Annotated in this window: 52 protein-coding genes, 1 tRNA gene and 1 pseudogene (2 of these 54 running past the window's edge); 33 read left to right on the top strand and 21 right to left on the bottom strand. The window is 63.9% G+C overall.

Annotated elements, in window-relative coordinates:
* From dnaQ to B7Y43_RS07355, 7 genes are all read left to right on the top strand, one after another.
* Positions 1 to 681 carry the 3' portion of a DNA polymerase III subunit epsilon gene (gene dnaQ / locus B7Y43_RS07385; protein ID WP_374130984.1) on the top strand. 9 nt of this gene lie to the left of the window's left edge, so only the last 681 of its 690 coding nucleotides appear in the window; the start codon falls outside the window, past its left edge; its stop codon occupies positions 679 to 681.
* A gap of 52 nt (positions 682 to 733) precedes the next feature.
* Positions 734 to 1,351 (top strand): HPF/RaiA family ribosome-associated protein, encoded by a 618-nt coding sequence (gene hpf / locus B7Y43_RS07380; protein WP_374130983.1) that lies wholly within the window; start codon positions 734 to 736, stop codon positions 1,349 to 1,351.
* An 89-nt stretch (positions 1,352 to 1,440) separates the two neighbouring features.
* Positions 1,441 to 1,908, top strand: a complete 468-nt coding sequence (locus B7Y43_RS07375; protein ID WP_374131093.1) for a PTS sugar transporter subunit IIA — start codon at positions 1,441 to 1,443, stop codon at positions 1,906 to 1,908.
* The gene (locus B7Y43_RS07370; protein ID WP_374130982.1) at positions 1,898 to 2,368 is read left to right on the top strand and encodes a PaaI family thioesterase; all 471 of its coding nucleotides are present in this window, start codon (positions 1,898 to 1,900) and stop codon (positions 2,366 to 2,368) included. The genes B7Y43_RS07375 and B7Y43_RS07370 overlap by 11 nt, the downstream gene beginning before the upstream one ends.
* Positions 2,365 to 2,718, top strand: coding sequence for a DUF1491 family protein (locus B7Y43_RS07365; protein ID WP_374130981.1), 354 nt, complete (start codon positions 2,365 to 2,367; stop codon positions 2,716 to 2,718). Before B7Y43_RS07370 ends, B7Y43_RS07365 begins: the two co-directional genes overlap by 4 nt.
* Before the next feature lie 158 nt (positions 2,719 to 2,876).
* The gene (locus B7Y43_RS07360) at positions 2,877 to 3,560 is read left to right on the top strand and encodes a cell wall hydrolase (RefSeq protein WP_374130980.1); all 684 of its coding nucleotides are present in this window, start codon (positions 2,877 to 2,879) and stop codon (positions 3,558 to 3,560) included.
* Between the two features lie 61 nt (positions 3,561 to 3,621).
* Complete coding sequence (locus B7Y43_RS07355) at positions 3,622 to 4,119, top strand: MmcB family DNA repair protein (RefSeq protein ID WP_374130979.1); 498 nt, start codon at positions 3,622 to 3,624, stop codon at positions 4,117 to 4,119.
* Between the two features lie 15 nt (positions 4,120 to 4,134).
* Here the strand turns inward: B7Y43_RS07355 and metW are convergent, their stop codons facing one another.
* Positions 4,135 to 4,728, bottom strand: a complete 594-nt coding sequence (gene metW / locus B7Y43_RS07350) for a methionine biosynthesis protein MetW (RefSeq protein ID WP_374130978.1) — start codon at positions 4,726 to 4,728, stop codon at positions 4,135 to 4,137.
* Positions 4,725 to 5,843, bottom strand: a complete 1,119-nt coding sequence (locus tag B7Y43_RS07345) for a homoserine O-acetyltransferase (protein ID WP_374130977.1) — start codon at positions 5,841 to 5,843, stop codon at positions 4,725 to 4,727. The genes metW and B7Y43_RS07345 overlap by 4 nt, the downstream gene beginning before the upstream one ends.
* Positions 5,844 to 5,909: 66 nt before the next feature.
* Between B7Y43_RS07345 and hisC the strand changes: the two genes are divergently transcribed.
* The 3 genes from hisC to B7Y43_RS07330 all read left to right on the top strand — a co-directional run bounded on the left by hisC (position 5,910) and on the right by B7Y43_RS07330 (position 8,362).
* Complete coding sequence (hisC, locus tag B7Y43_RS07340; protein ID WP_374130976.1) at positions 5,910 to 7,010, top strand: histidinol-phosphate transaminase; 1,101 nt, start codon at positions 5,910 to 5,912, stop codon at positions 7,008 to 7,010.
* A complete protein-coding gene (locus B7Y43_RS07335; RefSeq protein ID WP_374130975.1) occupies positions 7,010 to 7,918 on the top strand; it encodes a prephenate/arogenate dehydrogenase family protein in 909 nt (302 codons plus the stop codon). Before hisC ends, B7Y43_RS07335 begins: the two co-directional genes overlap by 1 nt.
* 165 nt (positions 7,919 to 8,083) lie before the next feature.
* Complete coding sequence (locus tag B7Y43_RS07330; RefSeq protein WP_374131092.1) at positions 8,084 to 8,362, top strand: DUF6440 family protein; 279 nt, start codon at positions 8,084 to 8,086, stop codon at positions 8,360 to 8,362.
* Positions 8,363 to 8,403: 41 nt separating this feature from the next.
* Here B7Y43_RS07330 and B7Y43_RS07325 read toward each other — a convergent pair whose 3' ends face one another.
* Genes B7Y43_RS07325 through ftsE form a run of 4 tightly spaced genes read right to left on the bottom strand, consistent with a single transcriptional unit; the run spans position 8,404 to position 11,211 of the window.
* On the bottom strand, positions 8,404 to 9,084 hold the full coding sequence (locus B7Y43_RS07325) for a 1-acyl-sn-glycerol-3-phosphate acyltransferase (protein WP_374131091.1): 681 nt from the start codon (positions 9,082 to 9,084) through the stop codon (positions 8,404 to 8,406).
* Complete coding sequence (locus B7Y43_RS07320; protein ID WP_374130974.1) at positions 9,084 to 9,620, bottom strand: YdcF family protein; 537 nt, start codon at positions 9,618 to 9,620, stop codon at positions 9,084 to 9,086. The genes B7Y43_RS07325 and B7Y43_RS07320 overlap by 1 nt, the downstream gene beginning before the upstream one ends.
* The gene (locus B7Y43_RS07315; RefSeq protein WP_374130973.1) at positions 9,617 to 10,510 is read right to left on the bottom strand and encodes an ABC transporter permease; all 894 of its coding nucleotides are present in this window, start codon (positions 10,508 to 10,510) and stop codon (positions 9,617 to 9,619) included. Before B7Y43_RS07315 ends, B7Y43_RS07320 begins: the two co-directional genes overlap by 4 nt.
* Positions 10,507 to 11,211, bottom strand: a complete 705-nt coding sequence (gene ftsE, locus B7Y43_RS07310; RefSeq protein WP_374130972.1) for a cell division ATP-binding protein FtsE — start codon at positions 11,209 to 11,211, stop codon at positions 10,507 to 10,509. Before ftsE ends, B7Y43_RS07315 begins: the two co-directional genes overlap by 4 nt.
* Positions 11,212 to 11,435: 224 nt before the next feature.
* Between ftsE and B7Y43_RS07305 the strand changes: the two genes are divergently transcribed.
* Positions 11,436 to 12,158, top strand: coding sequence for an MJ0042-type zinc finger domain-containing protein (locus B7Y43_RS07305; protein WP_374130971.1), 723 nt, complete (start codon positions 11,436 to 11,438; stop codon positions 12,156 to 12,158).
* On the opposite strand, the gene B7Y43_RS07300 is transcribed toward B7Y43_RS07305, so the two are convergent.
* Complete coding sequence (locus B7Y43_RS07300) at positions 12,130 to 13,488, bottom strand: MATE family efflux transporter (protein WP_374130970.1); 1,359 nt, start codon at positions 13,486 to 13,488, stop codon at positions 12,130 to 12,132. The two genes, B7Y43_RS07305 and B7Y43_RS07300, sit on opposite strands and share 29 nt — an antisense overlap.
* Before the next feature lie 79 nt (positions 13,489 to 13,567).
* Between B7Y43_RS07300 and B7Y43_RS07295 the strand changes: the two genes are divergently transcribed.
* Positions 13,568 to 13,654: transfer RNA gene (locus tag B7Y43_RS07295), tRNA-Leu, on the top strand.
* A 405-nt stretch (positions 13,655 to 14,059) separates the two neighbouring features.
* On the opposite strand, the pseudogene B7Y43_RS07290 reads toward B7Y43_RS07295, so the two are convergent.
* The 6 genes and pseudogenes from B7Y43_RS07290 to B7Y43_RS07265 form a co-directional block, all read right to left on the bottom strand.
* Positions 14,060 to 14,728: pseudogene (locus B7Y43_RS07290) on the bottom strand (hypothetical protein); the annotation flags it as partial.
* Positions 14,729 to 15,016: 288 nt separating this feature from the next.
* Positions 15,017 to 15,976 carry a hypothetical protein gene (locus tag B7Y43_RS07285; protein WP_374130969.1) on the bottom strand — a complete coding sequence of 320 codons (960 nt, stop codon included), beginning with the start codon at positions 15,974 to 15,976 and terminating at the stop codon, positions 15,017 to 15,019.
* Positions 15,973 to 17,142 carry a DUF819 family protein gene (locus B7Y43_RS07280; protein ID WP_374130968.1) on the bottom strand — a complete coding sequence of 390 codons (1,170 nt, stop codon included), beginning with the start codon at positions 17,140 to 17,142 and terminating at the stop codon, positions 15,973 to 15,975. Before B7Y43_RS07280 ends, B7Y43_RS07285 begins: the two co-directional genes overlap by 4 nt.
* Positions 17,139 to 18,266, bottom strand: a complete 1,128-nt coding sequence (locus tag B7Y43_RS07275) for an FAD-binding oxidoreductase (protein WP_374130967.1) — start codon at positions 18,264 to 18,266, stop codon at positions 17,139 to 17,141. The genes B7Y43_RS07280 and B7Y43_RS07275 overlap by 4 nt, the downstream gene beginning before the upstream one ends.
* Positions 18,266 to 19,261, bottom strand: a complete 996-nt coding sequence (locus tag B7Y43_RS07270; protein ID WP_374130966.1) for a 4-hydroxyproline epimerase — start codon at positions 19,259 to 19,261, stop codon at positions 18,266 to 18,268. Before B7Y43_RS07270 ends, B7Y43_RS07275 begins: the two co-directional genes overlap by 1 nt.
* A 1-nt stretch (position 19,262) precedes the next feature.
* The gene (locus tag B7Y43_RS07265) at positions 19,263 to 20,168 is read right to left on the bottom strand and encodes a dihydrodipicolinate synthase family protein (protein ID WP_374130965.1); all 906 of its coding nucleotides are present in this window, start codon (positions 20,166 to 20,168) and stop codon (positions 19,263 to 19,265) included.
* A gap of 192 nt (positions 20,169 to 20,360) precedes the next feature.
* Between B7Y43_RS07265 and B7Y43_RS07260 the strand changes: the two genes are divergently transcribed.
* The 11 genes from B7Y43_RS07260 (at position 20,361) to B7Y43_RS07210 (ending at position 35,023) form a co-directional block, all read left to right on the top strand.
* On the top strand, positions 20,361 to 21,446 hold the full coding sequence (locus tag B7Y43_RS07260) for a P1 family peptidase (RefSeq protein WP_374130964.1): 1,086 nt from the start codon (positions 20,361 to 20,363) through the stop codon (positions 21,444 to 21,446).
* Positions 21,447 to 21,584: 138 nt separating this feature from the next.
* Positions 21,585 to 22,595, top strand: coding sequence for a zinc-binding dehydrogenase (locus B7Y43_RS07255; protein WP_374130963.1), 1,011 nt, complete (start codon positions 21,585 to 21,587; stop codon positions 22,593 to 22,595).
* Positions 22,592 to 24,061 (top strand): class I adenylate-forming enzyme family protein, encoded by a 1,470-nt coding sequence (locus tag B7Y43_RS07250; protein WP_374130962.1) that lies wholly within the window; start codon positions 22,592 to 22,594, stop codon positions 24,059 to 24,061. Before B7Y43_RS07255 ends, B7Y43_RS07250 begins: the two co-directional genes overlap by 4 nt.
* Before the next feature lie 14 nt (positions 24,062 to 24,075).
* Entirely contained in the window at positions 24,076 to 24,483 is a 408-nt protein-coding gene (locus B7Y43_RS07245; RefSeq protein ID WP_374130961.1) for a PaaI family thioesterase, read from the top strand.
* Entirely contained in the window at positions 24,480 to 25,232 is a 753-nt protein-coding gene (locus B7Y43_RS07240) for a VOC family protein (protein ID WP_374130960.1), read from the top strand. The genes B7Y43_RS07245 and B7Y43_RS07240 overlap by 4 nt, the downstream gene beginning before the upstream one ends.
* Complete coding sequence (locus tag B7Y43_RS07235) at positions 25,229 to 26,218, top strand: dipeptidase (RefSeq protein ID WP_374130959.1); 990 nt, start codon at positions 25,229 to 25,231, stop codon at positions 26,216 to 26,218. Before B7Y43_RS07240 ends, B7Y43_RS07235 begins: the two co-directional genes overlap by 4 nt.
* Positions 26,219 to 26,303: 85 nt before the next feature.
* Positions 26,304 to 27,356, top strand: coding sequence for a helix-turn-helix transcriptional regulator (locus B7Y43_RS07230; RefSeq protein WP_374130958.1), 1,053 nt, complete (start codon positions 26,304 to 26,306; stop codon positions 27,354 to 27,356).
* A 160-nt stretch (positions 27,357 to 27,516) separates the two neighbouring features.
* A complete protein-coding gene (locus B7Y43_RS07225) occupies positions 27,517 to 28,554 on the top strand; it encodes a serine hydrolase domain-containing protein (RefSeq protein ID WP_374131090.1) in 1,038 nt (345 codons plus the stop codon).
* Between the two features lie 3 nt (positions 28,555 to 28,557).
* Entirely contained in the window at positions 28,558 to 30,408 is a 1,851-nt protein-coding gene (locus B7Y43_RS07220; protein WP_374130957.1) for a CocE/NonD family hydrolase, read from the top strand.
* An 11-nt stretch (positions 30,409 to 30,419) separates the two neighbouring features.
* Positions 30,420 to 31,868, top strand: coding sequence for a M81 family metallopeptidase (locus B7Y43_RS07215; protein WP_374130956.1), 1,449 nt, complete (start codon positions 30,420 to 30,422; stop codon positions 31,866 to 31,868).
* Between the two features lie 233 nt (positions 31,869 to 32,101).
* Entirely contained in the window at positions 32,102 to 35,023 is a 2,922-nt protein-coding gene (locus B7Y43_RS07210; protein WP_374130955.1) for a TonB-dependent receptor plug domain-containing protein, read from the top strand.
* A gap of 99 nt (positions 35,024 to 35,122) precedes the next feature.
* Here the strand turns inward: B7Y43_RS07210 and B7Y43_RS07205 are convergent, their stop codons facing one another.
* From B7Y43_RS07205 to B7Y43_RS07195, 3 genes are read right to left on the bottom strand one after another with little or no spacing between them, the layout of a single operon-like run.
* Positions 35,123 to 35,440, bottom strand: a complete 318-nt coding sequence (locus B7Y43_RS07205) for a hypothetical protein (RefSeq protein ID WP_374130954.1) — start codon at positions 35,438 to 35,440, stop codon at positions 35,123 to 35,125.
* Positions 35,441 to 35,489: 49 nt separating this feature from the next.
* A complete protein-coding gene (locus tag B7Y43_RS07200; RefSeq protein WP_374130953.1) occupies positions 35,490 to 37,208 on the bottom strand; it encodes an amidohydrolase family protein in 1,719 nt (572 codons plus the stop codon).
* Positions 37,205 to 38,983 carry a CocE/NonD family hydrolase gene (locus tag B7Y43_RS07195; RefSeq protein WP_374130952.1) on the bottom strand — a complete coding sequence of 593 codons (1,779 nt, stop codon included), beginning with the start codon at positions 38,981 to 38,983 and terminating at the stop codon, positions 37,205 to 37,207. Before B7Y43_RS07195 ends, B7Y43_RS07200 begins: the two co-directional genes overlap by 4 nt.
* A gap of 141 nt (positions 38,984 to 39,124) precedes the next feature.
* Here B7Y43_RS07195 and B7Y43_RS07190 point away from each other — a divergent pair, with 141 nt between their 5' ends.
* Both B7Y43_RS07190 and B7Y43_RS07185 read left to right on the top strand, forming a co-directional pair.
* Positions 39,125 to 40,081, top strand: a complete 957-nt coding sequence (locus tag B7Y43_RS07190) for an ornithine cyclodeaminase family protein (RefSeq protein WP_374130951.1) — start codon at positions 39,125 to 39,127, stop codon at positions 40,079 to 40,081.
* Positions 40,078 to 41,016, top strand: coding sequence for a threonine/serine dehydratase (locus tag B7Y43_RS07185; RefSeq protein ID WP_374130950.1), 939 nt, complete (start codon positions 40,078 to 40,080; stop codon positions 41,014 to 41,016). Before B7Y43_RS07190 ends, B7Y43_RS07185 begins: the two co-directional genes overlap by 4 nt.
* 3 nt (positions 41,017 to 41,019) lie before the next feature.
* Here B7Y43_RS07185 and B7Y43_RS07180 read toward each other — a convergent pair whose 3' ends face one another.
* On the bottom strand, positions 41,020 to 42,513 hold the full coding sequence (locus tag B7Y43_RS07180; protein ID WP_374130949.1) for an AbgT family transporter: 1,494 nt from the start codon (positions 42,511 to 42,513) through the stop codon (positions 41,020 to 41,022).
* Between the two features lie 181 nt (positions 42,514 to 42,694).
* On the opposite strand from B7Y43_RS07180, the gene B7Y43_RS07175 reads away from it, so the two are divergent.
* From B7Y43_RS07175 to B7Y43_RS07150, 6 genes are all read left to right on the top strand, one after another.
* The gene (locus tag B7Y43_RS07175) at positions 42,695 to 44,143 is read left to right on the top strand and encodes an NAD-dependent succinate-semialdehyde dehydrogenase (RefSeq protein ID WP_374130948.1); all 1,449 of its coding nucleotides are present in this window, start codon (positions 42,695 to 42,697) and stop codon (positions 44,141 to 44,143) included.
* An 81-nt stretch (positions 44,144 to 44,224) separates the two neighbouring features.
* On the top strand, positions 44,225 to 45,109 hold the full coding sequence (locus tag B7Y43_RS07170; RefSeq protein ID WP_374130947.1) for a LysR family transcriptional regulator: 885 nt from the start codon (positions 44,225 to 44,227) through the stop codon (positions 45,107 to 45,109).
* 104 nt (positions 45,110 to 45,213) lie between these two features.
* On the top strand, positions 45,214 to 46,236 hold the full coding sequence (gene dgcN / locus B7Y43_RS07165; RefSeq protein ID WP_374130946.1) for a DUF1611 domain-containing protein: 1,023 nt from the start codon (positions 45,214 to 45,216) through the stop codon (positions 46,234 to 46,236).
* Positions 46,233 to 47,687, top strand: coding sequence for a M20/M25/M40 family metallo-hydrolase (locus tag B7Y43_RS07160; RefSeq protein WP_374130945.1), 1,455 nt, complete (start codon positions 46,233 to 46,235; stop codon positions 47,685 to 47,687). The genes dgcN and B7Y43_RS07160 overlap by 4 nt, the downstream gene beginning before the upstream one ends.
* Complete coding sequence (gene dgcA, locus B7Y43_RS07155) at positions 47,684 to 48,667, top strand: N-acetyl-D-Glu racemase DgcA (protein ID WP_374130944.1); 984 nt, start codon at positions 47,684 to 47,686, stop codon at positions 48,665 to 48,667. The genes B7Y43_RS07160 and dgcA overlap by 4 nt, the downstream gene beginning before the upstream one ends.
* 491 nt (positions 48,668 to 49,158) lie before the next feature.
* On the top strand, positions 49,159 to 50,418 hold the full coding sequence (locus B7Y43_RS07150; protein WP_374130943.1) for an MFS transporter: 1,260 nt from the start codon (positions 49,159 to 49,161) through the stop codon (positions 50,416 to 50,418).
* Here the strand turns inward: B7Y43_RS07150 and B7Y43_RS07145 are convergent.
* From B7Y43_RS07145 to B7Y43_RS07130, 4 genes are read right to left on the bottom strand one after another with little or no spacing between them, the layout of a single operon-like run.
* A complete protein-coding gene (locus B7Y43_RS07145) occupies positions 50,406 to 50,906 on the bottom strand; it encodes a hypothetical protein (RefSeq protein WP_374130942.1) in 501 nt (166 codons plus the stop codon). The genes B7Y43_RS07150 and B7Y43_RS07145 overlap by 13 nt on opposite strands.
* Complete coding sequence (locus tag B7Y43_RS07140) at positions 50,899 to 53,640, bottom strand: 2Fe-2S iron-sulfur cluster-binding protein (protein WP_374130941.1); 2,742 nt, start codon at positions 53,638 to 53,640, stop codon at positions 50,899 to 50,901. The genes B7Y43_RS07145 and B7Y43_RS07140 overlap by 8 nt, the downstream gene beginning before the upstream one ends.
* Positions 53,637 to 53,894 (bottom strand): sarcosine oxidase subunit delta, encoded by a 258-nt coding sequence (locus tag B7Y43_RS07135; protein WP_374130940.1) that lies wholly within the window; start codon positions 53,892 to 53,894, stop codon positions 53,637 to 53,639. The genes B7Y43_RS07140 and B7Y43_RS07135 overlap by 4 nt, the downstream gene beginning before the upstream one ends.
* Complete coding sequence (locus B7Y43_RS07130) at positions 53,895 to 55,172, bottom strand: sarcosine oxidase subunit beta family protein (protein ID WP_374131089.1); 1,278 nt, start codon at positions 55,170 to 55,172, stop codon at positions 53,895 to 53,897.
* Positions 55,173 to 55,225: 53 nt separating this feature from the next.
* On the opposite strand from B7Y43_RS07130, the gene B7Y43_RS07125 reads away from it, so the two are divergent.
* Positions 55,226 to 56,932, top strand: coding sequence for a GMC family oxidoreductase (locus tag B7Y43_RS07125; RefSeq protein WP_374130939.1), 1,707 nt, complete (start codon positions 55,226 to 55,228; stop codon positions 56,930 to 56,932).
* Positions 56,929 to 57,066 carry the 5' end (the start) of a hypothetical protein gene (locus tag B7Y43_RS07120; protein ID WP_374130938.1) on the top strand. The gene runs 465 nt beyond the window's last position, so only the first 138 of its 603 coding nucleotides appear in the window; it begins with the start codon at positions 56,929 to 56,931; its stop codon lies off the right edge, out of view. Before B7Y43_RS07125 ends, B7Y43_RS07120 begins: the two co-directional genes overlap by 4 nt.

Below are 57,066 nucleotides of genomic sequence, written 5' to 3'. Positions count from 1 at the left end.
ATTGTCTTTGATACCGAGACGACCGGCCTCAGTTTTTCCAATGGCGATCGGCTGGTTGAAATTGGGTGTGTCGAACTGTTCAACCGCGTGGAGACTGGCCAGACCTACCACGCCTATTTTCACCCCGAACGGCCAATGGCACCAGAGGCTCAGGCGATCCACGGGCTGAGCGACGCCTTTCTCGCCGATAAGCCGCTGTTCGCCGAAAACTGCGATGACTTGCTGGAATTTCTGGGGGACAGCCCCTTGGTGGCCCATAATGCCAGCTTTGATTTCGGCTTTTTGAACGGCGAACTAAAGCGGTGTGGTCGGCAGATGCTGTCGCTCAGCCGGATGATCGATACCGTGGCGATGGCACGCACCCGCCATCCCGGTGCAAAACATTCACTCGATGCGCTGTGCACGCGCTTTGGAATCGATCGCAGCCACCGTGTCTTGCACGGTGCCTTGCTCGACGCCCAGTTGCTCGCCCAAGTCTATGTTGAATTGACCGGTGGCCGCCAGATCGGGCTGACTTTGGTATCGGAGATGGTCGAACACGCCGCGTCGCCCGTTGATGCATCGCGCAGCGTCGTCCGGCCCCAGCGCATCTTTGCGGCCAGCACTGAAGAGGCAGCCCGACACAGCCAATTCCTGGAAGGCGTGAACAATCCCCTATGGGGGCCGTTGGAAACACGGTGACGATTATTGACGGGCTGTCGGTTCCCCGCTGCCCTAATTGAGGAGGAAAGACATGGACATCCGCGTTTCCGGCCATCAGGTCGATACAGGCGACGCGCTGCGGCAACGTGTCGAGGATCGGCTTCAGGGGATAGCGGAGAAATATTTTGCCCGGGCGATTTCCGCCCATGTCACCCTTGGGCGCGGGCCGCATGACAATGGCTTTACCTGCGACATTGTAGCGCATGTGATGCAGGGCTTGGTGCTGAAAGGGCGCGGCGATGCAATGGAGGCGCATCTCGCCTTTGACGGCGCGGCCGACAAGATTGAAAAGCAACTGCGCCGCTATATGCGCCGGTTGAAGGATCGCCATAGTGCCCAGGTCGTCAATGGCCCTGAACCCGTCAATGGCGCTGACATGGGGGGTGGCCGTGACAGGATTGGCGACAATGCGGGCTATACGCTTTTCCGTGAAAGCGACGCCGAAGCTGAGGTGCAGGATTTCCCCGTTATCGTCGCCGAAATGCGGGTTGATGTTCCTGATGCCAGCGTGTCGGACGCGGTGATGATGCTTGATCTGCGCAACACCACCGCCTTGTTGTTTCGCAATAGCGGCACAGGCGCCTATAACATGGTCTATCGGCGAGGTGATGGCACGATCGGCTGGGTTGAACCGCAACGCGGCAGCTGACGCTTTCGCTGATGCCCAAACAGGGCTATGCGGCCCGGTCTTCGCATCGTGCGCCCTTGGCGCCGCCGGTGCTCTGACCTGGAACCATGATGATCAATTTCACTGATTTGCTGCTGCCCGCTACGGTGCTCAACCAGGTTGCCGCCGCCAATAAAAAGGCGTTGCTGCACCATATTGGCCAGGCAGCAGCGCACTCCTATAGCCTTGATGCCAAGGCGATTGTCAGCGCGCTGGCGGATCGGGAGCGGATTGGGTCGACCGGTTTTGGTGGCGGCGTTGCGATTCCGCACGGCAAGCTCGATGGCTTGACGCGGGTGGTTGGTGTCTTTGCCCGCCTGGCGCAGCCGATTGATTTCCAGGCGATTGACGATTTGCCCGTGGATATTGTGTTTGCGCTGCTGTCGCCGCCTGATGCGGGGGCCGATCATCTCAAATCGCTGGCACGGGTGTCGCGGCGGCTGCGTGATCGTGGTTTTGTTGCCAAATTGCGCGGGGCCGGTTCGCCTGACGCGCTTTATGCGCTCTGGACCGGGGACGAAGGCCGTGATGCCGCCTGACCCGCGGCCCCTAGCCGAGGGTGCCCAGGCGCATTTTCGGGCGCTCGAATCGCTCTATGACGCCGCGCCCATCAACCGGCTGTTCGATTCGCACCTGACGATCCCGGAAACCGGCATCGCGCGAATCGAATTCATGCTTGATTCGCGCTATTATCACGCCGGCGGCGCGGCGCATGGCACCAGCTATTTCAAAATGCTCGATGATGCCGCCTTTTACGCGGCAAATAGTTTGGTCACGGATCGTTTCCTGCTGACAACGGCCTTCAACCTGCTGTTCACCCGTCCGCTGACCAAGGGCATGGTTACGGCCGAAGGGCGCTGGATCAGCGGCCAGCGCAGGGTGCTGATTGCCGACGCCCGGCTGATCGATTCTGCCGGTGAGGAGGTCGCGCGGGGCACGGGCACCTTCATGCGCTCGCGCATTCCGCTCGCCAGCTTGCCCGGCTACCGGCCGGCATGAGCGATCGGTTGCCGAGCGCCACCGTGGTTGGGGCGCTTTTACGGCGGGTAAACGATGCGGGCGGGCTGGCAATGGTGCTTGCCAAGGGCGATCAGCAGGCCGGTGCTATCCTGGTGGTCACCTGCAATAAAGGCACACAATTCAATATTTTAGAGCGGACCATGGGTCCAACCGGCACGGTGCGCCTGATGCCCGTGGGGGTCGCCGGGGCGGAAGGATCGACCGATGATTCCCAGGCGATTGGCGCGTATTGGCAACGACGCCGCGCCCGCGACCCTGATCTATGGGTGATCGAACTGGATATCCCGGATGCAGAACGGTTCGCCGCTGAAACGATCGGGCTGGGTTGACTATTTTGCGCTGCACAATGAAAGCGCAGCACTTCGAAATCAGCGTTGTGCTGTGCAGATGTGCGATATCTGTCGGTGACGCAGTCGGGGGGTAAGCCCGGGATGGTGCCATCGTTGGCGATCATCGCCGCGCGCCAACCGCATAATCAGCAGTTTCAATGAAGTTTTCTATTCGTGCCGCGATCGCCATTGCGGTTTTCTGTGCCGCCAGCCTGGCTGGATCGGGCAGCCCGGGTTTCGCAATTGAACCCGGCAAATCGGTTACGCTGACCTCATTGTCGGCGAACGATCAATCTACCCCCCTCAACGTACCGCTTTTGACTCTGGTTCCATCGCCCGCCGCGCAGGACACTGCGCCGGCCGACAATGGCCAGCAGCCGATGCTTGACAGCGACGCTGCCAATGAGGCTGTCACTGAAACGCCATCCTATGCGTCGCTTGCTGCGGCGATCGAGGCGCAGTCGCTCCCGGCCAAGGTCGATGAAGATCTCGCCTGCCTGGCAGGGACGATCTACTTCGAAGCCAAGGGCGAACCGCTGGCCGGGCAGCTTGCGGTCGCTCAAGTGGTGATGAACCGCAGCGTCTCGGGTCGTTTCCCCAGTTCGATCTGCTCGGTGGTCAAGCAGCCGGGCCAATTTTCGTTCATGCGCGGTGGTCGGATGCCCGACATTGCGCGCGACAATGCCCATTATCGTCGCGCGCTTGCTGTCGCCAAGGTCGCGCTCGACAAGGCCTGGGCCAGCCCGGCTGGCAATGCGCTTTACTTCCATGCCCGCCGCGTATCGCCAGGCTGGCGGTTGACTCGGGTCGCTGCCATCGGCGGTCATATCTTTTATCGCTAAGCGGCACGCAGCAGGGGCAAATGCCCTTTTGCTTGTTCGTGTAATGTTCTAGGGGCGGGGGATGGTTGATCAACTATCCCCCGCTTCCCCGCATGAATCGCTGGCGGTCGCGCTCTGCGCTGCTGATGTCGCCCGCGGCGTAACCCGCTTGCTGCTCAGACATGATTTGGTGGCGATTAGCGAAGTCGCGCTGGATGGCGGACGCCGTGCCGATCTGATGGCGATTGATGCCCGTGGCGGGATCGTCATTGTCGAAATCAAGACATCACGCGCTGATTTGCTGGGCGACGGCAAATGGGGTGATTATCTGGCGCATTGTGATCGCTATTTTTGGGCCGTGCCCACCGGTTTTGATGTCACCCCGCTTGCAGGCCCGGCCTTTCTGCCCGAACGCACCGGGGTTATCGTTGCCGATCGTTATGATGCTGTGATTGTGCGCGAGGCGTTTACGACGCCGTTGACGGCCTCAGCCCGCAAGCGCGAAACGCTTGCCTTTGCGCGCCGCGCGGGTCGGCGGCTGATCGCGACGATGGATCCTGACGCTGACAGCCTCAACTGACCAATGGGGTCGGTCTTAACTTGATCGACGGAGCTGGAACACCGCATGTTCGGCAAGAAAATTCGCCGCTGCTGACGTGGTTGCCTTTCCATCCGATAAGAACCACGCGCCTTCCACGGTCACGCCGCGCTCTTTCACAAAGGCGCGAAAATCGTCGATCGTGACATGGTGGATGTTGGGCGTGTCGTACCAGCGCTCGGGCAGCAGCCGCGTCACGGGCATCCGCCCCCCCCAGAGCAAGGACGCCCGCACCCGCCAATGCGCAAAATTCGGAAACGACACGAACGCCTGGCGGCCGATTCGCAGCAGATGATCGAGCACGACATCCGGCGCGCGCGCGGTCTGCAGCGTCTGACTGAGGATGGCATAGTCGAAACTGGCATCCGGATAATCGGCAAGGTCGCGGTCAGCATCGCCCTGCACCACCGATAACCCCCGCGCGACGGCGGCGGCGACATTGCTGGCATCGATTTCAAGCCCGCGCGCATCGACACCCTGGGTATCACGCAGCGCCGCCATTAAATCGCCATCGCCGCACCCGATATCGAGCACACGGGTGCCAGGCGTCACATTGGCCGCGATGATCGCAAGATCGGGGCGCAGCGTCATGCTACTGACCGCAAAAAGCCATCGACCACTCGGTTCAGCTCCGGTGATTCGAGCAGAAAGGCGTCGTGTCCATAGGGGCTCGACAGTTCGACAAAGCTTGCCGCCGCACCGCTGGCGTTAAGCGCATGGACGATGCTGCGCGATTCGGCGGTTGGGTAAAGCCAGTCGGTATCAAAGCTGACGAGGCAGAACCGCGCCGACGCGGCCCGAAACGCACTGGCCAGCATCCCGCCATGTTCCTCGGCCAGATCGAAATAATCCATCGCGCGGGTGATATAGAGATAGCTATTGGCATCGAAGCGATCGACGAAGCTGATTCCCTGGTGTCGCAAATAGCTTTCGACCTGGAAATCAGCGTCAAAGCCGAAGCTCTTGGCCTCCCTCGCCTGTAGGCGCCGCCCGAATTTCTCGGTGAGCCCTGCTTCGGAAAGATAGGTGATGTGCGCCGCCATCCGCGCGACTGCTAGCCCAGCTATGGGCGGTTCGCCGCTGGCATAATAATCGCCCCCTTGCCAGCGCGGATCGGCCATCACCGCCTGCCGACCAACCTCGTGAAAGGCGATATTCTGCGCTGTGTGGCGCGCGGTAGAGGCGATCACCACCGCCGCGCGGACGCGATCAGGGAAGGTCGCGGGCCAGCTGAGCGCCTGCATGCCCCCCATCGACCCGCCCACGACGGCGCGCAAGCACCTGACACCCAGATGATCGAGCAGCATCGCCTGCGCTCGCACCATGTCGCGAATAGTGATAACAGGAAAACTCATCGCCCAGGGCGCGCCGGTTGCCGGATTGATGCTGGCGGGTCCCGACGACCCCAGGCAACTCCCCAGCACATTGGCACAAATCACGAAATATCGGTCGGTATCGATCGGCTTGCCGGGCCCGACCATTTGTAACCACCAGCCCGGCTTGCCGGTGCGCGGATGCACCGAGGCGACATGTTGGTCCATCGTCAGCGCATGACAGATCAGGATCGCATTGCTGCCGTCCGGATCGAGCGTGCCGTATGTTTCATAAGCGATATCCACCGGCGACAGCGCAATGCCACCGTCGAGCTGTAAGGGCCCCGGCAGGGTGATGGAGCGGCTGAGCCCGAAACGTTGGTCGTCCGACATGGTCCGGGCGCTAGGGCCGGGGCGTTCTCCTTGTCAATCCAAGCACCAAGCGGCTATGCGCGGCCCATGTCCGCTCCCGCCCCCAAAGAATGGGTCATGGCCATCGCGCCATATGTCCCCGGCCGCTCCACCGCCGATGATGGGCGTAAGCTCGTCAAGCTCTCCGCGAACGAAAATCCGCTGGGCACTAGCCCGCATGCGCGCGCCGCCTTTGACGCGGCGGACCGCTCGCTTGATCGCTATCCCGATCCGGGCGCGCCGATCCTGCGTGACGCCGTGGCCGCGACCTATGGTCTGGATGCCGATCGAGTCATTTATGGCACCGGATCGGACGATGTCCTGCATCTCGCGGCGGGCGCCTTTGCCGGGCCGGGCGATGAGGTGATCTTCGTCCATTATGGCTTTGCGGTCTACGAAATTGCCGCGCGTCGTGTCGGTGCCACCCCCGTGATCGCGCCGGACAATGATTATGCGACCGATGTCGACGCGATCCTCGCCTGCGTCACCGATCGCACCCGGATCGTCTTCCTTGCCAATCCCAACAACCCAACCGGCACCTTCACCCCGCGCGCGGAAATCGCGCGGCTGCATACGGCCCTCCCCAAAAACGTGCTGCTGGTGATCGATCAGGCCTATGCCGAATATATCGACGCTGAAGAGGATGACGCCGGCCTCGCGCTGGCGATGACCGAGAGCAATGTGCTGATCACCCGCACCTTTTCGAAAATCTATGGCCTTGCCGCTGAGCGGATTGGCTGGGGCTATGGCGCTGCGCCGCTGATCGAAGCGATGCACCGCATCCGCCTGCCCTTTAACGTCACGACGGCGGGCCAGCTGGCGGCGGTCGCGGCGCTCGGTGATACCGATTTCGTTGCGTCGGCGCGGGCGCATAATGCCAAGTGGCGCGCCTGGCTGGCGGATGAAGTCGCCTCAATGGGCAATCTTGGCCTGCGTGCGGTGCCCTCCAAGGCGAATTTCCTGCTGGTGTTGTTCGAAGGCACAGTCACCGCCGAGACTGCCTATAAAGGGCTGATGGAGCGCGGCTATATCGTCCGCTGGCTGCCGGGGCAGGGCCTGCCGCACGGGTTGCGCATGACGATCGGCACCGAGGCGGAGACGCGCGGGCTCGCCGCCGCACTGCGCGATATCCTCGAGCCTGCGGGCTGATGCTCCCCTTTGCGCGCATTACGATCATCGGGCTCGGGCTGATCGGCTCGTCAATCGCCCATGCGGTTCGCGCGAACATGCCGACGGTGCGGCTGACCGGGCATGATGCCGATCCCGATGTGCGGCGCGTGGCCGATCGGCTGCAGCTGTGCGACGATATTGCTGATACAGCGGGCGCGGCGGTGATTGATGCCGATCTCGTCATCCTGTGCGTCCCGATAGGGGCGATGGCCGCCGTGGCAGAGGCGATCCGCGCCGATCTCCCCGCTGACGCGATCGTCAGCGATGTCGGCAGCTGCAAGGAAGAGGTCGCACGGGTGCTGGTCGAGGGGCTGCCCAGCGCGATCATCGTCCCCGCGCATCCGGTGGCGGGTACCGAGCGATCGGGCCCGGAAGCCGGGTTTGCGACGCTGTTCCAGGGGCGCTGGTGTATCGTTACGCCAATCGAGGGCATGGCTGAGGCGGCGACCGAGCGGGTCAGCGAATTCTGGCGGCGCCTAGGCGCGAACATTGAGCTGATGGCGCCCGATCATCACGACCGTGTGCTCGCAGTCACCAGCCATTTGCCGCATCTTATTGCCTATACCATCGTCGGCACCGCTTCGGACCTCGAAGAAGTGACTCAGTCCGAAGTGATCAAATATTCGGCCGGCGGCTTTCGCGATTTCACCCGCATCGCTGCCTCCGATCCGACCATGTGGCGCGATGTCTTCCTGTCGAACCGCGAAGCCGTGCTCGATATGCTCCAACGTTTCTCGGAGGATCTCTCCCAGCTCCAGCGCGCGATCCGCTGGGGCAAGGGCGATGAGCTATTCGATCTGTTCACCCGCACCCGCGCGGTGCGGCGGAGCATCATTGAACAGGGGCAAGACGATGCCGCGCCTGATTTCGGGCGGGCGCACGAATAGGGTGGGGGTCTGAATGGTGGAAGGCCGACAGCCATCAATGGTCGGGCGACCATAGCCGCTGTTGCGAGCCAATTTGATTCCGACCATCAAGCACGATTCCCGCAGGGCGCACTGCCCTTGACTAACCGTGAGGCTTTCCTACCCTTGGTCGCTCCCTTTTGGCAGATGGACCCTTCAAAAATGACGCGAGCGGCATTGGCGTTTTGTCTCTTTGGTTCCGCTCTCCTCGCTGGGTGCGATAAATTGAGCGCGTCGTTGGAGACCGCGCCGATCAAAGCAACCACCGTTGAGGGCAAGGTTCGCAGCCGAAGGGCGGGCGGCGAGGAGATTCGCGTTTGGCGCGATCCGGAAACCGGATGCCAGTATTTGTTATGGGAGCGTCGGCAGAGGGGCAGCATGACGCCACGACTGACGCCCGACGGCCGGCCCATGTGCAAGCCGTAGTCGGCGGCGGAACAGGTAAGGGCGACAGCCGACCCTATCCTTTAATCCAGTACGTTGATCGCCGCGTGCACCCGTGCCTCGATCTCCTCGCGCGGCAGTTTTGCCGGAATCCGCTCACCAAAGCGGAAGGTGACGACGCCGGGGCGCTTGGCGCCTTGCCTTGGCCAGACATCGCCCGAATTGATCGCAATTGGCACCACGGGAAGCCCCAGCACCCGGTAAAGCCCGGCAAAGCCTGATCGCAGCGGTGGTTTCTCGCCCGCCGCTACCCGCGTCCCTTCGGGAAAGATGATGACTGACCGGCCCTGGGCGAGCGCTGCCTTGGCCTCGCGCATCATCTGCCGGAGCGCGGCGGCATTGGCGTCACGATCGACGACGATCGCGCCATAATGCTGCACCGCCCAGCCCCAGACCGGGATTGCCGCGAGCTCCCGCTTGATCACAAATACCGGGTTGCCCAGCGTCCGGCACAGCTCCAGCGTTTCGAACATCGCGTGGTGCTTGGCAGCGTAAAAAGTGGGTTCGGGTGACACGCCGCCCTCGTAGCGGGTGGTGATCCCCAGGGTGACCCGCGCGGCAAAGCGATGAAAACGCGACCACAGATGGACATTGGCCATGAACGCGCGGTGGCCAAGCAGCGCGGTAATCGGCGTCGCCGCAACAATCGGCACCGATCCCAGATAGAAAAGCAGCGTGAATGCCCAGGTTCGTATTTGATTGATCACGTGCCGATCCCCAGGCCCAGGGCAACCCGGCGAACCAAATATTTGTGATATTCCGCCAGCAGCAGCAAAAAGCGCGGCGCGCCGGCGACGCCATCGCCCACAACCTCGACCTTGGTGCCGAGCGCGGAGGTGAGTTCGAGGCGGGCGCGGCGAAGATGCCAGTCCGCCGTGACCAACCGAACTGATCGATACCCGTGGCGGCGAACCCAATCGCGCGTTTCTTCGGCATTGGATCGGGTATCGACGGCCTCACGCCCCAGATCGATGCAGCAGGCAAACAGCTTGGGCGATGTGCGATAGGCGATGGCGAGATCAATCGGGCGCACCCCTTGATCGACGCCGGTCACCAGCATTCGCTTGGCCGCGCCGGCTTTCAGCAGCGCAATCCCGCGATCAATCCGTCCCGGGCCGCCGGTCGGCACCACAATCGCATCGGTGTGACGATTATCGAGCGGGCCGGGCAGGGTCAGCATGAACCAGGCAAAGCCAAGCAACCAGGCAATCGCCGTCAGCCCCACTATCTGCCGGATCACAGGAATCGCCTGAGCGCGCCGAGCACCGCGAATCGTGCGGCTACCGTCGCCAGCAGCGCAAACAGGATCGGCAGGCCGACGAGCAGCACCCAATCGCGTTCGGAAAGGGCAATGCCGCTGAGCAAATCCGATCCAAGCCCCGACAATTGGCTGCCGATGATGCTGATCGTCAGCATCGCCAGCGCCGTCCCTGCCACCCCGCCATAGAGCGTATCGAGCGCAATGCGCCGCTGAAACAACCGCGCGACCTGCATATCGGTGGAGCCAAGCATATGCAGCACCTCGATGGTTTCACGGTGCGTGTCGAGCCCGGCGCGCCCGACCAGAATGACGACAGCGGCGGTGGCGCCTGCCATCAGCAGCACTAGCCCCAGCGCCAGCCAAACCATCAGCCGCATGAAATTGCTGACCGGCGACATCCAGCTTTCATGCCGATCAATCCGGGCGGTGGGGGCAATGGCGTGGATGGCGGCCGTCAGCCGGTCGATCGCCGCAGCGCTGCCTGCGCCTAGCTGAACATCGATCATCGCCGGTACCGGCAAATCAGGATCGGTACCGTCTTCGCCCAGCCATGGCCGCAGCAGGGCGGCGAGTTGCGCGCGATCGACGGGATCGGCGCGGGTCACGCCGCGAATCTGGCGGATTGCTGCAAGCGCAGCGCCCGCCTGGCGTTCGCGCACTGCTTCATTGGCTTCGACGATCTGCACCGTCAGTCGCCCGGCCAATTGTCGATCGAGCACGGATGCCGCTGCCAGCGTGCCCAGCCCGAACGCCGCCGCCAGCACGGTCAGAAACAACATGATCGCCATGATCCACATCATCGATCGGGTCCGCCTGCTTTCATCGAGCAGGCGGCGATCGGCGGCGGGGGTGATGATGCGGATCTTCATGATTGGCCGCCGGGCGGATGCCGCAGTGAACCGGTCGGATCAAGCAATCGCCCGCGATCGAGCCGCATCATATGCGCATTGGGGATGCGACCAAGCAGATGGAAATCATGCGTTGCCACCACCACGGTGGTGCCCAGCCGATTGAGGCTGTCAAACAAATGCAGCAGCCGTTCGGCCATATCGGGATCGACATTGCCCGTTGGCTCGTCAGCGACCAGAATTTCGGGGCGGCCAATCACGGCGCGGGCAATCGCCACCCGCTGTTGTTCGCCACCCGATAATGTCGGCGGTTTGGCCTCGACCCGGTCCGACAGGCCAACCCAGGCCAGCATTTCGCGCACTGGCGCCTCGACATCGGCCTCTGGCACGCCCGAAACCCGCAATGGCAGCGCGATATTGTCATAAGCTGAAAGATGCGGCAGCAGCCGGAAATCCTGAAAAACCACCCCGATGCGGCGGCGAAAGCCGGGCAGGCGGCTGCGCGGCAGCGTGCCAGCGTCTTCGCCGAACAGCTTGATCGACCCGCGGCTGGGGCGCTGTGATAAATAGAGCAGCTTCAACAAAGATGTTTTCCCAGCGCCAGAGGCGCCAGTGAGGAAATAAAAGGCGCCGCTCGATAGCGTGAAGCTGACATCGGTGAGCGTTTCCTGCCCCGATCCATAACGCAGCCCGACATTGTCGAAATGAACGATATTCGCCATGGCGGCGCGGTTTCCGCTTTCGATGATTGACCCGATCTGCCGCAGCCATCGCACGCCCCGGCGGGCGGCTCAAGCGCGGTGGACGGGCAACTCGGCGCAAAGCGGGCCGCGCGGCATGTTTCTGCAAAGCTTCTGCTTGCCAGTTTGGCCAGCAACGTGCTTAGAATTCCCACTGGAAAAAGTTGGTGGCCTTGGGTGGCCCTGAAACAACGAAACGTATCGACATGATCTTGGAATGTACCGAATGCCGGACGCGGTATCTGGTCCCCGATGCGGCCATTGGGGCGGATGGTCGTACGGTGCGCTGCGCCAGTTGCAAACATAGCTGGTTTCAGGCGCCAGCCCCGCTCGATCTTGTCACCCGTGCCGAATCTGCAGCTGATTTGCCCCCGTCCGCCCCGGTGCGGGCGCGGCCAGCCGATGGCGCGGCGCCGATTGCGGCAGCGGCTGGCGCGCCGACGAGCGCTGATTTCGATGCTTTTGCGCACCGCCCACCCTTCCGTCCGCGGCGCAATCCGGCGCGACGCCAGACGGTGGCCGCGGTCGCTGCGGGCGTTGCGATGCTGGTTGGAGTGGGGGCGATCCTCTATTCGGGCGCGCCGGGCTTTGCGACGCAAATGGGCCTGACCCAGCCGACCAAGGATGGTCCCCTGGTGATCGAACAATTTCCGATCGACCGGCGCGATCTGCCAACGGGTACTGAGTTATTCGCGGTGAGCGGCCGGATCATCAACAAATCAAACACCCGCCAGGCCGTTCCCGATATTCGCGCTGAGCTGCGCGATGGCGAATCGAGCAATTCGCGGGTGGTGTTCAGTTGGACGATCACCCCCGAACGCCGGATGCTGGCACCCGGTGGATCGATCGAATTCAACAGTGCGCAAACCGATGTGCCCGCCAATTCCAAGCGGCTCGATTTCACTTTTGAACGCGGACCCGTCGGCTGATCGCATAAAAACGGATCGCGTGGAGCAGGGCGGCGGCAACCATCCCGATGCCCGAGGCGAGCACCAACCCAGTGGGCCCCCAACCGCCTTGCATCAGCACCAGGCCAAGCCCGCCGGTGACCAGGAAATAGGCGATGATGCTGTTGATGCCAGCAATGACCTGGTCGCCAAGCGATCGCAGCGCATAGACCAGCACCACCTGAATACCGTCAAATATGATAAACGGCGCCCAGATCACCAGCATCGCCAGCGCGACGTGATGGACGGCAGCGGTCGCCGGGAACAGCGCGACGATCGGTCCGGCGGCCAGCACCAGCAGCAGCGCGATCAGCCCGATCGCGACCGACGCTATCGTCACCGCGATCAGCGTGCGTGGAATCGCGGCGGCTGGCTGCCCTTCACCAACCGCATTGCCGACCCGGACGCCAGCAGCGGACCCCAGCCCAAGCGCGATCGAGAAGATGACATTGTGGATCGAAAAGACGATTTGAAAGCCATGGGCAACGCTGTCCCCAAGCTGCGTCGATAGCGCGATCAACACCGCGAACCCGACCAGTTCGAGTCCCGACGCAATCGCCGGTACGATGCCAAAGCGCAGCAGCCGCCACGCCCCGGCCCCAACGCCGGCCCAGGCGAGCATGGTGAAATCGCGAACACCGCGCGCCGACGCGCGCGGCAAGGTCCACACCGCCAGCAGCATCCCGGCGGCCCCAATGCCATAGGCGATCGCCGTGGCGAGGACCGCGCCGAGTGCCCCGAGCACCGGCAGGCCAAAATGCCCGCCGGATAAGGCCCAGGCCAACACGGCGTTGAAGGGAAGGATCGCCAGGTTGACGACCATCACCCGGCCGGGGCGGCTAATCCCTTCCAGAAAATAGCTGACCGCAATGATGATCATCAGCAGCGGATAGGATAGCCCCAGCACCCGAATAATCCCCGCCGTTTCGGGCACCAGCCGGGGGGCGACCCCCAACCCCAGCAGCAGGGGGGAGGCGAAGCAATAGAGGATCAGGCCAAGCGCACTACCCAGCCCCAATGCCAGGATCAGCCCTTCGCGCAGGACCCGCCCGCTGGCGGCCAGCTCGCCCGCACCATCGGCGCGCGCGGCGAAAACGAGGATCCCTGATGAAAAACCCAGCCCGGCGACAATGGTAATGAAGCTCAGGCTCCGGCTCGCACTCAGGATCGCCACTTGGTCGGTGCTGACCAAACCGACCACCGCGACATCGGTGACATGCAGCAATGTCCAGTTGAGGCTAGTCATCACCACGGGCCAGGCCAACGCCAGCAAGCGGCGCGTTTCCAATGGTAAGCGATCAGCAGGCGTCATGCTGATCGCTCTAAGCGACGCTGACCGCTACCGATAGCCCGCAACAGCCTGTCCGCAGCGCGAGATATGTGTTTCACGTGCGGCCGTGGCGGAACTGGTAGACGCGCAACGTTGAGGTCGTTGTGGGCGAAAGCCCGTGGAAGTTCGAGTCTTCTCGGCCGCACCACTCCCGATCAAGGAAGGGCACTATGGGTGCCCACTGGGTGCTCCCGCCGTCAGCGGCGAGTTCCAACAGCTTGATCGAGCCTGTAATGGTGATCGTGCCCGGCGCGACCACAATCTTTTCGATGAACCGATGCGCATAGCCCTGGCGCATGCAGCTGTCGTCCGAGCGAAGTTTGGCCAGAATTACTTCGCCCAGCCGTTCAACGGCTTCGGAGGTAATCCGTCGGTCGGCGATCGATAGCTGGCGTTCGACCAGCATGATCTCTTGTTCGAGATCGGCACGGCGCTTGCGCTGAAGACGCCTCGGTCGATGAAACCATACCAGTTCTGGATTGCGCCCTCGACGCGGGTGCGCTCGGTGCGAAGCGCCTTCAACGGCAAGGTAGAGCCACCCCTCTGACGTTCAGATATAGGTGATGTCGCCTGCCCATTTGCAGTTGGGCGCGTCAGCGGCAAAGTCTCCGTCCAGCCAGTTTGCCGCAACACCCAGGCGCCAGAAAACTATTGGGGTGGCTGTCGGTCGTCACCTTGTGCTTGCGGGTGCGCACCGGCTTGATCCCGTTGATCCGCATCAATCGGCCCACCCGGCGCTTGCCGACACCGAGCCCTGCTTCCTTGAGCGACCCACTATCTCTTTGGCGTCATGCGAGGACGACTCCTTCGACTGCCCGCAAGGGCGGGCGCTCAGGATAAACTGCGCTGCCAAGGCTCAAGCTATATTGCTCGCGAATATGGGCAAGGACCTTCAGGTCAGTCCGGTCGCGGCGGCTCGTGGGCCGCGCACGCCACGATCGATAGCCGCGAGGGCTGACCCGCATTATCCGGCAAATCGCCTCTACTGGCCACACATGACGCCAGCTCTCCACGAATGCGAACCTCACGGCCGCTGGCTCGCGAAGAACTGCCCAAAACGCTCTGGGCCTTTTTTTAATATATCCCTCTCCTCCTTCAGAACCCGGTTCTCAAGGCGAAGCCGCTCATTCTCAAGGGCTAAATCTGCCTGCGGCGCCGCCACCAGATCACTGGGCCGATATTGCGATATCCACTTTTGCAGCGTCGACTTGCCAACCCCCAAATCAGACGCAATCCGCTAACGCGGCAAACCACTGGTCAGCGCAATCCGCACCGCCTCCCGCCTGAACTCTTCTGTATGCTTGATCATCTCGCAGGTTTCCTTGAACGAGCATTATGTCCTCAAGCAACCGGCGCAAAACCGGTACAAGTCCACTTCTCTCTTTCCTTGATAAAGGTCTCCGGCGGCGCGTCGGTCATTGAGCTACTGTCTGCGAAAACTTTGATTCTTCCCAGAACGACACCGCAATCGGGCAAGCGCATCTGTCCGATGATCGAGTTCAGCTTCCTTTTACTCGAGAACAAACCCGAGCTCGGTCAACCTTCGTTCGATTGCCGGGCGCATCGCGGCATACGCCGCGGCCTGCGCGTCGACAGGGTTACTCGGTACTTCGTCCATCGGGGAAACCAGAGGGCGGCTGGCATCGGGCAGCATGTGAAAGGGCGGCACCGGCACGGGCTCTGCCGGTGCCTCGGGCAATTGATTGGCGCGGTCGAAACGAGCAATGAACTGCTCGACCGGCTCGTCAAAAACGGCGGCGAATGCCGCACGCCAGTCAATGCGTGCAGTTCGGCAGAAGTCGATCAACGCTTGGTCACCAATGTGCCTTGCCAGCTCCGCCACAGCTTGCGCTGAAAGGTCATAGGCGCGGTCGCCGGGCACGCGAGCGGCATAGGCCCCGAGCGATAGCAAAGGCGGCCCGCCGACCGCATAGCGCGTGCGCCAATCCTGAAAATCGGCGTCGGTCGCCAGTTTCGCGTCGATCAACGCGCGCCAGCTAAGGTAAACCGCCATGCCTTCGGTGAACCACCGATATTCGCGCTTGTCGGACGGCAGGCACCCCAACTGCCCCTGAAAATTATGGACGTGTTCGTGCGCCGCCAGCGCGATCGCATCGATCGGTTTCGTCTTTAGTCGCGCCCATGTCGGGCTGCCGACCCAGACGCACAATTTCGTCGCGGTCGCATTGCCGGTCGCTTTCGAATCGGGCTGGCATTGCTCGGGCGTGCGCAAGCGGATTTCGATCGGCTGGCGGAGCACCACGCCCAATCGCTTGCGGAAATATCGTGCCGTTGCGCGCATGCCGGTTGTCGCCAGATCGACGTCCTGCTGGGTTGCGGCGGGGTCGACCGAGATCGCTCCGCGAATGCCTGGCAATTGGCGCAACGCTGCAACGTCCGGCCGAGGCGACGGTGCGGTCGCGCAGCCGCCAAGCACCAGTGCGAGCAATAACCCAAAAAGTCGCATCATCCGATCACTCGCAGCAGATTGGCGAGCGCCAGCGAGACGAACGTTGCCGTCGCATAACCGAGGATCCCGGTCAGCACCGCAGGCGTCACCAGCGCGGTCGCGCCGACGGTTTCGGCATAGGCAGCGGCGGTGGCCGGCCCGCCGACGGTCGCGTTGGATGCCAGCAGCAGTTCGACCAGCGGCAGGCGCAACAGCCACCCGGCGACCAGCAGAAACGCCAGATGCAGTATGACGATGAGCGCGATGAACCAGGTCAGCGGCCCTGCCTGCGCGATCAGCACCGATGCATCGGCTGTCGATCCCATGAAGGCAAAATAGATCATCAGGATATACATTGCGATCGAGGTTTCTCCGCGAATTCTTGCCAGCGGCGCAGGGGCGATATTGGCCAGAGCCAGCGCCACTGCGGTGATGGTCAGCAAGGCATATTCGGAATGTCCGATCGCGGTGCTGAAACGTGCCCCCACCGCCGCTATCGCCGCCGCCAGCGCCAACGTCACGACGAGCCCAAGCGGCCCCGCCTCCGCGCTGGCGTCGGCTGGTTGCTTGTCCGGTGTTGCATCCGGTGGGGGGGCATCCTGTCCCGGCATGTCCAGGACGCGCGACGGGCCGAACCGGCGAAGGATCCAGGGCTGGCGCGGCAGCCATTGCAGAATGACGAGATAGGGCACGAACAGCACGACAAAGGCCGCACTGCCGATCGCAAAGCCCGTCGCCGACAGATTTTCCGCGCGACTTACGGCGACATAATTGACGCTGCCGCCCAGCAGGCCGGCCGCATTGGTGGCGGCAAAGGCCGGTCCCTCTGGGCCAAGCGGCACCAGCAGAAAGGCGATTAAAGTCGCTGCGACCGTCGCCAGTGTGGCGAGGACAAAGGGCAGCAATAACGAATCGATCCCGCGAACAACCTGCCGAAGATTGGCTTTGAACAGGAGCAGCGGCAGCGCGAGCGGTACGATGAACTTGATGGCCACATCGTGGACCGGGCCGCCTGTGGGCAGCACGCCGATGTTGGACAAGAGCATCGCAAACAGCAGCACCGTCATCGGCGCCGGGAGATAATGGCCGAACCGGCTTCGCTCGAGCAGCTGGCACAGCGCGATCAGCGACATCATCGCGGCGAGCAGCCCCAGTACATCGTTGGGGGCAATCAGTGGCAGACTCATGCGAACCTCGCGGGCGAAAGCGCCGCGCGCAACGCTGCGGTGACCGGGAAGCGGGAATCGGTTTCGCCCGCCACGATGCTGGCGACGATCGCGCCTATCGCCGGCGAGGTCTGCACGCCGAAGCCACCAAGCCCCGCCGCCCAGCAGAAATTTGGCGCTGCGCTATCCCAGCCGATAACCGGCGCGCGATCCGGCGCGAAGGTGCGCAACCCTGCCCAGCTACGGACGATGCGCGTCACATCAATCTCTGCAATGCCCTGCAGCCGATCGATGGCGAGCGCGACGTCCAAATCCTCTGGCCAGGCGTCGTGCGCGTCGCAGGGGCGCTCATCGCCGAGCGATACCATCAGTCGACCGCCCTCTGGCTTGAAATAGCAATCCTCCCGTACGGTGATGACGAAAGGCCAATTGCTGGCATCGACGCCGACGGGCGGATCGACCGTGACCGCCGTGCGGAGGGCCGGTTGCAAGGGTACGGCCGTCGCACCGGCAAGGTTACCGATAGCCCCGGCCCAGCCGCCCGCCGCATTGACGATCGTCCCCGCCCGAAGCGAGCCCTGCTGCGTCGATACCGTCCAGGCCTCGCCGTCCCAGTCAAGCGCCTCCACCCGGCTGCCGCATACAAATTTACCGCTGCGCCGCGCCGAGCGGACATAAGCCTGCAGCAATCCGTCGACATCGATATCGAAGCTGCCCGGCTCCCATAGGGCGCGCGCCACCGCGTCAGGCCGCAGCATCGGGCAAAGCGCCCGAGCGGCAACCCCGTCGATCATCTCGAAGGCATGGGCGACATCGCCGAAGCTGGCGGCCTGCGCGTCGAGTTCGGCGACATGGGCGGCATCGGCGATGACGAGCTGGCCGCGTGGGCTGAGCAACGGATGCGGCGCGAGCCCCGCTTGCTCGGCGACCAGATAGGCCCGCGACAGCCCGGTCAGCGCTTGCGTTGGACCCCCTTCATAGGCCTGCACCAGCACGGCAGCGGATCGCCCGGTGGAATGATAGCCCGGCTGATCCTCCATCTCCAGCACGGTCACATGCCGGTGCGCGCCGAGGAAATGGGCGACCGCAAACCCCACGATGCCGCCGCCGATGATCGCCACGTCGGTATCGAGAGAGTCCGCCATCAAATGACCTGGAATCCGGCCCAGAAGGGATCGCTGCGATCGACCCAGATGTGGTTGTACCCGGTCATGTGCGCCTGCCCCTCGATCGAGGGCATGATCGCTTCGACATCGCCAATCATGGTCGCCGCTTCGACGCGCCCGGTGAAGCGACTGCCGATGTAACTTTCGTGGACAAAGCGCTCGCCGACCGCGAGGTGCCCGCGCGCGGCGAGCTGCGCCATTCGTGCCGAGGTGCCGGTGCCGCACGGGCTGCGGTCGATCGCCTTGTCGCCGTAGAACACCGCATTGCGCGCATCTACGCCGTCGCCCTTGGGCGTGTCGGCCCACAGCAGATGGCTGACCCCGCGAATCGTGGAATCGACCGGGTGAACCGGTTCGACCTGCGCCCGGATCGCGGCGCGCGCGGCGCGGCTGATCGCGACGATGCGGTCCGCGCCGAGTGAATCGAGCCCCGGATAGCCCGGCTGTGGCTCGATGATCGCGTAGAAATTGCCGCCATAGGCGATGTCGTAGCGGAGCGTGCCGAGTTCGGTTTCCACCTGAAGGTCGCGCATCGCGAGATAGCTCGCAATGTTATGGATGCGGACCGATGTGATCCGCCCTTCAGCCTCGACATAATCGACCGCGATCTGCCCGGCGGGCACGTCGAGCACCAGCCGACCTGGCGTCCGCGGCGTGATCAGCCCATTTTCTAGCGCGAAGGTGACGATGCCGATCGTGCCGTGGCCGCACATCGGCAGGCATCCGCTCGTCTCGATGAACAGCACGCCAGCGTCCGCTTCCGCCGAACAGGGGGGATAGAGGAACCCGCCTGACATCATGTCGTGCCCGCGCGGCTCGAACATCAGGCTTCGGCGGATCCAGTCGTGATGCGCCAGGAAATCGGCGCGGCGCGCGCTCATCGTGTCGCCGCGAAGCAATGGCGCGCCGCCGTGGAGCAGGCGAACGGGATTGCCCGCCGTATGGCCGTCGATGCAGGAAAACAGGTGCCGCATCTCAGCTAATCATAGGGCGCGTGGCGACGGCTCGTTCTACCATCGCGGTTACGGTGTCGCGGCGCGCGCCAGCAAGCGGCAGGCGCGGCGGGCGGACCCGCTCCGATCCGCGCCCCATGATCTTCTCGGCCAGCTTGATCGATTGCACCAGATCGTGATCGGCATCGAGATGCAGCAACGGCATGAACCAGCGATAAATCGCTAATGCCGTCGCCAAGTCGCCGCGCGCGACGGCGGCGACCAGCGCGACTGATTCTGCCGGGAAGGCATTGGTCAGCCCCGACACCCAGCCGGTTGCCCCCAGCAGCAGGCCTTCCAGCGCAACATCGTCGAGCCCAGCCAGAAGATGATAGCGATCGCCCAGCGCATTGTGCAGATCGGTGAAGCGGCGGGTGTCGGGTGCCGATTCCTTGATCGCAACGATGTTGGGCACGTCGGCCAGCGCCTCGAGCGTCTCGATGCCGATGTTGACGCGGTACGCTGGCGGATTGTTGTAAAGCATGATCGGCAGTGCAGTTGATCCAGCGACCGTGCGGAAATGCGACAGCAATTCGGCGGGTTGCGGCACATAGACCATCGCGGGCAGCACCATCAGCCCGTCGGCACCAATCGCTTCGGCATCACGCGCGAAGGCGGCGGCGGCGGGCGTCGTCATTTCTGACACGCCGACGATCACCGGAACGCGCCCCGCCACAACTTCCACGGCCGCAGCCAGCACCTGGCGCTTTTCGTCGCCGAGCAGCGAGTTATTCTCGCCGACCGTGCCCATAACGATCAGCCCGTGCACCCCATCGCGGATCAGCGCGTCGAGCACGCCCTGTGTCGCAGACAGATCGATGGCGTAATCGGCGGCGAACTGCGTCGTCGCTGCGGGAAAGACGCCGGTCCAGTCAGGTGTTTTTCCCACTGCATCCCCTTTGGCCGTCGCAACTGACGGCGTTCGAACAATATCCTGTTTGCCCCTGCGAGTGTTGCACCAACTGACCGAGCTGCGAAGCCGTCCCAGCATTGATTGGGGACGAAAGCGTGTTGGGGCGAGAAAGCTATGCTTGCGGGAAGTCGCTGCCTGGCGGACGACAGGATCTAAGGAGAAGTCGCGATGAACGATGGGCCATTCAGAATACGCGATATCGGGATCAATCCCGGCGTGATTGCGCCAGGGCCACTCAATGCGATCACTGATGTTATCGGCGTATGCGTTGGACACGCCACCCGGATCGAAGGTGAATCGACGCGGACCGGCGTTACCGCGATCCTGCCGCATTCGGGCAATCTTTTCGCCGAGCGCGTTCCTGCCGGGCTGGCCGTGGGCAATGGCCATGGCAAGCTGGCGGGCGGGACGCAGCTGGTGGAACTCGGCGAGATCGAAACGCCGATCGTGCTGGTAAATACGCTCGCGGTTGGACGGGCAGTCGAAGCGGTAATCGACTGGACGCTGGCACAACCGGGTAACGAGTACATCCGCTCGGTCAACGCCGTTGTCGCCGAAACCAATGACGGCATGCTGAACGACATTCGCCAACGTGGCCTTGTTGCCGCGGACGTGACGGCAGCGATCGAGGGCGCAACCGGTGGCCCTGTGCCCGAAGGATCGGTTGGCGCGGGTACCGGCACCGTGGCATTCGACTGGAAAGGGGGCATCGGCACCAGTTCGCGTGCGCTGCCTCCGTCGCTCGGCGGGTGGACAGTGGGTGCGCTCGTGCAGGCCAATCACGGCGGTGTTTTGCAGATCGACGGTCGGCCAATCGGCAAGGCGCTCGGCCGCTATCACCTGAAAGACGCCATCGACACCGGCAGCGCGGACGGATCGATCGTCGTTATCGTTGCTACTGACGCGCCGCTATCGGATCGCAACCTGACGCGGCTGGCGCGCCGTGCGATGTTCGGCGTTGCGCGCACCGGATCGACCTTCGCCAACGGATCGGGGGACTATGCGATTGCCTTTTCGACTCATTCGGGGGTGCGGCGCACGGATGCGACGAGATCCGGTGTCTCCAATTTCGAAGAGCTTGGGAACGACGCCATTTCGCCGCTGTTCGCCGCTGCGATAGAGGCGACCGAGGAAGCCGTTTACAACGCGCTGATCGCGGCCACACCCATCGAAAGTCTGGACGTGCTGCGTGCGGCGATGGTGCGCGTTGATCCACTAACGGTTGCCGAGATCGATCGAGCAGGAGGCAGCTGACCGGCCGACGCCTTGGTCCTGTGCCAATACTATGCCGCCGTGCGGGATAACGAATGCGGCGACATGCCAGTTATTGTCGGCATCGAGCATTCGGCGATGCTTGTTGCCTTGCCGCCGGGAAGCACCGAAGGAGAGCATGTGAGAGCGGTTCTGACGATTGGGCATGGCGGGCGAGATATGCTGCGCCTGATCGATGATTATCGTGATCCTGTCGCAGCGCCGGGCGAGGTGATCGTCGCCGTCGGCGCCACCGCGCTCAATTTTCATGACATTTTCACGCGGCGCGGCATGCCGGGCATCAGCATTCCTCTGCCGGTGATTGTTGGATCGGATATTGCCGGGACGATCGTGTCCGTCGGGGGCGATGCCGCCGATTGGAAAGTGGGCGACCGGGTGTTGATCGATCCCGTCTATGTCGAAAATGGCCGAGGCGGCATGCTGGGTGAAACCAAGGATGGTGGCCGGGCCGATTACATCGCAGTGCCGCACAGCCAGCTTGTTTCGATTCCCGATGCCGTCAGCATCGAGGCCGCCGCCGCGCTGCCGCTCGCTTATGGCACCGCCTATCGGATGCTGGTCACGCGCGGTCGCGTGGCCGCGGGCGAGAAATTGCTGGTGCTGGGCGCGAGCGGCGGCGTGGGTGCTGCCTGCGTGCAGATTGGCAAGGCACTCGGCGCCGAGGTGATCGCGTGCGCTAGTACCGACGCCAAACTCGCGCGGCTGTCGGGAGCAGGGGCCGACCACCTGATCAACTACGCGAGCGAAAATTTCGCGGCGGGCGTGAAGGAACGCTTCGGTAAGCCGCGGTCGACCGGCGGGGGCGGGGTCGATGTCGCGGTGAACTTTACCGGCGGCGATACGATGCTCGATACCCAGCGATCGGTGACCAAGGGGGGGCGCATTCTTACCTGCGGGGCGACGGCGGGCTATGACCTTGCGGTCGACGCGCGGTACTGGTGGACTTATGAGCATGACATGATCGGATCGAACGGCTGGGGCCGCGATGATCTGGTGGTGCTGATGGACTGGATTGCCGCTGGTCGGTTCGATCCGCTGATCGACAAGGTGCTGCCGCTCGAGGACGCGGCAGAGGCCGAACGCATGCTTGAGGACCGCGAGGTCGTCGGCAAGATCTTGCTGCGCCCATGATCGATAATCTGGCGGAACTCGTCCGGCCATGCGGCCTGCCTGGCAAGACGGCTTATGTTGATCTGGCGGAGCCTTCCGCCCGCCAGTGGTCCGCTGCTGGTTTTGACGGCGCGATTGATTCGATCGCGACCGGTCTGGCCGCGCTCGATCTGCCGCCAGCGTCGCGGATCGGGCTGCTCGGGGGGAATGGCGCGGGCACCCTGCAGACCTATTTCGCGATCATGCGCGCGGGGCATGTGGTGGTGCCGCTCAACTATCGGCTGCCCGCAGCGACGATCGATTTCATTGCAAAGGACGCCGATCTGGCGCTGATTTTTGCCGATGAGGAGAGGCATCCGCTGGTGCCTGCGAGCATTGTCGGGCGGATGATCGTACCGGGTGCAGAGGAGGGTGTATTCGACAGTGCCGCGCCCGCGCCGGGCCAGCCAGCGAAGATCATTTATACGTCGGGATCGACGGGGCGCCCCAAGGGCGTGGTGCTGTCGCATGCGGGCCAGGTCTGGGCGATCCGACACGGGCTTTCCCCGGCCGCTGCGGACGACTGCATGATCGTCGCCGCGCCGCTCTATCACAAGAACGGCCTGTATAATTCGACGATGGCACTGGCGCAGGGCGTGCGGATGGTCTCGCTGCCGCGCTTCGAGGCACGCGCATATCTGCAGGCGATTGCCGCGTGGCGCGCAACGACGCTAACGGGCGTCCCGACGATGTTCGCGCTGATGGAACGCGAAAGCGATCTGCTTGCCACGCTCGACCTGACGTCGGTGCGCCGCGTCAGCATCGGGTCCGCGCCGCTCAGCGATCTGCTGGCACGGCGGATCACGGCGATGTTCCCGCAGGCCGAATTGAGCAACGGATACGGCACGACCGAAGCCGGGCCGATCGTGTTCGGGCCGCATCCCCAGGGCCTTTCGCGCCCGCTGACGTCGCTTGGGGTGCCCGCGACGGGCGTCGAATGGCGGATCGCGGGTGGCGATATGGAGGGCGTGCTGAAGCTGCGCACGCCCGCAGTCATGTCAGAGTATCTTAACCAGCCAGCGCTCACCGCCGACAAGCTTAACGATGACTGGTACGATACCGGCGACATCGTCAGGCGCGACGCGGACGGCTTCTTCCACTTCGTCGGGCGGGCAGACGACATGTTCGTGTGCGGCGGGGAGAATGTGTTCCCCGCAGAAGTTGAAACCCTGCTAGAAAGTCATCCGGACGTAGCGCAGGCGGCCGTCGTGCCCGCGCCCGATTTCATCAAGGGGCAAATCCCGGTCGCGTTCGTCGTCCCGCGCGCCGGCACGCATCCCGATGGCGCGACGCTCAAGCGCTTCGCCCTGGAAAATGGCCCGGCCTATAGCCACCCGCGCGCCTTCGTGCTGCGGGACGCACTGCCACTGGCAAGCACGCACAAGATCGATCGCCAGATGCTGATGGCCGAAGCCGTGGTTGTCGCCGCCGCGCTCGATCGCGATTGATCAGGAGATCTGCCATGCCGATGTCGATTGATGATCTTGCCCGCGAACTGGCGACCACGGTGTTGCACCGCGAGCTTGGGCTCGAAGTGATTGCGGTCGATGAGGCGTCGCTGACGATGCGCATGCCGATCGGTCGCTTGAGCGAGCGGTTGCCCGATACCGGCCAATATCATGGCGGCGCGATTGCCACGCTGATCGATGTGGCGGGCGACATGTTGTTGATGGCAGCGCTGGGCCACGGCGTGCCGACGATCAATTTTCGCGTTGATTTCCTGCGTCCGGCGACTGGCGCGGCACTGACCGCAGTCGCCGAAAGCCGCCGCACGGGCAAGACGGTCGCGGTGGTCGATATCGATGTGTTCGATTCCGAGCACCGGCTGGTGGCGACCGGGCGTGGCTGTTATTCGAGCAAGGCAGGATGAGCGTAGCGCCCTCCGCCGGTCGGATCATCGACCACGTCGTGATTCTGGTCGCCGATCTTGATGCGGCGCGCGACGCGATGGCAGCGCTCGGCTTCACCGTGCTGCCGCGCGGCGGGCATCCGATCTTTGGCACCGCCAACCACACGATCATGTTCGACGACAGCTATATCGAACTGCTTTCGATTGCGGCGCCAGGCACCGTCAACCAATATCAGCAGGACTACATTGCGGCAGGCGGTGGCCTGTTGGGACTGTCCTTGGCTACGCCAGATGCCGATGAGACGGCGGCCCGACTCGCGCGTCAGGGCATCGATGCGATCGCGCCGATGGATTTCGAGCGGCCCGTGGAGACGCCTGCGGGCAGACTAAGCGCGCAATTCCGGACGCTGCATCTCAGCGCTCCACTCGGGTTTGCGGGCTATGGCTTCTTCTGTGCGCACCTTACGCCAGAGGTCGTCTGGCTGCCCGATCGACCGGCGCATCCGAATGGCGCAACCACAATATCAGGTGTGACGATGAGGGCATTGCCGATCCTGCCGCGACACGCGCTTGCCGAGGTCGCCGAGCCGGGCGCGACCGGGCCGATGCCGCTGATCGGCGACCGTCCGATCCTGGCGATCAATGTTGCGCGCGTGCCAGATCATCATGACGCTCGGGCGGCTGGCTTCTCGTTCAGCCAGGGTGCGCGCGGTATCGCGCTGCACCACCCGGCGCTGGGGGAGGTCGAACTGGTGCTTGTGCTGTCGTGACGACCGTGATCGGCGAGATCGTCTGGGACGCGCATGCCTGCCTGCCGGTGGAGGCAGGGATCACGTTTGACAATATTGGTCAGCATCGCCGGGCCGGGTTCGATTTCGTCTCTGTAAATGTCGGTATGGACCCGACAGGCTTGCCCGCGATCATGCGCGCGATTGCTTGGTTCCGGGCTTGCATTGCACGTGCGCCGGATCGCTATGGGCTGGTCGGCACGATGGCCGAGATCGCGCAGGCCAAAGCGCGGGGCGCACTAGCAATCGCCTTCGACCTGGAAGGTGCGGACTGCCTCTTCGAACGCCCCGAAATGGTGCAATTGTTCGCCGATCTTGGCGTTCGGCAAATGCATTTGGCGTATAATCTCAACAACCGAGTCGCCGGGGGGTGCCATGATGTGCCGATGCGCCTCACTTCGGCCGGGCACGATATCGTTCGTGCGATGAACCGAGCCGGGATTGTCGTCGATTGCAGCCATACCGGGCGGCTGTGCAGTTTCGACGTGATGGCGGCCTCCGAACGCCCCGTCGTGTTCAGCCACGCCAACGCCGCCGCGCTGCACGAAACCGCGCGCAACGTAACCGATGATCAGATCAAGGCCTGCGCCGCGACCGGCGGCGTTATCGGCATTTGCGGCTATGCCCCGTTTCTGGGGCGTGCGCGGGCGAGCATCGTCGATATGGTCTCCCATATCGATCATGTTGCGCAACTCGTCGGGGTCGATCATGTCGGCCTCGGCTGGGATCATTGCTATCCTCCCGAAGGCGTTCCGGTAGCGAGCGATCCTGGGTTGGCGGCCCGCTATTTCCCCGATGCCACGCTCGGCGACCACGGGCATACCGTTATCCAGGACACCAGCGTGCCGATCGAGGCGCAGTCCGCGATCGATCTGTTGCTATCGGCCAAGGGATATGGCCGCAGTGATATCATCAAGGTGAAGGGCGGAAATTTTGCCCGTGTTGCGGCCGCATGCTGGCCTGTTTAGGGAGCCAGCTTGAACAGCGACCCGTTTTCATGACAGATTGCCTCAACATCGATCGGGCGTGCTGCCCCGTCGCCAACGAGGAATGATGACCCAGCCGGCACCCAGTCATAACTTCGACAGCGCGGGTACCGAATTGCCTGCCGCCGACCGTGCGCTTGTCGGCGAATCCTACGACGTATTGCGCGCCCAGCTGCGCGATCGTGAAGCGGCCATGGCAGCGAGCGGCAGCGATGGGTTGATCGGCGTGCGTAGCCCGGTCCGCGAGGGAAAAGGCCATTGGGACTATGTTAAGGTATCAGAGCATCTGATCTTGTCGCTGGTCGATGCGGTCTATGATCGCGACACCTGGATCGTCGTGCCGGGGGACCGATTGTTCAAGGTGCGCATTCTGATTTCTGGGACGCTGCTGAAACGCGACGGATCAACACTGATCGACGGTGCCGGCGCGTACCTTGCCGCGTATCCCGGCGCGGCGGGCGATGGGTATACGGCGGTCGGGGGGCAGCGGCTGCGGCTGGTCGTTTTGCACTGCGATCATGCCTTGCTGACCGAAGAGCTCGGGCTGGGCGTCGCTTCGATCCCCGATCCGCTGTCCCGGTTGTTCGGTGATGGGCCCGACAATCCGGTCGGCGCCAATGTGCGGCTCGGTGCGGAGGTGCTGCGCGCTGCTAACGATATCATCCGCACGCCTGCGCATTATCCGCGCGCGTTGCGGCGTGCCTATATCGCCGCGCGCAGCCATGAGATTGTGCTTGCGGTGCTGAAGCAGTTGAGCGTGCCGGATTTTGTCATCCCCGATGGCATCAAGCTGACGATGCGTGACATTAGCCGGATCTATGAAGCGCGCGATATCCTGTCCGATGCCTTTGTCGCGCCGCCCTCCATCGAGCGACTGGCGCGGCTGGTGGGACTCAACCAGACCAAACTCAAATCGGCGTTCAAGCTGGTGTTCGGCTTGACCGCCTATGAATTCGTCCGCCAATGCCGGATGGAAACTGCCGCCGAACTGCTGCTGACCAGCGACCGCAGCATCGCCGAGATCGCGTACGGCGTTGGATTCGAATATCCGGCGAACTTTACCCACGCCTATCAGCGTTTCTATGGTCAGCTGCCCAGCGACGCGCGCTTGCGTCGCTGAGCCCCTGGTCGCGGTTGTGCGGCGCGGCGGCAGGACAATTCCGTCCGCCCGATGCATCGGGCAGCGGTTGCCCCCCGCCCCACAGCGCATAAGCTGGCAAGCCTGATGGGAGGCCGACTTGTTCAGAGCATTGCTCGCGCTGCTTCTTGTAACCATTGCGGTGCCGTCGATAGCGGCCAAACCGGCGCACTCTTGTGGCGACCTTCCCATAGCCCGGAACGCTGCCACGCTCGGTTGGAACGCCGCAGGTCTGCAACGCGCCCGCGACGAAGCTCGAAAAGGCGGCGCGGCGGCATTCATGGTGGTGACCGGCGGCAAGGTGGTGATCGCCGATGGCGCGCTTGCAAAGCCGATGCTGATCGCCTCAGTCCGCAAAAGCATCATGAGCGCGCTGATCGGCCAGGCCATTGCCGAGGGCAAGTTGGCGCGGACCGATCCGATCGCCAAATTCGGCATCAACGAGGATAGTCCGCTCTCCGATGCGGAACGATCCGCCACGGTGCGCGATCTGCTGATGGCACGGTCAGGCGTGTATCTGCCGACTGCGGCCGAGACGGCAGCGATGCGTGCCAACCGGCCCGCGCGTGGCAGCCATGCGCCGGGCAGCTTCTGGTTTTACAACAACTGGGATTTCAACGTCCTTGGCAATCTTTATGAGCGGGCAACCGCAAAGGGCGATTTCATCGCGTTTCAACGTCGGATCGCCGAACCAATCTGCATGCAGGACTTCGACGCTTACGAAAACACCTGGTATTCGTACAATCAAGGCGCGCCACGCTTTCCGGCCTATCACATGGCACTGTCACCGCGTGATCTGATGCGCTTCGGCATGCTTTACCTGCAAAAGGGTCGGTGGGCAGGCCAGCAGGTCGTGCCTGAAGCATGGGTCGCCGAAACCACCCAGCCGCTGTCGATGACCGAAGCTGGCGTGCCGGTGCACGGCGCTTATGGTTACCTCTGGTGGATTACCACACCCGATCCGTCGGGAATCGCGCCCGCCATTCCGCCGGGCAGTTTCACCGCATCGGGCAGCGGTGGGCAGGAGATGACGGTGATCCCGGCGCTCGACACCGTCATCCTGGTGCGCGCCGACACAACGCCCGACCAGAAGGGCGCGTCGATTTTCAAAAGCGCGGCGGAGTGGCAAAAATTCTTGCAACTGACGCTCGCCGCGCGTCTGCCTGCCAAAGGAAATTGAACGATGAGAATTGGATCGCCCGCCGCGATGGCGCTCGTATTGTTCATGGGTCTGGCAACGTCTGCGGTTGCGCAGCGACCGTCGGAACGATCGCCGCGCCTGCCCGTGGTCGATGACAGCGCGTGGTGGACCGGAAAATACAAGCCGCGCGATGCCGAATGGCAGACGGTGGAGCGGCGATCCTATTATGTATCCATGCGCGACGGTGTGCGGATCGCGGTGGACGTTTATCTTCCCAAGGGACTCGATCCAACACGGCGATTGCCAGCGATCCTCGAGCAAACCCGCTACTACCGCTCTACTGAAAAGGACGGCGTGTGTTCGCGCAGCAACCGCGCCGAATGGTTTGCCCAACGCGGTTATGCCTATGTGATTGTCGATGTCCGCGGGACGGGGGCGTCATTCGGCTCGCGCAATACCGAGTTCGGTGCCGTCGAAGTCAAGGACGGCGGCGACATTGCCAACTGGATCGTTGCGCAATCATGGTCTGACGGTAAAATTGGCGCGACCGGCGTTTCCTATGTCGGCACCACGGCAGAACTGCTGCTCGTCAATCATCATCCGGCGGTAAAGGCAATAGCGCCCCAATTTGCCGGAACCGATTTCTACGAGGAGATCAACCTGCCAGGCGGCGTTCGCAACGAGCGGTTCATTCAGGCATGGGGGCTCGGCAACCGAACTTTGGACGCCGGACGCATCCCCGATCTTGCCGGTGGCGGCGTACCCTGCACAGTCGCTGGGATCGAAGGTGCCGCCCTGCGGACGCAGGCGATTGCCGATCATTCGGCCAACATCAACTCTGCCGATGCGCAGACAACATTGATGTTTCGTGACGATTCCGGACCGGGCGGAATAGTGATCGGTGATCGCAGCACCTATACCCAGCGCGCCGCGATCGATCGTGGCAACGTGCCTACCTATGTGATCGAATCATGGTACGATATCGGCTATGGCCAGGGGGGCATCAATCGCATCCTGAATAGCTCGAATCCGAACCAGCGGTTGCTGATTGGTTCCTGGAATCACGGTGGGAATTATTATTACGCACCCGGCATCGTCGAGCGGACGCGACCGGCTTTTTGGATCGACGAGGAATTGCTGCGCTTTTTCGATGCCAAGCTGAAGGATATTGATACAGGCTTCGATCGCGACGCGCGCATCCGTTACTTTACCTCTGGCGTCAATCAATGGCGCGCGACGCAAAGCTGGCCGCCTGCCGGGTTGGCGATGGCACGCTGGTGTTTTGCGGCGAATGGCCTGCTCGATCGAAACTGCGAACGTACAGCGGGGACTGACAGCTATGCCGTGCGTGCCGACCCGCAAACAGGCAGCACCTCGCGCTGGGACACGGCCTTGAGGGGGCCGGTCAACTATCCCGATCGCCGCGATCAGGCTGCCAAACTGCTGACATACACAACGCCCTCCCTTGACCACGCGATGGAAGTTACCGGGCAGCCGATCGTCCACCTGACGATGACATCGAGCGCGCCCGACGGGAACGTGATCGCCTATCTGGAAGAAGTGCGGCCCGACGGCGCTGTTTACTATGTCAGCGAAGGTTTGCTTCGGCTGTCGCATTCGAAGCCGGGCAAGAAACCCTACCGCACGTTGACGCCGGGCCATTCGCATCTGCGCGCTGATTCGCTTGGCGATGTCAGCGGGAAGCGGCTCGCTATCGATTTTGGTATGCTACCGCTCAGCCACGTCTTCGCCAAGGGGTCGTCGATCCGCCTATCGCTGGCGGGTGCCGACGGCACGCGTTTTGCGGGCACGGCTGGCGGTGCGACATGGCAGGTGTTTCGCGGCGGGGCGAAGCTTTCGCGTGTCGATCTGCCCGCCAAGCCTTCGAACTGAGCGGCAAAGGAGTGCGCATCTTCATTGCCACGATGGGCACGGAGACCAACAGCTTCTCGCCGATCCCGACGGGGATGAACGCCTTTGCCGAATACGAATATTGGGACGGTGACGGCAGCTGCCGCCCGCCGGTGTGGGGCAATATTCCGCTGATTGAATGGCGGCGTTTGGCCGAGGCGGATGGGCACGAGATCGCCGAAAGCCTGTGCGCCTTCGCCATGCCCGCCGGGCCGGTGACGCGGGTGGCGCATGAGACGGTGCGCGATCGTATTCTGGCGGACTTGGCCGATGCGCGCGCCGATCTCGTTCTATTCAATCTGCACGGCGCGATGGTTGCAGAAGGCGAGGACGATTGCGAAGGTGATCTGCTCGCCCGGGCTCGCGCGATCGTTGGCTCGGAGGTGCCCATCCTCGCCGAACTCGACCTCCACGCGCATCTCTCACATCGCATGGTGTCGAGCGCTGACATGCTCGTTGCGTACAAGGAATATCCGCATACCGACATCGCTGATCGAGCGATCGATCTGTATCATCTGGCGATGCGCATGCAGCGGCGCGAGATCAGGCCGGCCGCGGCGGTGGCCGATGCGCGCATGCTGGTGAAGATGCGTCCGACGCAGCAGCCGATGCGCGGGTATGTCGACCGGCTATACGCGATAGAGCGCCAAGGCGCGGTGCTGTCAGCGTCGCTGATCCACGGCTTCCCGTTCGGCGATGTCGCCGATATCGGTGCGAAGGCGCTGGTCTATAGCGACGGCAACGAGGCGGCGGCGCAGGCTCGGGCAAACGCGCTGGCGCAGGCATTGTGGGACATGCGCGAGAGCGTCAGCACCCGCTATCTGGATATCGATGCCGCGCTCGATGCCGCCCTAGGCCAGCCGGGGCCGGTGGTCATTGCCGACGGCGCGGACAATTCCGGTTCCGGCGCGCCGTCGGACAGTACCTTCATCCTTGAGCGCATGCTTGCGCGAGGGTTGCCGAGCGCTGCGCTGGCCGGATTGTGGGATCCGATCGCGGTAGGATTTGCGCGCGATGCCGGGGTGGGCGCGACCATACCGATCCGGTTGGGCGGGAAATGCGGGCCGATGTCCGGCGCGCCACTCGACGTGATCGCGACAGTGATGGGTGAATCCAGCAACCACCGCCAGACGGGGCTTAGCGGCGGCGTGCAGGATCTCGGGCCCTGCGCTTGGCTGCGGATCGGATTGATCGACGTGATCGTCATCACCCAGCGGCAGCAAGTCCTCGCGCCGGACATCTTCACGGGGCTCGGCTGTTCGGTCGAGGACAAGCAGGTCATCGTCGTCAAGTCCGCGCAGCATTTCAACGCTGGGTTCGGGTCGATGGTACGCGCGACCGTCTATGCGGCAGCACCGGGATGCGCGCCACCCGATGTGCGTCTGGTGCCGCTGACGAAATGTGGGCCGCTTTGGCCGCGAGTCGACAATCCTTTCGCCTGATTGTTACCGGCACCCTGTATCAGTAGTTATTTTTTGGCGGTGCGCTCAGGCAACAACGCAATATAATTGCAACTTCCGCGTCGTGCCGCACAAGTCGCAAATCGTCGCAAATAATGCGCTTCTCCCAACTTACGTCATCCTTGATGGCGATATCGCGACCAAAATGTGTCGCATCTGCTTAGGGGGAAATGATGATGAACGATGCAGGCTTCATTCGATCCACAAGGCGCGGCATGATGGCGACGGTAGGTATGGTCGCGCTGATGTGCACGGCGGCGCCGGCTTGGGCGCAATCGAAACCCGTCGACACGCCAGCGCCGGCTGATGCGGATGCGCGGGCGGAAGATGGCGAAATCGTTGTTACGGGATCGCGTATCGCTCGCCGCGATTATGATTCTGCCAGCCCAATCGTTACCGTTACGCAGGAGCAGTTCAACCGCCAGTCTGGTCTGACGCCTGACACGTATTTGCAGTCCCTGCCGCAGGTCGGCTCGGCGTTTGGTCAGGGATCAAATAACGCCGGCAACAACGGTATCGCCGCGATCAACCTCCACTATCTGGGCGCGAACCGCACGCTCGTGCTGCTAGACGGGCGTCGCGCGGTTCCAGGCGAGGGTGGCAATTCTGTCGATATCAGCCTTATTCCGCAGACCCTGATCAAATCGGTCGAAATCATTACCGGCGGCGCATCCGCCGTTTATGGCTCCGACGCCATCGCCGGCGTCGTCAACTTCAAACTGGACGATCGTTTCGAAGGGCTAAAGCTCTCAGGTACCGCTGGCGTCTCGACGCGCGGCGATGCCGGTCAATATGGGATAGACGCCGTTTACGGATGGCGCAGTAAGACCGGCAACGGCGGCTTCGTTGCCTATGGCGGCTACAGCGATCGGCAATTCGCGCTCGCGACAAGCCGACCCAATACGGCCCAAGAATCGGTGGTGACGTTCAACGCCGCCGGTGCGCCCGTCATCTCGCCATTCATCAACAACAACCTGCCAGATGGCGCAATTTCGCCAGCTGCAGCGAACCTGCCTAGCCAGGCTGCAGTCAACACATATTTCGCCCGTTTCGGCGTCGCGCCGGGCACGGTGCCGCGCACCTCGGCGCTCGGCTTCAACACCGATGGCACCCTGTTCGCCAATAATCCAACGACCAACAATCGGTCGGTCGGCGCCAACCGCAATCCTTATGTCCTCAACAATTTCGAGCAGAATTATCTTCAATTGCCCGCACAGCGATACATTGCGGGCTTCCTCGGCGACTGGGAGATCGTGCCCGATGTGACGGTGTATTCGCGGTTCAGCTTCATGCGGTCCGAAGTGCGCCGTCAGATTAACCCGGTCAACCTTCCAGCCACGGCGCTGCCGGCCGCGTTGGTCAGTTCGCTCTTCCCCGGCCTATCCGGTATTCTTGCTTCGCGCCCTTCGCCCAACGCCACTGTTTCGGTGGTTCGCAATCTTGCGGAGCTCGGCCCGCGCAGCGCAGACTATAAGGGCGACCAGTATGAAGGCTTGATCGGCCTGCGCGGCAGCTTTGCGCCGAGCTGGAACTACGACATCTATTACAGCCGCGGGCGGCTCGATCGTACCGAGGTGGCCGGTGGTGCCTTGCTGGTGTCGCGCCTAAACGCCCTCTTGACCGCCGCTGACGGTGGTCGGGCGCTGTGCGGTGGGTTCAGCATTTTCGGGATCGGCTCTATTTCGCAGCAATGCGTCAATTTCCTCAATTACAATCCTACCACGCGAACCATTTCCGATCAGGAAGTGGTGGAAGGCAACGTCACTGGATCGCTCTTCACCCTGCCGGGCGGGGCGGCAAAGGTGTCTGTTGGTGCGCTGTATCGGCGCAACAGTTTCTCCATCATCGGCGATCCGCAGGTGAATGCGGGCAATGTCCTTGGCGGGCTGCGCACCAACTCCAGCATCGCGTCTAACTTCAATGTAAAGGAAATCTTCGGCGAGCTTTATCTGCCGTTGCTGGGCGATAGGCCGTTTGCTGAAATACTCGATGTCACTTTGGGCTATCGTTATTCGGATTATTCAGCGTCGGCCAATACCAATACTTACAAAGCAGAACTGGTCTATGCGCCGATCAAGCAGGTGCGTTTTCGGGGGTCCTTTCAGCGGGCGGTTCGTGCACCCAGCCCAACCGAGCTGTTCCTGCCTTTAACACCGTCGAACGAGAGCATCGTGCAGGATCCCTGCTCTTTCAATTCGGCCTTCCGGGCCGGCAACGTCGCGGGCGTGACGCCCGCCAACGTGCGCACCCTATGCTTGGCCCAGGGCATTCCGGCGGCGATCATCGATACCTTCGTCGGGCCGACTGCCGCGACGGGAACGCGGACCGGGAGCCTCAACCTGCAGCCTGAAAAGGCCGATTCTTACACTGTAGGTGCTGTTATCCGGCCCGAATTCGGCGGCTCCCTGTTCCGCAATCTGTCGCTGTCGGCCGACTATTGGAGAATAGAAGTTAGCGGTGCGATCGCGCAACTCGGCCTGAACGATTCGGTCACGCGCTGCTTTAATCTGCTTGGGCTGAACCCAAACTACAGCCCGACAAACCAGTTCTGCGGCAATTTCTCCCGCAACACGAATGGCGGAATCACCAATGCGTTGGTCACCTTTACCAATATCGGTGCCCTCCGCATCGCGGGTGTTGACGCGCAGATTGATTGGGCCATCCCACTCGACTCAGTTATCGGTGGGCAGAATACTCGCCTTGATTTGAACTTCGGCGTATCGCGCCTAGTGACCGTGGATCAGCAATCGCTGGCGGGCGCTCCCTTCTCCAACCTGCGCGGTTCGATCGGGGCGGTGGGTTCATCGGCCTTCCCAACATGGAAGAGCACGCTCGGCGCGCAGCTGACATTTGGGCAATTCGACATCGGCACGCGCTGGCGCCACATCAGCGCCATGATCACCCAGGCGAAGGCGCTGTCGCCAACGATCAACAGCCTCGGTACGCCGGCAATCGATTACGTCGATTTGAACCTCGGCTTCCGCGTGGACAAAAGCTTCACGCTGCGTTTCGGAGTCGAAAATCTGGCCGATGTGCAGCCGCCGATCTATTCGACGCCGAGCGGCAACAATACCGACCCTACCACCTTTGATGTAATCGGTCGCAGGGTGTTCATGCGAGTGGAAACACGGTTCTGATGTCGTGAAGCTGCCGCCAGCCGTCGCGCTTGTCTTGACGGTTGGCGGGCTTTGCGCTGCTGCGCCGCCGTCGCTGGCGCGCTGCGTGGATCTCCCCACTCACCGCGTGACCGACGGCGCACGGCGATCGACCACTTCGCCGATCAAGCCGGGGCCGAAGGCGCCGATGCGGTGTTGGTGATGATCGAGGGGCGTGTCGCCATTGCCCGCAGTGCCATCGCCGAACCGATGCTGACGGCGTCGATCCGCAAGCCGATATTGGGGGCGCTGATTGGCATCGCCGTCGAAGAGCGAGCGCTGTCGACCGGCGATCCGCTTGGGCGGTTCGGCCTTGGCGATGAACTGACCGACACCGAGCGCCGTGCTGGTGGTGCGAACGCGCACGCCGCCGGGCGCAAAACAGGGCAAGGCGTTCATCAGTAATGAAGCGTGGAGCCGATTGCTGGTCGAATTTGCAACGGCGATGTCACCACGACCAGGCGCGCGCTGAGGCGCGGCAGCCGCCGTCCTTCCACCCGCGCCATCCCCGCCCGCGGATGACCTGCCCCGCCCGCACCGCGGTGGCGGTGCCGTGATCGAACGCCACCCGGCCATTGACGATCACGTAGTTCATGCCAGTTGCGAGTTGCTGCGGTTGCTCAAAGGTCGCGCGGTCGCCGATCTGGGTGGGATCGAAGATCGCGACATCCGCGAAGTGGCCGATCTTCAGCTGCCCGCGATCGTGCAGCCCGAGCCGTTGAGCCGGGAGCATCGTCAGCCGGTGCACCGCCTGTTCCAGCGGGATAAGCCGTTCGTCACGAACATAGCGCCCCAGCAGCCGCGCGAAATTACCATAGGTGCGGGGATGCGTGCTCGATTTCAGGAACGCGCCCTCAGGCGCCTGCGCCGACCCGTCCGACGCGAACGTGACCCAGGGCGTGGCGACCGTCTTGCGGACATTGGCTTCCGACATGGCGAAATAGACGACGCTGACCCGGCTGTGATCGGCGATCACCAGGTCCATCGCCAGTTCCTCAGGACTCGTCCCCCGTTCGCGCGCGACATCGGCCAGTCGCCGACCGATCAGCGGCTTGAGCGCATCGGTCTTGAAGCCCGTGAGCAGCACGCCCTCGGCCCCAGCCTGGCGCAACCGGCTTTCGAATACGGGCGGATCGCGTCGCATATCGGCAAGCGCGCGGGCGCGGGTGTCTGGTGCTTTTAACCGCGCGATCCAATCATCAATGCTGCCTTCCTGCACCCAGGCAGGCATGCTCGGGTCGAGCCCGGTCGAACTGGCATCATAGACATAGGCATTGGCGCTGATTTTCACGCCCCTTGCGCGCGCCGCATCGATCCGGGCGATCACGCTGTCGAACTTCGGCCAGTTGGCCCTGCCGACGACTTTCAGGTGAAAAATTTCGGCGGAGGCGCCAGTCGCCCCGGCCAGTGTGATCATGTCGTCGACCGCCTCGACGATACGGTCTCCCTCTGAGCGGATATGGCTCCAATAACCGCCCCCGCACCTTCCCGCTTCGGTAGCGAGCGTGGTCAGCTCAGCGCTGTCAGCGAAGGTGTCGGGGGTATAGATCAAGGCGGAGGAAAGCCCGATCGCGCCGTCCGCCATCGCCTGCGCGACGAGCCGGCGCATGTGCTTGAGTTGACTGGGCGTTGCACGGACATTGTCGCGACCAAGCACGTTCTCGCGGATTGCGCCTGCGCCGACCGATGACGCGATGTTGACGGACACGCCGCGCCGCTCCAGCGTTCGCAGGAAGCCATCGAGCGTCGTCCAGCTGACCTTGAACGGCAAATCGCCCTGATCGGTGGCTATCCGCGCCCGCATCGCCGGGCTGAGTGGCCCCATCGATGTGCCTTCGCCCATTACCTCGAGCGTGACGCCCTGCGCCAGATCGGACAGCGCACGGCCATCGACCAGCAATGCTTCGTCGGCCTGGCTCAGCATATTGATGAACCCCGGCGTCACGGCCTGTCCGCTTGCGTCGATCACGCGCGCGCCAGTTCCGGCCGCGTGCGGCCCGACATAGGCGATCCGCTGCCCGACAATGCCGACATCTCCGTGAAAGGGCGCGCCACCACTGCCGTCGATGATCGTGCCACCTTGGATCAGGATGTCATACCGGGCGGCGGGGGCGCTGGCGGTGGTGAACGCGGCGGCGAGCAGGAGCGCGACGAGGCGGCGCTTCACGGCAGGTCGCGCACGGGCAGCGCGAGGTAGCTGCCGTTTGGGCCTAGCTGCACCGCGATGGTTGCGACGCGGCTGTCAGCGACCGTTTCGGCCGCGACATCGCCGCCCGAGTTGCGGTTGCGCTGCCAAAGAAAGCTGACCCCCGGCGAGGTAACGACCAGCCGCAGCCGATGACCGGGCGCCACGCGCCAGCTGACCCAGCCGAGCTGCAGTTTAGCGGTTTCGATCTTACCCGGCGTGAGCAGCTTGGCGCGTTCCAGCCCTTCCCGATAGCGCAGCCGCAGCGCATCCCAGCTCAGCAGCGAAGTCGTGCCGTCACTCGCGACGTCGTACAACACGGCGGTCAGGTCGGTATCGCGTACGTCGTAGCGTGCTTTGAGAACGAGCGCCGGCATACCGATGATCTCGGCTCCGCGCCCGAATGCGCTCGTTTCGTAGATCAAGCCGTTGCCGTCGATCCGCGCGATGAAATCATCCTTAACCAGATGGTCGGAACCCAGCTCATCACCGAAATACGGGTGCCATGCGACGGCGGTGGCACGCGGATCATAGCGAAATGTATCGATCCCTTGGCCCGGCTTGGCGGCGAGCTGACCGGCACGGGTGATCGCGCCGCCATCGCTGTCGGGCGAGGCCAGCCAATAGTTTCGCGGAGTCACTGGCGCGAGCGAGGGAGACCCTGCCCAGCGATGATCGCCGATCAAATAGTGTGTCAGCGGGCCGAGCAGCTGCGGCGGCATTGGCGAACCATTCAGCACATGATTGTACCAGGCCAGGTGTAACGCAAGCATGTCGAGGGCGGCCTCATCCCCGAATTCCAAACCGCCCAGCGAGCGCTGCGGAGTGGTGACGCCGCCATGGCTCCATGGACCGATCAGCAACCGACTCTGCGCCGCCATCGTCGGGTTGGCGGTGGTGAAGGCGCCCCAATGCTCGAGCGTTCCGGCCTGCGCGCCGTCATAGGCGCCGGTGATGCTCAGCACAGGGATCCTCAAGGCGGCGAGCTGTTGCGGGGTCGGGTTGATGGCCTTCCAATAAGCGTCGAGCACCGGATGATCAGCTGCCTCGGGCCATAATTCCCTGGCAAAGCCCGCCGCCCTCCAGAGGTCGCGAAAGGCGATCTCGCCGCGCCCGAGCTCGGCGAACAAGCCGCGCCAATAGGGTATGTCCTCATTGAAATTGGTGTTGCGCTGCGTCCCCGCGACGAGTGCCGACCAGCGCGTGCGATAGGGGTTGCCGATGCCATGATAACTGGGCGAATCGACTCCGTAATAGGAGGGCGCGGCGGGAACGATCGTCTTGAGGGCAGGCGGCGCGCGGGCGGCGACCTGCCACTGGACGAGGCCGGTATAAGAGGCACCGCGCATGACCACACGGCCATCGGCGAAGGGCTGACGCGCGAGCCATTCGACCGCGTCGTACCCGTCATCGCCATCGTTGACATAGGGTTTGAAGGTTCCTTGCGAATCACCCCGGCCACGAACCTCGACGATCGCACCGACATAGCCGTGCTGCGCGAAATAGGCGGCGACGGGGTGGTAACGATCCGCACCGTAAGGCGTCATGATCAGCACGACCGGCAGTTTGCCCTCTTGCCGCGCAGGCCGGATGATCGTCGCGTTCAGCGTGGCCCCGTCGCGCATCGGCACCGCCACGTTGAAGGCGATCTGATAGGGGCGGGATAGAGTCGCGGTGGTCGATTGGCCGCACGCCGTGCTGCTGGTCAGTGCAGCGGCGATCGTCATGGTCATCGCCAAGAACCAGTCAAATTTCATGCGACCATCCTCTTTGTTCCTCGCGATGCTAGCCGCGTGCGTCGCCGAAGCGATATTCCGGGCGGACATAAGGCTATTGATCGGCTGCATCGGGCGGGGCGGCAATGGACAGCGTTGTGGCACAATCCTAGCTGATTGTGGATGGAACACAGCGCCCCTCCCTCGCTCGTCGTCGTGAACGAGGAAGAAGCGAGCCGGCTGCTGACACCGCAGCTTGCTTACCGAGCGGTCGAGCGCGCGCTGGCGGCGCTGGCCGATGGCTCCGGCTCGCTCAATCCGGTGGTCATCGGCGCGGGTCTGATGCAGGGGCAGAGCTTCTCGATTAAGTCCGGGGCGGCCGGGGATGAGCGCCTCGTCGGCCTTAAGGTTGGTTCCTATTGGCCGGGGGCCGAGACGCATGGGTTGGCGCGGCATGGCTCCTCGATCTTCTTGCTCGACGCAGAAACCGGTCGCCTGCGCGCGATCGTCGAGGCGAGTCGCCTCAACGGTCCGCGCACCGCCGCAGCTGATGCCGTCGTCGCGTCCTTTCTGGCCCGCGCTGACTGCCACACGCTTGCCGTGATCGGTGCCGGCCATCAGGCCGAACATGAGGTGCGCGCGCTGTGCGCCGTCCGCCCGATCGCGCGGGTGTTGATCGCCAGTCGATCGGCCGAACGCGCTGCGGCGTTGGCGACCGCGCTGCTGGGTTGCGCCGAAACGGTGATGGCGACGGATGCGCAAACCGCCTGCCGCGCTGCCGACATCATCGTCACGGTGACCACTGCAACGGCACCGGTGATCGAGGCCGAGTGGGTTGGTCCGGGCACGCACATCGCCAGCATGGGGTCGGACCAGCGTGGCAAGCACGAACTGCCTGTGGCGCTGATCGAGCGTGCGGTATTGTTCTGTGATTTGCCCGCACAATCGCTTGCAATTGGCGAGTTTCAGCATGTCGCCATGCAGGTTGCGGCAGGAAACCTCAGCTTAACCGCGATCGGCGATGTCGTCCGGGGCGTGTCACCGGGAAGGACAAGCGCCGAGGCAATTACGATCTTCGACAGTTCCGGCACGGCGCTGCAGGATCTTTACGTCGCCCAAGCCATTCTCGACGCGCGATGATCGATCTCGCCGCGATCTGCGCCGCCGCCGACCGTATCAGACCGCATGTCGTGCGCACCCCGGTCGTACGGCTGACACCCGGCGGGCTGCGGCTGAAGGCGGAAAACTTGCAACATACCGGCGCGTTCAAATTGCGCGGGGCTTTCAACGCAATCCTGTCGCTGAGCGCGGAGCAGCGCGCACGCGGCGTCGTCGCACACAGCAGCGGCAATCATGCCCAGGCGGTCGCCTATGCCGCGCATGTCCTCGGCGTGCGGGCGACGATTGTCATGCCCGACAACGCACCCGCACTGAAGCTGGCCAATACGCGCCAATGGGGGCCGGACCTCGTCATCGTTGGATCAGCCTTCACCGAACGCGCGAACGTGGCTGCGCAGATCGCACAGGATCGCGGCCTCGCGCCGATCGAGCCGTATGACGATCCGGCGATCGTCGTGGGGGCGGGGACAGTGGGGCTCGAGATTGCCGAGGATTGCACGGCCATCGATGCGGTGTTCGTCCAGGCATCGGGCGGCGGATTGGCGGCGGGGCTCGCGACCGCGATCAAGTCGCTACGACCCGATGTGCAGGTCGTCGCGGTCGAACCGGCGCTGTGCGGCCATGTCACCGCCAGCTTTGCGAGCGGCGAGCGCGTGCCGATTCCCGACGCGCAATCGGGGCGCACGATTGCCGACGGCATGCGCGCCAATCAACTGGGTGCGGCGAACTGGCCCGCGATCCGCGCCCATGTCGATCGCGTGATGACGGTGGAGGATGATGCGATGCGTGTCGGCATCGCCCGGCTGGCGCGCGATGCGCGGCTGGTTGCCGAACCCTCGGGGGCGACCGCGATGATGGCCGCGCTGGCAAGCGGTGTCGATCCGGCGCGCGCGGTGGCAATCGTCAGCGGCGGCAATCTCGACCCCGCGACGCTCGCCGCGATCCTTGCCGCCTGAGCTTCAGCGCGCAGCAACCGCCAGCGAGGCATGCGCGCCACTCGGCCCTAATGGTAAGTCGAGGCTGGCCCAGGCGAACAGCAGCGCCAAGCCACCCACGAAAATGGCGGCAGCATAAGGCACCATCAGCCCGAGGAAACGGCCAAAGCCCAAATCCCGCGCATAACGCTGCGCAAAGACGAAGACGATCGGCGTCATCGCGGTCGGCGTCAGTAATTCTGACGCGCTGGCCCCGATGCGATAGGCAGCCGCCGTCATTTCAGGTGAGATACCCAGTCCCATCATCATCGGCACGGCGGTCGGCGCCATGATCGCCCATTTGGCGCTGGTCGAGGGCAGGATGAGGTTGAGCAGGGCAGTCAGCGCCGAAAAGGCGAGGATCAGCGGCACACCCGTCAGCTGGACGTCGCGCAGCCCCGCCGCCGCCTTGGCCGCGCCGACTTCGGCCAGATGTGTCCACCCGAGGAACGCGCCGAAATGCGCAGCGAAGAATATCAGCAGCAGAAAGGGCGCGGTTTCGGCCAGTGCCTGTTGCATCAGCGCATAGACATCGCTGTCGCGCCGCAACCGACCGTTGAGAAAGCCGAAGGCCAGCCCGCCGCCGAGCATCGCCAAAAAGACGATGGCGATGAACGATTTGTAGAAGGGCCGCAAATCGCCGTCAGGCATCCGCAGTGGCGCACCCGGTGCCAGCCCGAGTGCCGCGCCGATCGCGATGATCAGCAAGGTGACGCCCAGGCTGATGCCAAGCCCGCGATGCGCTTCGATTGCTTCGGCATCTATCGTCGCGGGCCGCGGAAAGCGCCGCTCGATGCGCTTTTCGAGGTACAGATCAGTGACCAGCGTGACGATGATCGTCACCAGCACCGCAAAGCTCGCGAGCAGGAAATAATTTGCCAGGATGTCGATCGTGCTGCCTGGATCGATCACCCGCGCGGCCGCCTCCGTAATGCCGTACACGGCTGCATCGGTCGGCGTGACGAGCAGGTTCGCGCCATACCCCCCGCCGACCCCGGCAAACGCGGCGCAAATTCCCGTCAGCGGATGCCGCCCCGCCGCTGCGAAGGCATAACCGGCGAACGGGATAACCACGAAATAGGCAGCGTCGGTGCCGATATGGGCGAGGATGCCAATGACCACGATCGCAGGCGTCAATGCGACCACCGGCACATTTTTCAATGCCGCCCGCAACGCGGCCCCGATCAGCCCGACTTTCTCTGCAAACCCCGCGCCCAGCATAATCAGGACCACCATGCCGAGCGGCTCGAACCCGAAAAACGTGCTGGGCATCTCAGCGAGCAGATGGCGGATATTCTCGGCCGCGAACATACTGGTGACGGTAACGCGCTCGCCGGTGCCCAGATTAATCGCCGACCAGCCCGCCGCAGCGCCGATCATGCTCAGCAGGATCACAGCAAGGCACAGCAGGGCCAAGATCGATATCGGATCGATACCGCGCGGGGCGGCGGAGCTTCCTTCGGGGTTGGTCTCGTCCATGTCATCCTCCGCCCGACCCGTGAGGTCCGGCAACCTGCGATCAGATAACGCGCGTCGGCTCGCGACCATATGACCGCAGGTGCAATGCTATTGCGGCACGGTGGCGCACACGGGTTCGGCCTTTGGCTTCGCGCTGTTCGCGGCTAACACACGGTCCCATCGACGATCATGCGAGGCGATAATGACCACGGGCTATACCGACCAACTGGCATTGGTGATCGACGGCGAATGGATCGGCGCGGGCGACCGCGCAACGCATACCGTGGTAGATCCGGCGACCGGCCGGACGATCGGCGCGCTGCCGCTGGCGACAGCGGACGATCTCGACCGCGCTCTCGACAAGGCGGCTCAGGGCTATCGCCTATGGCGCGCCAAATCTGCCGATGAACGCGGTGCGGTGCTGGCCGGGACCGCGCGACTGCTCCGTGAGCGCGCTGACCTTATCGCGACGATCGCCACGATCGAACAGGGCAAGCCGCTGGCCGAGGCGAAGGGCGAGGTCGGCTATGCCGCCGCGCTCGTTGATTTCTACGCCGCCGAAGCCAGGCGCAATTATGGCCGAGTCCTCCCACGCGCCCCCGGCGCACGCTCGGTCGTGGTGCGCGAGCCGGTTGGCCCGTCAGTCGCATTCTGCCCGTGGAATTTCCCGATTCTCAACCCCGCGCGCAAACTCGCGCCCGCCCTTGCCGCCGGTTGCTCGATGATCGTCAAGCCGCCCGAGGAGGCACCCGGTTCCGCGTTGGAAGTCGTGCGCTGTTTCCTTGATGCTGGACTGCCGCCAGAAGTCGTGTCGGTGGTATTCGGCGTGCCCGACATGGTCTCGCGCCACCTGATCGCCTCGTCGGTCATCCGCAAGATCAGCTTCACCGGCTCGGTGCCGGTCGGCAAGCACCTGATGAAGCTGGCAGCCGACGGCATGAAGCGCACGACGATGGAGCTAGGCGGCCACAGCCCGGTGCTGGTGTTCGACGATTGCGATTTCGACAAGACCGTCGCGATGCTGAGCGCATTCAAGTTCCGTAACGCTGGGCAAGTCTGCGTGTCGCCGACGCGTTTTTACGTCCAGGAGGGCATTTACGAGCGTTTCGTCGCGGCCTTTGCGGCGCGCGCCGACGCGGTGACGGTGGGCAGCGGGCTGGCGACGACGACGACGATGGGGCCGCTCGCCAACCCGCGCCGGCCCGATGCGATCGAAGCGCTGGTCGCTGATGCACGGGCGGCTGGCGCACGCGTCGCGGCGGGCGGCGAGCGTGGCGACCGCACAAGGGGCGGCGACGGCTTCTTCTTCCAGCCGACCGTGCTGGCGGACGTGCCGATCGAGGCGCGGGCGATGAACGAAGAGCCGTTCGGGCCGCTGGCGCTGATCCGCCCCTTCGCCAAGCTGGATGAAGCGGTGGAGCAAGCCAATCGCTTGCCATTTGGCCTCGCCGCTTATTGCTTCACCGAAAATGGCCGCCGCGCCAATCTGCTTGGCGATGCGATCGAGGCGGGTATGGTCGGCATCAACGGCATGGGGCTGAGCCATGTCGATGCGCCGTTCGGCGGGGTGAAGGATTCAGGGCATGGATCAGAAGATGGGCCGGAGGGGATGCACGCCTTCATGGTCACCAAGGCAATCCACCAGAGCTGAGTTAGCCATCTAACGCCGATTTGACCCGCGCAGAGTGATATAGCATCAAGCTATACCTCTATTTGGCGACGGATGGCGGCAATGAACCTGCGGCAGATCGAGATTTTTCACGCCGTCTACCTCAACGGCTCGGTCAGCGCGGCGGCGCGCGCGCTCGGCATTTCGCAGCCCTCGGTGACCAAGACCTTGCGCCACGCCGAGGACAAGCTCGGCTTTCCGCTGTTCGATCGCCGCCATCGTCGCTTGATTCCGACCGAGGATGCCAAGGCGATGTTCGGCGAAGTCGCCGACATCCAGGCGCGGGTGGCAGCACTCAAGCAGACCGGGCGCAATATCAGGCGTGGGCATGGCGGCACGCTGCGGGTCTCGGCGTTGCCGTCGCTCGGGCTGGGGCTCCTGCCGGCCGCCGTGGCGCAGTATCTGGCGGATCATCCGACCACGTCATTTGATCTCGATACCGTCCATCATGGCGATCTAGCGGGCGCATTGTTCGACCAGTCAACCGATGTGGTGATCGCTTTCGAGCCGCCGGCCGGGTTCCCGCTCGCCACGCGTTGGCTGGGCGAGGGTGAACTCGGCCTGCTTCGGCGAGGCGGTGACACCCTTGCGACCGGGCACCGCATCGCGCTGGCCGAACTGGCGGGCGAGCAGATCGTCAGCGTGGTGCAGAGCGGCCCGATCGGCGATTTGATCGCCCGTGAGATGGCACGCCTCGACATCGGCTTCGACGAATCGGTTTCGTCGCGCACCTTTTATATCGCGGCTGCGCTGGTGCGCGCGGGGGTGCGGTCGGCGCTGATCGATAACTTCACGGCTGAGGCGATGGCCGCACCGGGGCTGAGCTTCACGCCGATCAAGCCTGCCATGTCATTCGACGTGTTCGCGATCTGGCTCGAAAGCCGTCCACCGACAAGCCAGATGGAGAATTTTCTCAACATCGTCGCGGCGCTGGTCAATCAATCATAGCCTTTGGTTATATTAATCGGATCAAGGGGCGTGTGTCGCAATCAGTGCGGGGGACGTAAGGTGACGATCCGGAACAAAGCCCTTTGCACGACGGATACGCTGCCATGATTCCTGCCCCCTATCTCCTCTATCTCGGCCATTTTCAGGATCCGGCTGACATCAAGACCTCACGCGGGCTGGCGGTGTTTCGCCGCGAGGATTGCATCGCCGAATTCCGGCATGACGATTGTCCGCTGACGCTTGATCTGCCGCGCATGACGATCGCCGAGGCGGCAGCCGCAGGGGCGAAGACACTAGTGCTCGGAATCGCGGCGGCTGGCGGCCGACTGAATGAGGCATTGATCGCCGATGCAGCGGCTGCGATCTCGGCTGGCATGAACGTCGCGGCAGGGCTCCATCACCGGCTGCGCGACCAGCCCACGCTGGCAGCGGCAGCAGCGGCTTCGGGCGTCTCGCTGTTCGACGTCCGCGATCCGCCAGCCGACCTGCCCGTAGGCAACGGTAAACGTCGCGAGGGTAAACGGCTGCTGACCGTCGGCACCGATTGTTCGACCGGCAAGATGTTCACCACGCTCGCGCTCACCACCGCGCTTCGCGAGCGCGGTGTTAACGCCGATTTCCGCGCAACTGGGCAAACCGGAATCCTCATTGCGGGCGACGGCGTTCCGGTCGATGCTGTCGTCGCCGATTTCATCGCCGGGGCAATCGAAATGCTGTCGCCGGCGCGCACCGATGGCGGTTGGGACTTGATCGAAGGCCAGGGATCGTTGTTCCATCCCTCTTTTGCGGGGGTCTCGACCGGGCTGCTGCACGGCGCGCAGCCGGACGCGCTTGTGCTGTGTCACGATCCGTCGCGCCCGCATCTGCGCGGCTTGCCGCATTATCCGCTGCCGGACGTGGGACGGTGCATTGCCGAAAATCTGCGCGTTGCGGCGCTCACCAATCCCGACGTGACGATGGTCGGCATCGCGCTCAACACGTCGAAGATCAACGAGGACGAGGCACGGCGACTGTGCGAGACAACCGGGGCCGAAAACGGCCTGCCCTGTACCGATCCGCACCGCTTCGGCGCCGATGCCATCATTGACCGGCTGCTGGCGGCGTTCGACATGGTGCCTGTTGCATGAGTGTTGACGTCAAGAGCAGGGCGTTGGACGCTGATCGTGCCCGTGCGTTGATCAACGGGATTTGGGACGCGGAAATCATCGACGAGTTGGTGCGCTACATTCGCATTCCCAACAAATCGCCGCTGTTCGATCCAGACTGGGCAGCGCATGGTTACATGGACGAGGCTGTTGCGCAATTTGCTGCCTGGGCGCAGGCCAAGATCGCCACGCTGACGGGCGCCACGCTTGATGTGGTGCGGCTGCCAGGGCGCACCCCCGTCATTCTGATCGAGATACCGGGTGAGATCGACGATACCGTTCTGCTCTACGGTCATCTCGACAAGCAACCCGAAATGACCGGCTGGGCGGATGACCTTGGCCCGTGGACGCCCGTGCTGCGCGACGGCAGGCTTTATGGTCGCGGTGGTGCGGATGATGGCTACGCGATGTTCGCGTCGATCGCAGCACTGCTCGCGGTGGCGGATCAGAACTTACCCCGCGCACGCGCTGTCATCCTGATCGAGGCGTCCGAGGAAAGCGCGAGCTGCGATCTGCCCGCTTATTTCGAGTATCTCGGGGACCAGATCGGCACGCCTTCCCTGGTGATCTGCCTCGATTCGGGCTGTGCGACCTATGACCAATTGTGGCTGACGACCTCGCTGCGGGGCGTCGCGACGGGTGCGCTGCGTGTCGATGTGCTGGAAGAAGGTGTGCATTCCGGGGAAGCATCGGGCATCGTGCCGAGCACCTTTCGAATTCTCCGCCACCTGCTGTCGCGGATCGAAGACGCGGTGACCGGCGAAATCGTTGTGCCGGCGCTCCGGGCCGAAATCCCGGCCGATCGTGTGGCCCAGGCGCAGTTCACGGCGGCGACTTTGGGCACAGCGGTGTTTGAGGCTTTTCCAGCGGTTGAGGGGTTGCGCCCCGTCGCCGACGATCCGGCGGAACAGCTGCTGAACCGCACCTGGCGCGCCACTCTATCGGTCACCGGCGTGGAGGGGCTTCCCGCGATCGCATCGGGCGGCAACGTGCTGCGGCCGTCAACGGCAGTGAAGCTTTCAATGCGACTGCCGCCAACGGTGGATGCCACGGCAGCGACGGCAGCGATGAAGTCCACACTGGAGGCCGACCCGCCTTATGGCGCGCGGGTTACGTTTACGCCGCTCAGCGGCGCTGCGGGCTGGAACGCGCCCGCGATGGTGCCATGGCTAACCGCAGCGGTCGATCGCGCGTCGATGGCGGCCTTCGGCAAGCCAGCGGCGATGATCGGCCAGGGGGGAAGCATCCCCTTCATGGGCATGCTCGGCGAGAGCTTTCCGCAGGCGCAGTTCGTTATCGCCGGCGTGCTCGGACCGCAGTCCAATGCGCACGGGCCCAACGAATTCCTGCACATCGCGATGGGCAAGGGCGTCACGCTGGCGATGGCGTCGATCCTGGCCGATCATGCGGCACGCTGCGGAGGCGATCGATGACGCGGCGGCTGAGCATCACGCATGACATTTTCGCCATGACCCGGCCGTTCCGCATTTCGCGCGGTAGCCGATCGCAAGCCGAAGTCGTTACCGTTACGATCGAACAAGACGGCGTGGCGGGGCGGGGCGAATGCACGCCCTATCCGCGCTATGGTGAAAGCATTGCCTCGACGATGGCGGCGATCGATGGGTGCCGCGCGATGATCGAGCGCGGCGGCGATCGGCAGGCGCTGCGCGCTCTTCTGCCGGCGGGCGCGGCGCGCAACGCGATCGACTGCGCGCTGTGGGATCTCGAAGCGCGGCTCGGCAATACCACGGTCGCCAGCCTGGCTGGTCTGGCCCCTATGGCGTCGATCGTCACTGGCATCACGATCAGCATCGACACGCCCGAGGCGATGGCGACCGAGGCGCGGTCGCTCGCCGCCGTCCCGCTGCTCAAGATCAAGGTCGATGGCGACGATCCGATGGCGCGGATCGACGCTGTCCGCGCTGCCGCACCAACACCACGCTTGATCGTCGATCCCAATGAAAGCTGGTCGGTCGAGCAGCTGATCGCCTTGCAGGACGCGCTTGCTGCGGTCCGGGTCGATTTGCTCGAACAGCCCATTCTGGCCGGATCGAGCGAGGCATTGAGCGGCCTTGCCCGAAAGGTGCCGATCTGCGCCGACGAAGCCGCACACGCCGCCGCCGATATCGCCGGCCTGGTCGGCCGCTATGATTATGTGAACCTAAAGCTCGACAAGACCGGCGGCCTGACCGAGGCGCTCGTTATGGCCCAGCTGGCACGCGAAGCGGGGCTTGGCCTGATGGTCGGTTGCATGCTCAGTTCGTCGCTGGCAATCGCGCCCGCCGCCTTGCTCGCGCAATGGGCAAGCTTCACCGATCTGGACGGACCTTATCTCTTCGAGAAAGACCGCGAGGGCGGTTTCCGGATCGATGGGGGCTACCTGATACCAACCAGCCCTTGTTTTTGGGGTTAGCAATCGACCTGAGCGCCCCAAAGACTTGTCCTTTCCTCCAGCATAGCTTGGCAACTCCGCAATTGACCAGCCCCGCACCGTTTCGTCGAGCGTGCGGTGGCCGCGCCGCGCCGCGCCGCGCCTTCGCCCGAGAAGCGGACCTGACCGGCGTTGATACCGTCATACATCTTGCATAGCAGCGCAGCGTAGGCCGCGCCAGGTGCTGCTCCTGCGAGCGTCTCCTCCCACGCCGCGCGGGGGACCGGGACAGGTGCCACCTCAGGACTGAGCGCGCCGGGCCGGCGAGCTCGACGATCGCTGGCGGACTGGCCTCCGTCAGGAGCTGGGCGACCTCCTTGGCCTTGTCCATGTGGTGAGCTTGGGTGAGGCGGATTGCATATTCCGATGGTGTGAGCCGCTCGGGATGTATTCCATCTGGATATTTCCGATTCGATACGCGAGTATCGATTTCGAGAGGAAATATGATGGCTCACGCACGGCCCCCTTGGGGCATGCTCGCAATTTTGGTGGTGGCGGCGATCCTGTCATTCGTCGATCGGCAAATTTTGAGCTTGCTCGTCGAGCCGATCAAGCGAGACCTCCACATCGATGATTTTGCTATGGGGCTGCTGGCGGGACCCGCCTTTGCGATTTTCTATGCGGTTGCGGGCATCCCGCTGGGCTGGCTGGCGGATCGGGTCGATCGCGGGCGGTTGATGGCGGCGGGTATCGCGGCCTGGTCGATCATGACCGCGCTCAGCGGGTTTGCAGCCAATTTCGCGCACCTGTTCATCGCTCGGATTGGCGTGGGCGTCGGTGAAGCGACGCTCGGGCCGGCGGCGCACTCGATCATCGCCGATCGCTTTGACAAGGCCCGGTTGCCGCTGGCGATGAGCATTTACGGGACAGGCGTGGCGCTCGGCGCGGGGTTTGCCTTTGCTCTGGGCGGGCAGGTGGTCGCGCTCGCTTCGGGGCCGGCGCGCGCGCTGCCCCTGGTTGGCAATCTCGCGCCGTGGCAATTGACCTTCGTGCTCGTCGGGCTGCCGGGGCTGCTCGTCGCGCTGGCATTGGCGCTCATCGTCCGCGATCCGCGCGATCGGCTGGTCGGCGCGCGACCGGCACCATTTGCCGGGCTGGGCGATTTCTGGCGCAGTCGGCGATCGTTGATCCTGCTCTATATCACCGGGGTCAGCCTGTTGGGGGCGGCGGGATTTGCCAATCTGCTGTGGCTGCCCAGTGTCTTCGTCCGCAATTTCGGCTGGAGCGCGCCGCAGATCGGCACGGTGATTGGCCTGATGCTGATGACCTTGGGGGTTGGCGGCGTGCTGCTATGTGGGGTTATTGCCACGCGGATCGTCAGGGGTGGCCGCAGCGATGGCGCACTGATCGTGACGGCGGGCGCGGCGATTGTCTCCGTTCCTTTCGCGTTTTCAACGCTGATGCCCGATGCGACGACGACATTGCTGCTGGTCGCGCCCGGCATTTTGGTGTCGAGCGCCTATGTCGGGCTTGGGCCTGCGATCGTGCAGGCGGCGACGCCACCCGAGCTGCGCGGCCGGATTGCGGCGTTTGCGTTGATGATCACCGGCCTGCTCAGCATGATTGTCGGGCCGGTCGGGGTCGGCGCGCTGACGAGCCTTGTCTTTGGCGATCCGCACAAGGTTGGCCTGTCGCTCGCGATTCTATCGGTCATCTTCTACGCGAGCGGTGCGGCGTGCCTGTTGGCGGCGCGCGGGGCCTATCGCGGTGTGATTGCCGCTCAATCAGCCTGAAGCGCGAGGCGGAGCCAGTCGATCCAGTAGCGGTCGCGCCCGCATTCGGCGAGGATCAGGATATGGTCGGCGCGTGGCAAGATACTCACCGGCAGCCCGGCCATCCGGGTCGAGAGTGATCGACCGGGGTGGAGCGCGGCGGAGTCAAGGCCCGTCAGCGCGGTGACAAAGCCCACCGCATCGCCCTTTACGCGAACCGAGATGTAGCGCGCCGATACATCGATCCACGTGCTTGCCGTCCCTTCCAGCCGGGCCGGATTGATCGCCCCCAGCAATAGCCAGGCATCGGGGGACAGCCACGCCAGCAGGCCATCGGCATGGTCGGCGGCCATCGTTGATCCGGGCAATGCAGCGACATCCGTTGTGGCGGTCTTGCGGAGCAACCATGCCGGGCCGCAGCGATCAACCGTGACGGACGGGTGTCGACCGACAATCCGGCAGGGCAGCGTGGGGGATGGCCCCGCATCGATCAGCGCAAGATCAACCACGCAACCGTTCTCCCGCCGGGTCATAGACGCCAGGGGCGATGACGGCCGCGCGAAAGCGTCGGCCCATGTCATAAAGCGTTACCGTCTCACCCAGTCGCGACCGGCCGGCCCGCAGCATCGCCAACGCGATCGGCCTGTCCAAGCTGGGGCTCCACGCGCTCGAGCTGACATGGCCGTGGCTATCCCCGGGCACGGCGTCGCCTGCCAGGATATGCGCGCCAACCGGCAACAGCGCGTCGCTGGCCAGGCCGACGAGCTGCAGCCGATCGGGCCGAACCGCATCGGCCCGCGCCAGCGAACGTCGGCCGATAAAGTCCGATGACTTGCGAACGACGCCGCCCGCCATGCCGACATCGCCGGGCAGGGTGGTGCCGTCGGTATCGACGCCGACATGGATGAAGCCTTTCTCGATGCGCATCGTCATCAATGCCTCGATGCCATAGGGGGTCAAACCGTCCGCCGTACCGGCTAGTGCCAGCGCTTCGCCCAGCGCGGTTGCGTGATCGGCGGCGACGCTGATTTCATAGCTCGCCTCGCCGGTAAAGCTTGCGCGCAGGACACGCGCCGGGAGTCCTGCGACGGTCCCGATCCGCCAGGTCATGTGCGGAAAGGACGCCAGATCGATGTCGGTGCCCGCGCGCGCCAGCACCGCGCCAGCCTTGGGGCCACTCAGCGTCCAGGTCGCCCAGTCGGGCGTAACCGGCACGATCGCGACGTCGAGCGACGGCCATTCGCATTGCCGCCACTCCTCCATCATTGCCGCGATCCGATCGGCACCGCCGCTCGTCGTGTGGACCAGATATTGGTCATCGGCGAGCCGCACGAAGACGCCGTCATCGATGATCACGCCTTGCTCGTTGAGCATCAGGCCATAACGTGCCGATCCGATTCTGAGCGTCGATGCCGTGCCGACATAGATTCGGTCAAGAAAGGTCCCGGCGTCAGCGCCGATCACCTCGATCTTGCCAAGCGACGAACTGTCGAACAGGCCGACGCCGGCGCGCACCGTCCGCACCTCGCGCAGCACCGCCTGTTCCCAGCCCTCTCCGTGGCGTGGATAGACTGTCGGGCGCGCCCAGCCGCCATGCTCCTCGAACAGAGCACCATGCGCCGCATGCCAGTCATGCGCAGGGAGGTGGCGCAACGGGTGATACATCGCTCCCACGCCAGGCCCTGCAATCGCGCCAAGCGTTACCGGCGTGTAAGGCGGGCGGAAGCGAGTCGTGCCGACGGTCTCGGGCGCCCGTGTGGTGCGCTCACCCAGCAGCATCAGGCCATTGACGTTGGATGTCTTGCCCTGGTCGACCCCCATGCCGAGGGTCGTGTAGCGTTTGAGATGTTCGACCGAGACATAATTTTCCTGCGCCGCCACGCCGATGTCGCTGGCCAGCACGTCATTGGCGAAATCGACGAACGCCTTGCCGCTGGGGGTGGTGTAGGCGGACAAGTCAATGTCGAGATCGAATCCCGCCGCGCCGCCACCCACCGAGACCGGCTGCACGGCGTCACCCGCAACGAACATCGCGCGATTGGCATCATAACGAACTTGGCCACCCGATTGCGAAAACAGGTGAAGCGTCGGCGACCATCCGCCCGACATAGCGACGGCATCGCAGCGGATGTGCCCGGCGTTACGACCGTCTCTGGTCGCCAGGCGCACACCCGCGACGCGCCAACCGCCGGTGGCCCCCGCAATGATCGCCCCTGCGCGCACGTCGATGCCGGGGATCGGGGCGGCATGGGGCCGTGCATCGACCAGCGTGACCTGGGCCCCCGCATCGCGAAGCGCCACCGCCACATCCGCGGCGCTGTCATTGTTCGTCGCGACGACGATGCGTTGTCCGCACAGCACGCCGAACCGCTGGAGATAAACGCGCATAGCCGAGGCGAGCATCACACCCGGCCGGTCATTGCCCGCAAACACCAAAGGCCGCTCGATCGCCCCCGTCGCCAACACGACGCGACCGGCGCGGATTTTCCAGAGGCGCTGCGCCGGACCGTCGCCCGATAGCTGCTCGACGGCGGCAAGCGCTCCATGGTCGTAATAACCGAAAACGGTGGTGCGCGTGAACAGCCGCACATTTGGCAGCGTGGCAAGCGCCGCAACCCTTGCGCCCAGCGCTCCCGCTGCGACCCCGCCCAGCGCAAAATCCTGCTCCATGAGCACGACCGACTGCCGAGATGCGGCGGCCTCGGCAGCGGCGGCCAGTCCTGCTGTCCCGCCGCCCACGACCAGCACGTCGCAGCGCAGATGCTGGTGGATATAGCGATCGGGATCAGACCCCTCGGGTGCCGTGCCCAGGCCTGCCGCGCGGCGGATCGGCCCTTCAAAAACGTGCCAGTTCGGCCAGATAAAGGTCTTGTAATAAAAGGCGGCCCCCAGCAGCGGCGCTGCCCATTGATGCACGCTGCGCAGGTCGAAACGCGGGCCGGGCCAGCAATTGACGCTGGTGGCGATCAGCCCCTCCACCAGCGGCACCTCGGTCGCTTTCAGGTTCGGGATGGCGGACGCGCCAGTGCCAATGGTGACAAGCGCATTCGGTTCCTCGACCCCCGCCGCGACGATCCCGCGCGGGCGATGATATTTGAAGCTGCGCGCGACCAGGCATCGGCCATTGGCGAGCAGCGCAGAGGCGAGCGTATCGCCGGGATGGCCGGTCAGCCGCTCGCCGTTAAAGGTGAAGGTCAGCGTGCGGCTGCGGTCGATAAGGCCGCCGGTCGCAAGGCGCTTCATGTCGGGCTGCCGGGTTCGACGGCGATGATGGCATGCGTCACCGTATCGCGCGTGACGTTCAGCCATTGCCCGCAGCCAAAGGCATGACGCCAGCGATCGACGGTCTGCCCGCGCGAATTCTTGCGCTCGAACAGATAGGCAGCCCAGTCGGTATCGCTGCAATCAAGTAGCGGGCGGACCAGATAGGCCTCACCGCCGCAGACATATTCGGCCTCGTCGCGCGGGCCGCACCAGGGGCAGGATATCAGCAGCATCTAATGCGCGATCCCCGAAGCGGCGGCTTCATCGATCAGCGCGCCGCGCGCAAAGCGATCAAGCCCGAACGGGGCCGTTAGCGGGTGGGCGTCGCCGGTCGCAAGAGTGTGGGCGAAGCAATAGCCCCCCGCCGGGATCGCCTTGAACCCACCGGTGCCCCAACCGCAGTTGAGGAAGATGCCGGGAATGTCAGTCCGCCCGACGATGGGGCTCGAATCATGCACGACATCGACGATCCCCGCCCATTGCCGCAGCATCCGCAGCCGTGAAAAACGCGGAAACAGCGTCAGCAGCCCGGCAAGCACATTCTCTACTGTCGGTAGATTGCCCCGCTGCGCATAGGAGGCATAGAGATCGAGCCCGCCGCCGATTACCAGCTCGCCCTTGTCCGACTGGCTGACATAGATGCCGGCGGCGGGCGACAGGACGACGGTGTCGAGCACCGGCTTGATCGGCTCGCTCACCAGCGCTTGCAGGGCATAGGAAGTGATCGGCAGCTTTAGACCAAGCTTGTCGGCCAGCACGCTCGAATGCCCGGCGACCGCCAGCCCGATGCGGTTGGTGGCGATCAGGCCCCGGCTGGTCTGCACCCCCCTGATGCCGTCTGTGCCGACATCGAACCCGGTTACCTCGCAATTCTGGATGATGTCGACGCCGAGCGCCGAGGCGGCACGGGCATAGCCCCAGGCGACGGCGTCGTGTCGCGCGGTGCCGCCGCGCTTCTGGACGAAACCGCCCATGATCGGGAGCCGTGCCCCGTCCGAGAAATCGAGCGCGGGGGCGAGGTCGCGCACGCCCTCGCGGGTCAGCAGATCGCTATCCACGCCGTTCAGCCGCATCGCATTCGCCCAGCGGCGTTGCGCATCGAGATCGTGACGGCTGTGCGCCAGCGTCACCATGCCACGCTGGCTGAACATGATGTTGTAGTTCAGCTCGCGGCCAAGCCCCTCATAGAGCCTGACCGAGAAATCATAGAAGCGCGCGCTTTCTGAGAACAGATAGTTGGAGCGGACGACGGTGGTATTGCGCCCGGTATTGCCGCCGCCGATCCACCCTTTTTCCAGCACCGCGACATTGGTGATGCCGTGGTTGCGCGCGAGATAATAGGCGGTCGCCAGCCCATGTCCGCCGCCGCCAACGATGATGACATCATAGGCCGGCTTGGGATCGGGCGACCTCCAAGCAGGCTGCCATGCCGACCGCGTGATAGCATGGCTTAACAGCCCCAGCGCCGAATAGCGTTCAGGGAATTTCAGCGTCGAAAAAGGCACCGATATCGCCACAATATTTCCATATGGAATTATTGCTTCCGATCTGACACATCATGCCTATGGCTGGCAATGCAGATACCGACGTCATCGTCATCGGGTCGGGTGCGGCGGGGGGCATGGCCGCCTATGCGCTGACCAAGGCGGGCGTGCGCGTGACCATGCTGGAGGCCGGGCGCGACTATAATCCCGAAACCGAAACGCCGATGTTCAACATGCCCGGCGAAGCGCCGCTCCACGGTGCCGCCACGCCGGACAAGGAACAGGGTTATTATGACGCCACGATCGGCGGCTGGCAGGTGCCGGGCGAACCCTATGCGGTGGCCGACGGCAGCAAGTTCAAATGGTGGCGCGCGCGGATGCTGGGCGGGCGCACCAATCATTGGGGGCGGCTGGTGCCGCGTTTCGGCCCCTATGATTTCAAGGGTTACACGCGCGACGGCCTGGGGGTCGACTGGCCGATTGACTATGATGATGTCGCGCCCTGGTATGACAAGGTTGAACGGCTGATCGGCGTGTTCGGCGCGGCCGAGGGGATCGAGAATTCGCCCGATTCGCCGCCCGGTATTCTCCAGCCGCCCCCCAATATGCGCGCGTTCGAGCATTGGATGAAGCGCGTGATGGAGCGCGGCCATGGCATTCCGGTGATCCCAGCGCACAGTGCCATCCTGACGCGGCCGCTGGGTGACCGCCCGGCCTGTTTTTATGCCACCGATTGTCAGCGCGGTTGTGCGATCCGCGCCAATTTCCAGTCGACCACGGTGCTGCTGCCGCCTGCCCGTACGACCGGCAAGCTGACGATCATCACGCGCGCCATGGCCTATGAAATCACCGTCGATGCGCGCGGGCAGGCGAATGGCGTGCGCTATATCGATACCGCCAGCGGCGCGCGGCACTGGGTGAAGGCGCGCGCGGTGATGGTCGGCGGCGGCACTTGCGATTCGGCACGGCTGCTGCTCAATTCTCGCTCTACCGCTTTCCCCAACGGACTGGCCAATGGCAGCGGGCAGGTGGGGCGCAACCTGCTCGATACGCCCGCGCTCGGCATCGAAGCGCGCGTGCCGCAGCTGGAGGACTTGCCCGCCTTTAACGATGACGGCGTCTCGCTCTATCACGTCAACACGCCGTGGTGGCGCTATGAGGACCAGCGGCGCGGCAAGCTCAATTTCGCGCGTGGTTATCAGATCGAATTCTGGGGCGGGCGGCGCCTGCCCGAATTTGGCGACATCGCGGGGATGGCCGAGGGGATTGGCGGCGGCAGTTATGGCGCCGATCTGCACCGCGCGATGAAGCGACGCTTCGGCTCCTCGGTGTATCTGAGCGGGCGCGGCGAGATGTTGCCCAATCCGGGGAGCTATGCCGATCTCGATCCCGTCATGCGCGACCGCTTCGGCCTGCCGGTGCTGCGCTTCCACTGGCAGTGGGGTGATAACGAACGCGCGCAGATGGCGGATGCGCGCGAAACGCTCGCCAATGTGTTCAAGTCGATGAACGCAGAGATCCTGACCGACCTGTCGATGCCGATCGCCGAGGTGATGCGGCCAGGGGGACAAGTGGTGCACGAGGTCGGCGCGGCGCGGATGGGCGCTGACCCGCGCACCTCGGTCGTAACGGCGACAAGCAACGCGCATGAAGTGTCCAACCTCTACATGATCGATGGCGCGGCCTTTGCGTCCAACCCGCACAAGAACCCAACGCTGACCATCCTGGCGCTGGCCTGGCGCGCGGCGGATCACCTTACCGGCGCGCTGGCGAAAGGGGAGGCATGAGCGAGATTGATCGCCGCGCCGTTATCGGCTGGAGCGCGCTGGTCGCCGGTGTCGTCGGTGCAGGCTGGGGGGTGACGCATCTGCCGAGCGGCGCACCGTCGGGTCGCAAGCCGACGGGCTATGGCAAAGACCCG

The sequence above is a fragment of the Sphingomonas sp. 28-62-20 genome, assembly GCF_002281505.1.
This window is presented reverse-complemented; position numbering and strand designations above follow the sequence as displayed.

Bases quoted from the DNA above. Each gene is read 5' to 3' on its own strand.
- B7Y43_RS07125 (WP_374130939.1), top strand. From the start codon at position 55,226: ATGGCTGGCAATGCAGATACCGACGTCATCGTCATCGGGTCGGGTGCG.
- B7Y43_RS07190 (WP_374130951.1), top strand. From the start codon at position 39,125: ATGGAACACAGCGCCCCTCCCTCGCTCGTCGTCGTGAACGAGGAAGAA.
- B7Y43_RS07205 (WP_374130954.1), bottom strand. From the start codon at position 35,440: ATGAACGCCTTGCCCTGTTTTGCGCCCGGCGGCGTGCGCGTTCGCACC.
- B7Y43_RS07315 (WP_374130973.1), bottom strand. From the start codon at position 10,510: ATGAAGATCCGCATCATCACCCCCGCCGCCGATCGCCGCCTGCTCGAT.
- B7Y43_RS07245 (WP_374130961.1), top strand. From the start codon at position 24,076: ATGCCGATGTCGATTGATGATCTTGCCCGCGAACTGGCGACCACGGTG.
- B7Y43_RS07230 (WP_374130958.1), top strand. From the start codon at position 26,304: ATGACCCAGCCGGCACCCAGTCATAACTTCGACAGCGCGGGTACCGAA.
- B7Y43_RS07285 (WP_374130969.1), bottom strand. From the start codon at position 15,976: ATGATGCGACTTTTTGGGTTATTGCTCGCACTGGTGCTTGGCGGCTGC.
- B7Y43_RS07210 (WP_374130955.1), top strand. From the start codon at position 32,102: ATGATGGCGACGGTAGGTATGGTCGCGCTGATGTGCACGGCGGCGCCG.
- B7Y43_RS07140 (WP_374130941.1), bottom strand. From the start codon at position 53,640: ATGAAGCGCCTTGCGACCGGCGGCCTTATCGACCGCAGCCGCACGCTG.
- B7Y43_RS07300 (WP_374130970.1), bottom strand. From the start codon at position 13,488: ATGACGCCTGCTGATCGCTTACCATTGGAAACGCGCCGCTTGCTGGCG.
- B7Y43_RS07365 (WP_374130981.1), top strand. From the start codon at position 2,365: ATGAGCGATCGGTTGCCGAGCGCCACCGTGGTTGGGGCGCTTTTACGG.
- hpf (WP_374130983.1), top strand. From the start codon at position 734: ATGGACATCCGCGTTTCCGGCCATCAGGTCGATACAGGCGACGCGCTG.
- B7Y43_RS07240 (WP_374130960.1), top strand. From the start codon at position 24,480: ATGAGCGTAGCGCCCTCCGCCGGTCGGATCATCGACCACGTCGTGATT.
- B7Y43_RS07260 (WP_374130964.1), top strand. From the start codon at position 20,361: ATGAACGATGGGCCATTCAGAATACGCGATATCGGGATCAATCCCGGC.
- B7Y43_RS07180 (WP_374130949.1), bottom strand. From the start codon at position 42,513: ATGGACGAGACCAACCCCGAAGGAAGCTCCGCCGCCCCGCGCGGTATC.
- B7Y43_RS07305 (WP_374130971.1), top strand. From the start codon at position 11,436: ATGATCTTGGAATGTACCGAATGCCGGACGCGGTATCTGGTCCCCGAT.
- B7Y43_RS07375 (WP_374131093.1), top strand. From the start codon at position 1,441: ATGATCAATTTCACTGATTTGCTGCTGCCCGCTACGGTGCTCAACCAG.
- B7Y43_RS07355 (WP_374130979.1), top strand. From the start codon at position 3,622: ATGGTTGATCAACTATCCCCCGCTTCCCCGCATGAATCGCTGGCGGTC.
- metW (WP_374130978.1), bottom strand. From the start codon at position 4,728: ATGACGCTGCGCCCCGATCTTGCGATCATCGCGGCCAATGTGACGCCT.
- dgcA (WP_374130944.1), top strand. From the start codon at position 47,684: ATGACGCGGCGGCTGAGCATCACGCATGACATTTTCGCCATGACCCGG.
- B7Y43_RS07280 (WP_374130968.1), bottom strand. From the start codon at position 17,142: ATGAGTCTGCCACTGATTGCCCCCAACGATGTACTGGGGCTGCTCGCC.
- B7Y43_RS07160 (WP_374130945.1), top strand. From the start codon at position 46,233: ATGAGTGTTGACGTCAAGAGCAGGGCGTTGGACGCTGATCGTGCCCGT.
- B7Y43_RS07330 (WP_374131092.1), top strand. From the start codon at position 8,084: ATGGACCCTTCAAAAATGACGCGAGCGGCATTGGCGTTTTGTCTCTTT.
- B7Y43_RS07135 (WP_374130940.1), bottom strand. From the start codon at position 53,894: ATGCTGCTGATATCCTGCCCCTGGTGCGGCCCGCGCGACGAGGCCGAA.
- B7Y43_RS07360 (WP_374130980.1), top strand. From the start codon at position 2,877: ATGAAGTTTTCTATTCGTGCCGCGATCGCCATTGCGGTTTTCTGTGCC.
- B7Y43_RS07175 (WP_374130948.1), top strand. From the start codon at position 42,695: ATGACCACGGGCTATACCGACCAACTGGCATTGGTGATCGACGGCGAA.
- B7Y43_RS07170 (WP_374130947.1), top strand. From the start codon at position 44,225: ATGAACCTGCGGCAGATCGAGATTTTTCACGCCGTCTACCTCAACGGC.
- B7Y43_RS07335 (WP_374130975.1), top strand. From the start codon at position 7,010: ATGCTCCCCTTTGCGCGCATTACGATCATCGGGCTCGGGCTGATCGGC.
- B7Y43_RS07220 (WP_374130957.1), top strand. From the start codon at position 28,558: ATGAGAATTGGATCGCCCGCCGCGATGGCGCTCGTATTGTTCATGGGT.
- B7Y43_RS07250 (WP_374130962.1), top strand. From the start codon at position 22,592: ATGATCGATAATCTGGCGGAACTCGTCCGGCCATGCGGCCTGCCTGGC.
- B7Y43_RS07185 (WP_374130950.1), top strand. From the start codon at position 40,078: ATGATCGATCTCGCCGCGATCTGCGCCGCCGCCGACCGTATCAGACCG.
- ftsE (WP_374130972.1), bottom strand. From the start codon at position 11,211: ATGGCGAATATCGTTCATTTCGACAATGTCGGGCTGCGTTATGGATCG.
- B7Y43_RS07370 (WP_374130982.1), top strand. From the start codon at position 1,898: ATGCCGCCTGACCCGCGGCCCCTAGCCGAGGGTGCCCAGGCGCATTTT.
- B7Y43_RS07150 (WP_374130943.1), top strand. From the start codon at position 49,159: ATGCTCGCAATTTTGGTGGTGGCGGCGATCCTGTCATTCGTCGATCGG.
- B7Y43_RS07345 (WP_374130977.1), bottom strand. From the start codon at position 5,843: ATGTCGGACGACCAACGTTTCGGGCTCAGCCGCTCCATCACCCTGCCG.
- hisC (WP_374130976.1), top strand. From the start codon at position 5,910: ATGTCCGCTCCCGCCCCCAAAGAATGGGTCATGGCCATCGCGCCATAT.
- B7Y43_RS07270 (WP_374130966.1), bottom strand. From the start codon at position 19,261: ATGCGGCACCTGTTTTCCTGCATCGACGGCCATACGGCGGGCAATCCC.
- B7Y43_RS07195 (WP_374130952.1), bottom strand. From the start codon at position 38,983: ATGAAATTTGACTGGTTCTTGGCGATGACCATGACGATCGCCGCTGCA.
- B7Y43_RS07275 (WP_374130967.1), bottom strand. From the start codon at position 18,266: ATGGCGGACTCTCTCGATACCGACGTGGCGATCATCGGCGGCGGCATC.
- dgcN (WP_374130946.1), top strand. From the start codon at position 45,214: ATGATTCCTGCCCCCTATCTCCTCTATCTCGGCCATTTTCAGGATCCG.